The organism is Nocardioides sp. NPDC092400, assembly GCF_040684155.1.
Classification (GTDB): domain Bacteria; phylum Actinomycetota; class Actinomycetes; order Propionibacteriales; family Nocardioidaceae; genus Nocardioides.
Map to the genome: position 1 here is coordinate 112,207 of NZ_JBFBFJ010000006.1, position 57,671 is coordinate 169,877.

The 57,671-nt window shown below is 73.6% G+C and carries 49 protein-coding genes (2 of these 49 only partly in view); 24 read left to right on the forward strand and 25 right to left on the reverse strand.

Features of this window, described 5'->3' with window-relative positions:
• The 3 genes in view from AB0N29_RS17265 to AB0N29_RS17275 are tightly spaced (at most 43 nt apart) and all read right to left on the reverse strand, a layout consistent with a single transcriptional unit that may run on beyond the window.
• Positions 1-300, reverse strand: partial view of an S-methyl-5'-thioadenosine phosphorylase gene (locus AB0N29_RS17265; protein ID WP_302266919.1) — the 5' portion only. The gene continues 492 nt to the left of window position 1, outside the view; the window shows 300 of its 792 coding nt (coding positions 1-300); it begins with the start codon at positions 298-300; its stop codon lies beyond the left edge, outside the window.
• 43 nt (positions 301-343) lie between these two features.
• Positions 344-538: a DUF3046 domain-containing protein gene (locus AB0N29_RS17270; protein WP_302266921.1), complete on the reverse strand. Its 195-nt coding sequence runs from the start codon at positions 536-538 to the stop codon at positions 344-346.
• Positions 539-581: 43 nt separating this feature from the next.
• The gene (locus AB0N29_RS17275) at positions 582-1,136 is read right to left on the reverse strand and encodes a DinB family protein (RefSeq protein WP_302266923.1); all 555 of its coding nucleotides are present in this window, start codon (positions 1,134-1,136) and stop codon (positions 582-584) included.
• Positions 1,137-1,206: 70 nt separating this feature from the next.
• Between AB0N29_RS17275 and AB0N29_RS17280 the strand changes: the two genes are divergently transcribed.
• Positions 1,207-1,692: a GNAT family N-acetyltransferase gene (locus AB0N29_RS17280; protein ID WP_302266925.1), complete on the forward strand. Its 486-nt coding sequence runs from the start codon at positions 1,207-1,209 to the stop codon at positions 1,690-1,692.
• Between the two features lie 20 nt (positions 1,693-1,712).
• Here the strand turns inward: AB0N29_RS17280 and AB0N29_RS17285 are convergent, their stop codons facing one another.
• Together AB0N29_RS17285 and AB0N29_RS17290 are read right to left on the reverse strand one after the other, a co-directional pair.
• On the reverse strand, positions 1,713-2,756 hold the full coding sequence (locus AB0N29_RS17285; protein WP_302266927.1) for a zinc-dependent alcohol dehydrogenase family protein: 1,044 nt from the start codon (positions 2,754-2,756) through the stop codon (positions 1,713-1,715).
• A gap of 48 nt (positions 2,757-2,804) precedes the next feature.
• Positions 2,805-3,044, reverse strand: a complete 240-nt coding sequence (locus tag AB0N29_RS17290) for a hypothetical protein (protein ID WP_302266929.1) — start codon at positions 3,042-3,044, stop codon at positions 2,805-2,807.
• Positions 3,045-3,121: 77 nt separating this feature from the next.
• On the opposite strand from AB0N29_RS17290, the gene AB0N29_RS17295 reads away from it, so the two are divergent.
• Positions 3,122-7,750, forward strand: coding sequence for an ATP-dependent helicase (locus AB0N29_RS17295; RefSeq protein WP_364868588.1), 4,629 nt, complete (start codon positions 3,122-3,124; stop codon positions 7,748-7,750).
• A complete protein-coding gene (locus AB0N29_RS17300; protein WP_364868590.1) occupies positions 7,743-8,546 on the forward strand; it encodes a DNA-formamidopyrimidine glycosylase family protein in 804 nt (267 codons plus the stop codon). Before AB0N29_RS17295 ends, AB0N29_RS17300 begins: the two co-directional genes overlap by 8 nt.
• 22 nt (positions 8,547-8,568) lie before the next feature.
• Here AB0N29_RS17300 and AB0N29_RS17305 read toward each other — a convergent pair whose 3' ends face one another.
• Positions 8,569-8,886: a helix-turn-helix transcriptional regulator gene (locus tag AB0N29_RS17305; protein ID WP_302266932.1), complete on the reverse strand. Its 318-nt coding sequence runs from the start codon at positions 8,884-8,886 to the stop codon at positions 8,569-8,571.
• Between the two features lie 32 nt (positions 8,887-8,918).
• Positions 8,919-9,407, reverse strand: a complete 489-nt coding sequence (locus AB0N29_RS17310) for a CinA family protein (protein ID WP_302266933.1) — start codon at positions 9,405-9,407, stop codon at positions 8,919-8,921.
• A gap of 77 nt (positions 9,408-9,484) precedes the next feature.
• On the opposite strand from AB0N29_RS17310, the gene AB0N29_RS17315 reads away from it, so the two are divergent.
• Positions 9,485-11,278 (forward strand): glycoside hydrolase family 15 protein, encoded by a 1,794-nt coding sequence (locus AB0N29_RS17315; RefSeq protein ID WP_302266934.1) that lies wholly within the window; start codon positions 9,485-9,487, stop codon positions 11,276-11,278.
• Positions 11,279-11,477: 199 nt separating this feature from the next.
• Here AB0N29_RS17315 and AB0N29_RS17320 read toward each other — a convergent pair whose 3' ends face one another.
• The 8 genes from AB0N29_RS17320 to AB0N29_RS17355 form a co-directional block, all read right to left on the reverse strand.
• Positions 11,478-14,480, reverse strand: coding sequence for an ExeM/NucH family extracellular endonuclease (locus tag AB0N29_RS17320; RefSeq protein WP_364868594.1), 3,003 nt, complete (start codon positions 14,478-14,480; stop codon positions 11,478-11,480).
• Positions 14,481-14,566: 86 nt separating this feature from the next.
• A complete protein-coding gene (locus AB0N29_RS17325) occupies positions 14,567-16,777 on the reverse strand; it encodes a 5'-nucleotidase C-terminal domain-containing protein (protein ID WP_302266937.1) in 2,211 nt (736 codons plus the stop codon).
• 221 nt (positions 16,778-16,998) lie between these two features.
• The gene (gene pgsA / locus AB0N29_RS17330) at positions 16,999-17,616 is read right to left on the reverse strand and encodes a CDP-diacylglycerol--glycerol-3-phosphate 3-phosphatidyltransferase (protein ID WP_302266938.1); all 618 of its coding nucleotides are present in this window, start codon (positions 17,614-17,616) and stop codon (positions 16,999-17,001) included.
• Entirely contained in the window at positions 17,613-19,139 is a 1,527-nt protein-coding gene (gene rimO / locus AB0N29_RS17335; protein WP_364868597.1) for a 30S ribosomal protein S12 methylthiotransferase RimO, read from the reverse strand. Before rimO ends, pgsA begins: the two co-directional genes overlap by 4 nt.
• A gap of 64 nt (positions 19,140-19,203) precedes the next feature.
• Complete coding sequence (locus AB0N29_RS17340; protein ID WP_302266940.1) at positions 19,204-19,605, reverse strand: universal stress protein; 402 nt, start codon at positions 19,603-19,605, stop codon at positions 19,204-19,206.
• Positions 19,602-21,137, reverse strand: a complete 1,536-nt coding sequence (locus AB0N29_RS17345; protein WP_364868600.1) for a tripartite tricarboxylate transporter permease — start codon at positions 21,135-21,137, stop codon at positions 19,602-19,604. Before AB0N29_RS17345 ends, AB0N29_RS17340 begins: the two co-directional genes overlap by 4 nt.
• Entirely contained in the window at positions 21,137-21,670 is a 534-nt protein-coding gene (locus tag AB0N29_RS17350; protein WP_302266942.1) for a tripartite tricarboxylate transporter TctB family protein, read from the reverse strand. Before AB0N29_RS17350 ends, AB0N29_RS17345 begins: the two co-directional genes overlap by 1 nt.
• Entirely contained in the window at positions 21,667-22,653 is a 987-nt protein-coding gene (locus AB0N29_RS17355; RefSeq protein ID WP_302266943.1) for a tripartite tricarboxylate transporter substrate-binding protein, read from the reverse strand. The genes AB0N29_RS17350 and AB0N29_RS17355 overlap by 4 nt, the downstream gene beginning before the upstream one ends.
• Positions 22,654-22,755: 102 nt before the next feature.
• Here AB0N29_RS17355 and AB0N29_RS17360 point away from each other — a divergent pair, with 102 nt between their 5' ends.
• The 6 genes from AB0N29_RS17360 to AB0N29_RS17385 all read left to right on the forward strand — a co-directional run bounded on the left by AB0N29_RS17360 (position 22,756) and on the right by AB0N29_RS17385 (position 29,165).
• On the forward strand, positions 22,756-24,432 hold the full coding sequence (locus tag AB0N29_RS17360; RefSeq protein WP_364868604.1) for an ATP-binding protein: 1,677 nt from the start codon (positions 22,756-22,758) through the stop codon (positions 24,430-24,432).
• Entirely contained in the window at positions 24,425-25,117 is a 693-nt protein-coding gene (locus tag AB0N29_RS17365; protein ID WP_302266945.1) for a response regulator, read from the forward strand. Before AB0N29_RS17360 ends, AB0N29_RS17365 begins: the two co-directional genes overlap by 8 nt.
• Positions 25,118-25,209: 92 nt before the next feature.
• Positions 25,210-26,697 (forward strand): sensor histidine kinase, encoded by a 1,488-nt coding sequence (locus tag AB0N29_RS17370; RefSeq protein ID WP_302266946.1) that lies wholly within the window; start codon positions 25,210-25,212, stop codon positions 26,695-26,697.
• A gap of 157 nt (positions 26,698-26,854) precedes the next feature.
• Positions 26,855-27,550: a VC0807 family protein gene (locus AB0N29_RS17375; protein ID WP_302266947.1), complete on the forward strand. Its 696-nt coding sequence runs from the start codon at positions 26,855-26,857 to the stop codon at positions 27,548-27,550.
• A 126-nt stretch (positions 27,551-27,676) separates the two neighbouring features.
• Positions 27,677-28,825: a glycosyltransferase gene (locus AB0N29_RS17380; RefSeq protein WP_302266948.1), complete on the forward strand. Its 1,149-nt coding sequence runs from the start codon at positions 27,677-27,679 to the stop codon at positions 28,823-28,825.
• A gap of 1 nt (position 28,826) precedes the next feature.
• Positions 28,827-29,165: a hypothetical protein gene (locus tag AB0N29_RS17385; RefSeq protein ID WP_302266949.1), complete on the forward strand. Its 339-nt coding sequence runs from the start codon at positions 28,827-28,829 to the stop codon at positions 29,163-29,165.
• Positions 29,166-29,196: 31 nt separating this feature from the next.
• Here the strand turns inward: AB0N29_RS17385 and AB0N29_RS17390 are convergent, their stop codons facing one another.
• Positions 29,197-29,991 carry a siderophore-interacting protein gene (locus AB0N29_RS17390; protein WP_302266950.1) on the reverse strand — a complete coding sequence of 265 codons (795 nt, stop codon included), beginning with the start codon at positions 29,989-29,991 and terminating at the stop codon, positions 29,197-29,199.
• A gap of 122 nt (positions 29,992-30,113) precedes the next feature.
• Here AB0N29_RS17390 and AB0N29_RS17395 point away from each other — a divergent pair, with 122 nt between their 5' ends.
• The 5 genes from AB0N29_RS17395 (at position 30,114) to AB0N29_RS17415 (ending at position 34,750) form a co-directional block, all read left to right on the forward strand.
• Complete coding sequence (locus AB0N29_RS17395) at positions 30,114-31,148, forward strand: iron-siderophore ABC transporter substrate-binding protein (RefSeq protein WP_302266951.1); 1,035 nt, start codon at positions 30,114-30,116, stop codon at positions 31,146-31,148.
• Between the two features lie 21 nt (positions 31,149-31,169).
• Positions 31,170-32,222: an iron ABC transporter permease gene (locus AB0N29_RS17400; RefSeq protein WP_302266952.1), complete on the forward strand. Its 1,053-nt coding sequence runs from the start codon at positions 31,170-31,172 to the stop codon at positions 32,220-32,222.
• Positions 32,219-33,298 (forward strand): iron chelate uptake ABC transporter family permease subunit, encoded by a 1,080-nt coding sequence (locus AB0N29_RS17405; protein WP_364868610.1) that lies wholly within the window; start codon positions 32,219-32,221, stop codon positions 33,296-33,298. The genes AB0N29_RS17400 and AB0N29_RS17405 overlap by 4 nt, the downstream gene beginning before the upstream one ends.
• Positions 33,295-34,107 (forward strand): ABC transporter ATP-binding protein, encoded by an 813-nt coding sequence (locus AB0N29_RS17410; RefSeq protein ID WP_302266954.1) that lies wholly within the window; start codon positions 33,295-33,297, stop codon positions 34,105-34,107. Before AB0N29_RS17405 ends, AB0N29_RS17410 begins: the two co-directional genes overlap by 4 nt.
• 106 nt (positions 34,108-34,213) lie before the next feature.
• Positions 34,214-34,750: an AAA family ATPase gene (locus AB0N29_RS17415; RefSeq protein ID WP_364868613.1), complete on the forward strand. Its 537-nt coding sequence runs from the start codon at positions 34,214-34,216 to the stop codon at positions 34,748-34,750.
• 16 nt (positions 34,751-34,766) lie between these two features.
• Here the strand turns inward: AB0N29_RS17415 and AB0N29_RS17420 are convergent, their stop codons facing one another.
• The 5 genes from AB0N29_RS17420 to AB0N29_RS17440 all read right to left on the reverse strand — a co-directional run bounded on the left by AB0N29_RS17420 (position 34,767) and on the right by AB0N29_RS17440 (position 40,220).
• Entirely contained in the window at positions 34,767-36,110 is a 1,344-nt protein-coding gene (locus AB0N29_RS17420) for an NAD-dependent succinate-semialdehyde dehydrogenase (RefSeq protein WP_302266956.1), read from the reverse strand.
• Between the two features lie 29 nt (positions 36,111-36,139).
• Positions 36,140-36,940, reverse strand: coding sequence for an ABC transporter permease (locus tag AB0N29_RS17425; protein ID WP_302266957.1), 801 nt, complete (start codon positions 36,938-36,940; stop codon positions 36,140-36,142).
• Entirely contained in the window at positions 36,940-37,860 is a 921-nt protein-coding gene (locus AB0N29_RS17430) for an ABC transporter permease (RefSeq protein ID WP_364868616.1), read from the reverse strand. Before AB0N29_RS17430 ends, AB0N29_RS17425 begins: the two co-directional genes overlap by 1 nt.
• Before the next feature lie 2 nt (positions 37,861-37,862).
• On the reverse strand, positions 37,863-39,044 hold the full coding sequence (locus AB0N29_RS17435) for an extracellular solute-binding protein (protein ID WP_302266959.1): 1,182 nt from the start codon (positions 39,042-39,044) through the stop codon (positions 37,863-37,865).
• Positions 39,045-39,134: 90 nt separating this feature from the next.
• Positions 39,135-40,220, reverse strand: coding sequence for an ABC transporter ATP-binding protein (locus tag AB0N29_RS17440; protein WP_364868619.1), 1,086 nt, complete (start codon positions 40,218-40,220; stop codon positions 39,135-39,137).
• Between the two features lie 122 nt (positions 40,221-40,342).
• Between AB0N29_RS17440 and AB0N29_RS17445 the strand changes: the two genes are divergently transcribed.
• Positions 40,343-41,089: an FCD domain-containing protein gene (locus tag AB0N29_RS17445; protein ID WP_364868621.1), complete on the forward strand. Its 747-nt coding sequence runs from the start codon at positions 40,343-40,345 to the stop codon at positions 41,087-41,089.
• Positions 41,086-41,793 (forward strand): cache domain-containing protein, encoded by a 708-nt coding sequence (locus AB0N29_RS17450; protein ID WP_364868623.1) that lies wholly within the window; start codon positions 41,086-41,088, stop codon positions 41,791-41,793. The genes AB0N29_RS17445 and AB0N29_RS17450 overlap by 4 nt, the downstream gene beginning before the upstream one ends.
• 18 nt (positions 41,794-41,811) lie before the next feature.
• On the opposite strand, the gene AB0N29_RS17455 is transcribed toward AB0N29_RS17450, so the two are convergent.
• A complete protein-coding gene (locus AB0N29_RS17455; RefSeq protein WP_364868625.1) occupies positions 41,812-42,702 on the reverse strand; it encodes an Lrp/AsnC family transcriptional regulator in 891 nt (296 codons plus the stop codon).
• Positions 42,703-43,004: 302 nt separating this feature from the next.
• On the opposite strand from AB0N29_RS17455, the gene AB0N29_RS17460 reads away from it, so the two are divergent.
• The 7 genes from AB0N29_RS17460 (at position 43,005) to AB0N29_RS17490 (ending at position 53,826) form a co-directional block, all read left to right on the forward strand.
• Entirely contained in the window at positions 43,005-44,528 is a 1,524-nt protein-coding gene (locus AB0N29_RS17460; RefSeq protein ID WP_364868627.1) for an APC family permease, read from the forward strand.
• Positions 44,522-47,092 (forward strand): CehA/McbA family metallohydrolase, encoded by a 2,571-nt coding sequence (locus AB0N29_RS17465; RefSeq protein ID WP_364868629.1) that lies wholly within the window; start codon positions 44,522-44,524, stop codon positions 47,090-47,092. Before AB0N29_RS17460 ends, AB0N29_RS17465 begins: the two co-directional genes overlap by 7 nt.
• A 13-nt stretch (positions 47,093-47,105) precedes the next feature.
• Entirely contained in the window at positions 47,106-48,746 is a 1,641-nt protein-coding gene (locus AB0N29_RS17470) for a N,N-dimethylformamidase beta subunit family domain-containing protein (protein WP_364868631.1), read from the forward strand.
• Entirely contained in the window at positions 48,743-49,114 is a 372-nt protein-coding gene (locus tag AB0N29_RS17475; protein ID WP_364868633.1) for a cupin domain-containing protein, read from the forward strand. Before AB0N29_RS17470 ends, AB0N29_RS17475 begins: the two co-directional genes overlap by 4 nt.
• Positions 49,111-50,079, forward strand: coding sequence for an agmatinase (speB, locus tag AB0N29_RS17480; RefSeq protein ID WP_364868635.1), 969 nt, complete (start codon positions 49,111-49,113; stop codon positions 50,077-50,079). Before AB0N29_RS17475 ends, speB begins: the two co-directional genes overlap by 4 nt.
• A 74-nt stretch (positions 50,080-50,153) precedes the next feature.
• The gene (locus AB0N29_RS17485; protein ID WP_364868637.1) at positions 50,154-51,527 is read left to right on the forward strand and encodes an NAD-dependent succinate-semialdehyde dehydrogenase; all 1,374 of its coding nucleotides are present in this window, start codon (positions 50,154-50,156) and stop codon (positions 51,525-51,527) included.
• 151 nt (positions 51,528-51,678) lie between these two features.
• The gene (locus tag AB0N29_RS17490; protein WP_364868639.1) at positions 51,679-53,826 is read left to right on the forward strand and encodes an ATP-binding protein; all 2,148 of its coding nucleotides are present in this window, start codon (positions 51,679-51,681) and stop codon (positions 53,824-53,826) included.
• Between the two features lie 54 nt (positions 53,827-53,880).
• On the opposite strand, the gene AB0N29_RS17495 is transcribed toward AB0N29_RS17490, so the two are convergent.
• The 3 genes in view from AB0N29_RS17495 to gabT are tightly spaced (each overlapping or abutting the next) and all read right to left on the reverse strand, a layout consistent with a single transcriptional unit that may run on beyond the window.
• Entirely contained in the window at positions 53,881-55,293 is a 1,413-nt protein-coding gene (locus AB0N29_RS17495) for an NAD-dependent succinate-semialdehyde dehydrogenase (protein WP_364868641.1), read from the reverse strand.
• The gene (locus AB0N29_RS17500) at positions 55,290-56,573 is read right to left on the reverse strand and encodes a Glu/Leu/Phe/Val dehydrogenase (RefSeq protein ID WP_364868643.1); all 1,284 of its coding nucleotides are present in this window, start codon (positions 56,571-56,573) and stop codon (positions 55,290-55,292) included. Before AB0N29_RS17500 ends, AB0N29_RS17495 begins: the two co-directional genes overlap by 4 nt.
• Positions 56,570-57,671, reverse strand: the 3' portion of a protein-coding gene (gene gabT, locus AB0N29_RS17505; RefSeq protein ID WP_364868645.1) for a 4-aminobutyrate--2-oxoglutarate transaminase. Its footprint extends 248 nt past the window's final position; the window shows 1,102 of its 1,350 coding nt (coding positions 249-1,350); its start codon lies beyond the right edge, outside the window — the gene reads right to left on this strand; it ends in the stop codon at positions 56,570-56,572. The genes AB0N29_RS17500 and gabT overlap by 4 nt, the downstream gene beginning before the upstream one ends.

Here is a 57,671-nt window from a genome sequence, read left to right on the forward strand (position 1 = left end):
GACGTCACCGGGAGCGACGGTCTCCCGCAGGCCGCCGACCGCGCACGGCGCGAGCACCTGCCGGACGCCCAGCGAGCGCAGCGCCCAGGCGTTGGCGCGGTAGTTGATGCCGTGCGGCGGGTGCGCGTGGTCCCCGCCGTGGCGCGGCAGGAACGCCACCCGTCGGCCCGCGACGGTGCCCACCGCCAGCGGCGCGGAGGGCGCGCCGTACGGCGTGTCGACGGTGAGCTCCTCGGGGTCGTCGAGGAAGGAGTAGAAGCCGGTGCCGCCGATGACGGCCACCTCTGCGCGCGCGTTCATGGCGCCACTGTGCCCGGTCGGGCGCTGCTCGACGCGGGTGGCGTCACTTCTCGCTGGGCGGCAGGCCGAGCGCGGACCACACCGCGGCCCAGACCTGCTTGGGCGCCACGCCGGCGTCGAGCGCCTCGCGCGCGGTCCGGCCACCCAGCTCGGCCATCACGAACTGGTCGGCCCACACCTCGTAGTAGCCCGCACCCAGCGCGCGCTCCAGCCGCGCCCAGAACTCGGTGTGTCGCATGGGCCCATCATCGCCGCCGGGCCAACTCGGGCGACGCGCCGGGTCAGCCCGCCCGCACGTCCCAGAGGTGGTGGACCAGGTCGTGGAGGTGGTAGCGGCCGAACGTGTCGACGGTGAACTCGCTGCCGTTGTCGCGCAGGCCGCGCCGCTCCCAGGCACCGGCCGGCACCGCGTCGTATGCCGCGGCGACGGTCTCGGCGGCGGCCAGCAGCTCCTCGCGGACGACCGCGGGGTCCTGCAGGTCGTACCGCTCCTCGAGGGCGGTCGCGTCCTGGTCCCAGTTCGGGAAGGTCGGGTCGTCCTGGGTCAGCATCAGGTCCAGCCGCTCGGCGAAGAGCCGGTCGACGTCGCGCACGTGGCAGGCGTACTCGGCCGGCGACCAGGTGCCCGGGTCGGGCCGCTCGGTCGCCGCCGGGTCGGCCAGCACGACCGCCCACGCCGCGGCGTTGTCGCGCACCAGCGCGCCGAGCCGTCCGCGGTCCACCGACGCGGCGTCGTACCCGCACTCGGGGCAGGGACGGTCGAGCACCCAGGTCCAGTCCTTGGTGTCGGGCTCGAGGGGTGCGGCGGCGCCGGGCGCGGTCAGGGGCGTGTCCATGCGCGCCATCCTCGCGGGCCGGGGCCGGGGGCGCCGCCGACTTCCTGCCGATCTCCGCCAGGATGGCGCCATGCTGGTCCGTCCCGCCACCGCCGCCGACCTGCCCGCCGTCGCCGCGGTCTACGACCACCAGGTGGTGACCGGCGTGGCGACCTTCGACCTCGAGCCGCAGGGCACGGCGTACTGGGAGCACCGGCTGGCCGCCCTGGGGTCCGGCGACCACCTCCTGGTCGCCGAGGAGGACGGCGGGGTGCTCGGGTACGCCGCGTCCGCGCCGTACCGCCCGCGGCCGGCCTACGACCGCACCCGCGAGGTGTCGGTCCACCTCGCCGACGCGGCCAGGGGCCGGGGCGTCGGCAGCGCGCTGTACGACGACCTGCTCGGGCGGCTCCGCGCGGACGGCGTGCACACCGCCCTCGCCGTCATCGCCCTGCCCAACCCGGCCAGCGTCGCGCTGCACCGGCGCTGCGGCTTCACCTCCGCGGGCGTCCTGCGCGAGGTCGGCTTCAAGCACGACCGCTGGATCGACACCGAGTGGTGGCAGCTGCGGCTCTGACGCGGACCCGACGCCGCGGCTCAGCCGCCCGGGAGCACGACGGTGATGCCGGGCGTCGCGGCACCGGGGGTCCCCAGCGCGGCGAGGGCTGCGGGCGCCTCGTCGAGCGTGATCCTGCGGGTGACGAGGGCTGCGGGGTCCAGGGTGCCGGCGGTGACCAGGTCGAGCATGGCGGGGTACTCGCGTGCGGACATGCCGTGCGACCCGAGGACCGCCAGCTCCTGGGCGACGACGACATCCATGGGCAGGGCGGTGGCGGCCTCCGTCCCGAGCAGGAGCCCGACCTGGACGTGGCGCCCCCGTCGGCGCAGGGAGCGGACCGACGCCGTGGCGGTGACCGGCGACCCGACGGCGTCGAGCGAGACGTGCGCGCCGCCGTCGGTGAGGTCGCGGACCGCATCGGCGACCGACGCGACGGCTGCGGGGTCGACCACCTCGGCGCCCAGCCGGCGTGCGGCGTCGCGGGCGGCCGGGTCCAGGTCCGTGGCGACCACGTGGGCGCCGAGCGCGACGCCGATCACCACCGCCGAGAGTCCCACGCCGCCGCATCCGTGGACGGCCAGCTGCTGACCGGCGCGGAGCTCGCCGTGGGCGTGCAGGGCGCGGAACGACGTAGCGAACCGGCACCCCAGCGCCGCCGCCGCGTCGAGGCCGATCCCGTCGGGCACGCGCACGAGGTTGGTGTCCGCGGCCGGGACGGCGACCCGCTCGGCCCAGGACCCGGCGTAGGTGAAGCCCGGCTGCACCTGGTCGGGGCACACCTGGTGCTCCCCCGCCGCGCACCACGAGCACCGTCCGCACGCGACGACGAACGGCACGGTCACCCGGTCGCCAGCCGACCACCGGGTGGTGCCCGCGCCGACCTCCACGACGGTCCCGGCCAGCTCGTGGCCGGGGACCATGGGGAGCGGCACGGGGTCGTGGCCCTGCCAGGCGTGCCAGTCCGAGCGGCACACCCCCGTCGCCGCGACCTGGACGACCACGCCGTCGGCCGGGCAGGCCGGCTCGGCCACGTCCTCGACGGCCGGCGTCGCGGCGTGCTCGCGGTAGACCACGGCTCTCATGGCGCGGAGCCTAGTGAGGGAGCGACCGGCGGCCGCGCCGGGCGCGGGTCAGGCGCCGGTCGGGGTGTGGCTGGCCTGCTCGGAGGTGCGCGGCCCGGTCTGCTCGGACTCCTCCTGCGTGCCCTCGGGGTCCTGGGTCCGCTCGTCGGACTCCTCGAGGATCGCCTCGGCCTGCGCCTCCGGGTCGGCGCTGCCGGCGGCCTCCTCCTCGGGCAGGAGCTCGGCACGGCGGTCGATGCGCGCCTGGTCGGCGGCGTCGTGGTCGTGGTGGCTCTGCTGCTCGCTCATGCTCCCGAACGTACCCGGGCAACGGTCCCCGCAAGCGCCGCCGGACCACTGTCGGTGCCCTGAGCGAGGATGGACGCATGCCCGAGGCACCCGATCCGCTGGCACGGTTCAGCGACGCGACCCGCACCTGGTTCGGTGCGGCGTTCGCCGCGCCCACGCCGGCGCAGGCGGGGGCCTGGGAGGCGATCGGCGCGGGCCGCCACGCGCTGGTCGTGGCACCGACCGGGTCCGGCAAGACGCTCTCGGCGTTCCTCTGGTCGCTCGACCGGCTGCTCAGCGGGCCGCGCCCGGACGACAAGCAGAAGCGGTGCCGCGTCCTCTACGTCTCCCCGCTCAAGGCGCTCGCCGTCGACGTCGAGCGCAACCTGCGCACGCCGCTGATCGGCATCCGCCAGACCGCCGACCGGCTCGGGACGCAGGTCCCCGAGGTCACCGTGGGCGTCCGCTCGGGCGACACCCCGGCCGCCGACCGGCGCAAGCTGGTCACGAACCCGCCCGACATCATGATCACGACGCCGGAGTCGCTGTTCCTGATGCTCACCTCCCAGGCCCGGGAGTCGCTGCGCGGGGTGGAGACCGTCATCGTCGACGAGGTCCACGCGGTCGCGGGCACCAAGCGCGGCGCGCACCTCGCGCTCACCCTCGAGCGGCTCGACGCGCTCCTCGACCGGCCGGCGCAGCGCGTCGGGCTGTCCGCGACCGTCCGACCGCTCGAGGAGGTCGCCCGGTTCCTCGGCGGCTCCGCGCCCGTCGAGATCGTCTCGCCGCCGTCGGCCAAGGAGTGGGACCTCCGGGTCGTGGTCCCGGTCGAGGACATGACCGCTCCCGAGCAGTACGACGAGGACTCCGAGGACCCCGGCCGCGCGCAGTCGATCTGGCCGCACGTGGAGGAGCGGGTGGTCGACCTGATCGAGCAGCACCGCTCGACGATCGTCTTCGCCAACTCCCGCCGCCTCGCCGAGCGGTTGACCGCCCGGCTCAACGAGATCGCCACCGAGCGCGCCGCTCCGCCGCCGGAGGCGCTCGAGCGGCAGACCGGGGGCGGACCGACCGGCCCGCCCGCCCAGGTGATGGCCCAGTCCGGCTCCTCCCGGCCGGTCTCGGCCGACGACCCGTACGCCACGGTCGTGGCCAAGGCCCACCACGGCTCGGTCTCCAAGGACCAGCGGGCGCTGATCGAGGACGACCTCAAGCGCGGACGGATCCCCGCCGTGGTCGCGACGAGCAGCCTCGAGCTCGGCATCGACATGGGCGCGGTCGACCTCGTCGTGCAGATCGAGTCGCCGCCCAGCGTGGCCAGCGCCCTGCAGCGGGTCGGCCGCGCCGGGCACCAGGTCGGCGAGGTCTCCCGCGGCGTGCTGTTCCCCAAGCACCGGGGCGACCTGGCCCAGACCGCGGTGGCCGTCGAGCGGATGCGCACCGGCGCGATCGAGTCGCTGCGCGTGCCGGCGAACCCCCTCGACGTCCTGGCCCAGCAGGTCGTCGCGGCGACCGCGATGGAGCCGTGGCAGGTCGACGAGCTCTTCGAGCTGGTCCGGCGCACCGCCCCGTTCGCGCAGCTGCCGCGCTCGGCGTACGAGGCGGTGCTGGACCTGCTGTCGGGCCGCTACCCCTCCGACGAGTTCGCCGAGCTGCGCCCGCGCATCGTGTGGGACCGCGTCACCGGCACGCTCACCGGCCGTCCCGGCGCCCAGCGGCTGGCCGTGACCAGTGGCGGGACGATCCCGGACCGCGGTCTCTTCGGGGTCTTCCTCGTCGGCGGCGAGGGCCCCGGCAAGCGGGTCGGCGAGCTCGACGAGGAGATGGTCTACGAGTCGCGCGTCGGCGACATCTTCGCGCTCGGCGCGACGAGCTGGCGGATCGAGGACATCACCCACGACCGGGTGCTGGTGACCCCGGCGCCGGGCATCCCGGGGCGCCTGCCGTTCTGGAAGGGCGACGCCCCCGGCCGTCCCGCCGAGCTCGGCGCCGCGATCGGAGCCTTCACCCGCGAGCTCGGCTCGCTCCCGCCGGCGAAGGCGGAGCAGGTGGCCCGCGACCGCGGCCTCGACGAGTACGCCGCCGGCAACCTGGTGACCTACCTCCACGAGCAGCTCGAGGCGACCAACACGCTGCCGAGCGACCGGACCATGGTGGTCGAGCGCTTCCGCGACGAGCTCGGCGACTGGCGGCTGGTCCTGCACTCCCCCTTCGGCATCCCGGTGCACGCCCCGTGGGCGCTGGCGATCAACGCGCGGCTGCGCGAGCGGTACGGCGTGGACGGCCAGGCGGTCGCCTCCGACGACGGCATCGTCATCCGGATCCCCGACACCGACGCCGACCCTCCGGGTGGCGACGTCGTGGTCTTCGAGGCCGAGGAGACCGAGGACCTGGTCACCACGGAGGTGGGCGGCTCCGCGCTGTTCGCCTCGCGCTTCCGCGAGTGCGCCGCGCGGGCGCTGCTGCTCCCCCGCCGGGACCCGGGCCGCCGTTCCCCGCTGTGGCAGCAGCGGCAGCGGTCCGCCGCCCTGCTCGAGGTCGCCTCGAAGTACCCCTCCTTCCCGATCGTCCTCGAGGCCGTGCGCGAGTGCCTCCAGGACGTCTACGACCTGCCGTCCCTGGTGGCGCTCATGCGCAGCGTCGACCGGCGCGAGGTGCAGGTGGTCGACGTCTCGACGCACGCGCCGTCGCCGTTCGCGCGAAGCCTGCTCTTCGGGTACGTCGCGCAGTTCATGTACGAGGGCGACTCCCCGATCGCCGAGCGGCGGGCGGCCGCCCTCTCCCTGGACCAGGGGCTGCTCGCGGAGCTGCTCGGTCGCGCGGAGCTGCGCGAGCTGCTCGACCCCGACGTGCTGGCCGAGGTGGAGGCCGAGCTCCAGCGCGTCCACCCCGACCGCCGCGCCCGCGACGCCGAGGGGGTGGCCGACCTGCTGCGCGGGCTCGGCCCGCTCAGCACGGCCGAGGTCGCCGAGCGCTGCGTCGACGGCGCCGACGTCACCGCCTGGCTCGGTGCGCTCGCGGACTCCCGGCGGACCACCCAGGTGCGCATGGCCGGTGAGGAGCGCTGGTCCTCGATCGAGGACGTCGGTCGGCTGCGCGACGGCCTCGGCGTGGCGGTGCCGCCCGGGACCCCCTCGGCGTTCACCGAGCCGGTCGAGGACCCCCTCGCCGACCTCGTCTCCCGCTACGCCCGCACGCACGGCCCGTTCACGACCGAGCAGTGCGCCGACCGGCTCGGCCTCGGGCAGGCCGTCGTCCGGCACACCCTGCAGCGGCTGGCCGGCCAGGGCCGCGTCCTCGACGGTGAGTTCCGTCCCTCCGGGTCCGGGTCGGAGTGGTGCGACGCCGAGGTGCTGCGCCGGCTGCGCCGCCGCTCGCTCGCGCGGCTGCGCAAGGAGGTCGAGCCGGTCGAGCCGGCCGCCCTCGGCCGCTTCCTCACCGCGTGGCAGCACGTGGACACCGGGTCCGGCCGGGGCCCGCGCGGCGTCGACGGCGTCCTGACCGTCATCGAGCAGCTGGCCGGCTGCCCGGTGCCGGCCTCGGCGCTGGAGCCGCTGGTGCTCTCTGCCCGGGTCCGCGACTACGAGTCCTCCTACCTCGACGAGCTCACCGCGTCCGGGGAGGTGCTGTGGGCCGGCCACGGCGCACTCCCGGGCTCCGACGGATGGATCTCGCTGCACCTGGCCGACTCCGCCCACCTGACCCTGCCCGAGCACGAGCCGTTCGAGCACTCCGAGCTGCACCAGGCGCTCCTCGACGCGCTCGCCCCCGGCGGCGCGTACTTCTTCCGCCAGCTCGCCGACACCGTCACCGCGTCGGTCGGCAGCACCCCGGACCCGGCGGTGTCGGCGGCGCTGTGGGACCTGGTCTGGGCCGGCCGGATCAGCAACGACACGCTGACCCCGGTGCGCGCGCTGGTGCGCGGCGGGTCGGCCAGCCACCGGACCAAGCGCTCGGCGCCCCGCGTGCGGATGTCCCAGACCACCCGCGGCCGGATGCCGGCCCGGACCGGCCCCCCGGAGACCGCCGGTCGCTGGGCGGTCCTCCCCGAGATCGACGACGACCCCACCCGGCGTGCGCACGCCACCGCCGAGCGGCTCCTGGACCGGCACGGCGTGGTCATCCGCGGAGCGGTCGTGAGCGAGCGGATCCCGGGCGGCTTCGCGGCGGCGTACAAGGTGCTGTCGGTCTTCGAGGACTCCGGCCGCTGCCGGCGCGGCTACTTCGTCGACGGCCTGGGCGCCGCACAGTTCGGCACCTCGGGGGCGATCGACCGCCTCCGGACCTTCTCCGAGCTCCCGCCCGACGCCAAGCCGGTGGCGGTCGCACTGGCCGCGACGGACCCGGCGAACCCGTACGGCGCCGCGCTGCCCTGGCCCGAGCGCGTGGTCGACAGCGACGCCGCCGACGGGAGGACCGCCGCCGGCCACCGGCCGGGCCGCAAGGCCGGCGCGATGGTGGTGCTCGTCGACGGCGTGCTGACGATGTACGTCGAGCGGGGCGGCCGCACGCTGCTGACCTGGACCGACGAGGAGGACCGGCTCACGCCGGCCGCGCAGGCGCTCGCCGAGGCCGCGCGGCGGGGCTCGCTCGGCCGGCTGACCGTCGAGCGCGCCGACGGCGAGCAGCTGCTCGGCTCGGGCTCCACGCCGCTGCGCGAGGCGCTGACCGCGGCCGGGTTCGTCTCGACGCCCAAGGGGCTACGGCTACGGGGCGCCGGTGCCTGAGGGCGACACCGTCTACCGCGCCGCCCGGCTGCTGGACCGCAGCCTGTCGGGCCACCGGCTGCTCCGGACCGACTTCCGGGTGCCGCAGCACGCGACGGTCGACCTCGCCGGGTCGACGGTCGTGCGCACCGTCTCGCGGGGCAAGCACCTGCTCACCCGGATCGACGGCGACCAGGGCAGCTGGACGCTGCACACCCACCTGAAGATGGAGGGTGCCTGGCGGGTCCACAAGCCGGGCGAGGGGTGGAAGCGGCCGGCCCACCAGGCCCGCGTCGTGCTGACGACCGACGACCGGGTGGCGGTGGGCTTCTCGCTCGGCATCGTCGAGCTCGTGCCCACCGCCGAGGAGGACTCCGTGGTCGGGCACGTGGGGCCCGACCTGCTCGGCCCGGACTGGGACGAGGAGGAGGCGCTGCGGCGGCTGCGGGCCGAGCCGGAGCGCCCGCTCGGCGAGGCGCTGCTCGACCAGCGCAACCTGGCCGGCATCGGCAACATGTACATGGCCGAGCTGTGCTTCGTCTCGGGCGTGCACCCGCGTGACCCGGTCGGCTCGGTGGCCAACCTCCCGCGACTGGTGCGCCGCGGGAAGCAGATGCTCGAGCTCAACAAGGAGCGAGCGGTCCAGTCCACCACCGGCGACCTGCGCGAGCGGGAGCGGATGTGGGTCTACCGGCGCGACAGGTCACCGTGCCGGCGGTGCCGCACGCCCATCGCGGTGGCGATGACCGGGCCCGCCGGGCGCGAGCGCGCGGCGTACTGGTGCCCGAGCTGCCAGCCGGAGCGGTCGCAGGACTGAGCCGCGGTCGAGCCGGGGACCGTCAGGCGGCGGAGGCGACGACCTCGCCGGCGCTGCGGTGGGCGGCGACCTTGCTGGCGGTGATCGGGATGGGGGCCAGCGCGGCCTCCTCGACGGCGACCGCGTGCGAGACGTCGCGCAGGACGTCGCTCAGCGGCACGTCGAGCGCCCCGCAGAGCGAGGCGAGCAGCTCGGAGGAGGCTTCCTTCTGGCCGCGCTCGATCTCAGAGATGTACCCGAGGCTCACCCGGGCCTCGGCCGACACCTGCCGCAGGGTCATCCCGCGCTGCATCCTGTGCTCGCGGAGCACGTCGCCGAGCAGCCGACGAAACAGCACCATGCGGGTTCCCCTTCCTGGTCGGTTGGTCAACGCTACCCGATCGCGGTTTCTTCCGTGCCCAGCATGTCCTCGAGCGCCGACAGTGCCTGCTGCACCGTCAGGTCCTGGATCGTGACGCGGTCGCCGCCGAGCTCGAGCTCGACGGCCTCGAGCAGCCCGGGGCCGGAGAGGCCGACGAAGACGGTGCCCGCCGGCTTGCCCTCCTGCTCGCCCGGTCCGGCGACGCCGGTGGTCGACACGCCGTACGTCGCGCCGGTCAGCTTGCGGACGCCGACCGCCATCGCGCGGGCGCACTCGGCCGAGACGACGCCGTGCTCCTCGATGACCTCGTCGGACACCTCGAGCAGGCTGTGCTTGAGCTCGGTGGCGTAGGTGACCACGCCGCCGAGGAACGTCTCGGACGCGCCCGGCGTCTCGGTGAGCTTCACCGCCAGCCGGCCACCGGTCAGCGACTCGGCCGAGGAGATCGTGTGCCCACTGGCACGCAGCAGCAGGTGGACGCGGGCGGCGACGTCGATCACGCAGCGATCGTAGGCGGCCACCGGTGGTCCCGTGCGCCGGGGCCTCCCCGGTGGGTCGGCACCCGTAGCCTCGCCGCATGCCGCTGCCGATCGAGGACTACGCGCTCATCGGGGACCGCCGCACCGCCGCGCTCGTCGGCACCGACGGCTCCGTCGACTGGCTGTGCCTGCCCCGCTTCGACTCCCCCGCCTGTCTCGCGGCGCTCCTCGGCACCCACGAGCACGGCCACTGGCAGCTCGTCCCGGAGGGCGTCTACAGCACCGAGCGCCGCTACGTCGGTGCCTCGGCGGTGCTGGAGACGACGTTCACGACGGCCGACGGCGTGGTGAGGCTGACCGACCTGATGCCCCGCGGCGACGGCCAGGCCGACGTCGTACGACGCGTGACCGGCGTGCGCGGCACCGTCCGGATGCGTCACGAGTGGCGGATCCGGCTCGACTACGGCGCCGTCCACCCGTGGGTCCGCCGGCAGCACATCCACGGCACGGAGGCGATCGTGGCCATCGCAGGCCCCGACCAGCTCGTCCTGCGGGGTCCCCGTCTCCCCCGCGCCAGCGACCACAGCCACAACGACGCCTTCGACGTCTCGGCGGGCGAGGAGCTGACGTTCTCGATGACCTGGCTCCCCTCGCACGTCGACGTGGAGGAGCTCGAGGAGGTCGAGGACCGGGTCGCGCGCAGCATCGCGGAGGACGAGGAGTGGGCTCGCGCGTGCCGGTCCGACCTCCCGCACGCCGCCCTGGTGCAGCGCTCGCTGCTGACCCTGCGCCTGATGACCCACGAGGTCACCGGCGGCATCGTCGCCGCGCCCACGACCTCGCTGCCCGAGGAGATCGGCGGCGAGCGCAACTGGGACTACCGGTTCTGCTGGCTGCGCGACGCGGCCCTCACGATCACCTCCCTCATCGACGCCGGCTACACCGAGGAGGCGATGCTCTGGCGGGCGTGGCTGCTGCGCTCGGTCGCGGGCGACCCCGAGGACCTGCAGATCATGTACGCCGTCGACGGCGCCCGCCGGCTGACCGAGCACGAGCTGCCGCACCTGCCGGGGTACGCCGGCTCGCTGCCGGTGCGGATCGGCAACGGCGCCGCCGTCCAGCAGCAGCACGACGTGCTCGGCGAGGTGATGGACGCGCTGGAGCGGGTCCGGACCGCTCGCGGGAGGGCCGACGACGACGCCTGGGCGCTGCAGCGGGCGCTGGTCGACGACCTCGGCAAGCACTGGCGGGAGCCCGACCACGGCATCTGGGAGATCCGCGGCGAGCCGCGCCACTTCACCCACTCCCGGGCCATGGTGTGGGTCGCCTTCGACCGCGCCGTCAAGGCGGTCGAGCTCCACGGCCTCGACGGGCCGGTCGAGGAGTGGCGGCGCATCCGTGACGAGGTGCGCGAGGAGGTCCTGACCCGCGGGTGGAACGAGGCGAAGGGCACCTTCACCCAGCACTACGACACCGACGCGGTCGACGCCTCCCTCCTCGTCCTGCCGCTCGTCGGGTTCCTGCCCGGCGACGACCCCCGCATCCTCGGGACGATCGCGGCGGTCGAGCGGGAGCTGATGCGCGACGGGCTGCTGCTGCGCTACCGCACCGAGACCGGCGTCGACGGCCTCGCCGGGGACGAGCACCCCTTCCTCGCCTGCTCGTTCTGGCTGGTCTCGGCTCTCGCGCTGGCCGGTCGGACCGACGACGCCCGCGCCCTCTTCGACCGCCTCGCTGCGCTGGCCAACGACGTCGGCCTGCTCGCCGAGGAGTACGACCCCGTCGCCTGCCGGATGACGGGCAACTTCCCCCAGGCGTTCAGCCACCTGACCCTGGTGCAGGCCGCGCTCGTCCTCGCCGACGTCGCCGACGTCGCCGACGTCGCCGGCTGACCGGCCGCTGACCCGGGTTCGCTCCTGGACCACCGTGATCGTTCAATTGAACGATCACGGTGGCGTGGAAGCGCTTGCACGGCTGCTGCGGGCACCCGGATCGTTCAATTGAACGATCCGGGTGGCCGCAGCGCCCGCAGGACGCGCAGACGGGGGCCGGCCCGCGTGGGCCGACCCCCGTCGTGGTCGTGCTGGCGGGCTACTTCCCCGCGACCACGGTGATCGTGCGGGTGATCGTCCTGGCCGCCACGTCGCCGCGGCCGTTGTAGGTGATCGTCAGCGTCTTCTCACCGGCGCCGCCGAACGGCCACAGCCGGACGCTGGCCTTGCCGTTCTTGAGCCTGACGACCTTGGCCGGCTTGCCCGGGGTCTCGATGCGGACCCAGCCGTTCGCGTCCTCACCCTCGGCGGCCACGCGGACGGTGATCTTCGCCCGCGTCTTGCCGGCGACGATCCTGCCCGGGTTGACCGACGGCTTGATGCTCGGCGTCACCGGCTCCGGGGTCGGCTCGGGGTCGGTCGGGGTCGGGTCCGTCGGCGTCGGCTCGGGATCGGTCGGCCCGGGCGTCGGGTCCGTCGGGCCCGGGGTCGGCGGGTCGGTCGGCCCGGGAGTCACCGGGCCCGGGTCGACCGGGCCGGGGACGCTGTCTGCGACGAGGTCGAGCCGGACGATCTCCGGGTTGTGGTCGGACGCACCGAACGGGTCGGCGGAGTACAGGTCGACGACGTTGTTGTTGAACCGGCCGTACTGGTACCCGACCGACTCGTTGGAGTTGATCGTCCAGATGTCGACGCCGGTCACCAGCTCGCGAGCGGCCGCGTTCGCGAAGACGTGGTCGAGGGAGCCGTACAGCCCGGAGAACGAGTAGGACTCCTCGTCCGGGTCGTCGGTCGACTCGAGCGCCGTCCAGCCGTTCTCCTCGAGCAGCTGGACCGGGTCCTCCTCGCTGTAGGAGTTGAAGTCGCCGGTCAGGAACACCGCGTCGATCGACCGCTTCTCCGCGAAGTCGTCGGCGAAGGCGTCGAGCGCACGCGCCTGCCCGATGCGGTCCGGGTTCGCGTTGCCCTGGCCGGTGCCGTCGTCGGCGCCCGATCCCTTGGACTTGAAGTGGTTCACGATGACGCCGAACGCCTCGGCGTCGGGGGCACCCACGGCCTTGAACGCCTGGGCGAGCGGCTCGCGTGCGTTGTCGAAGTTCACCTCGTCGATCAGGACCGACGACGTCCCGACGGGCGCCACCTTGGCCGGCTGGTAGATGAAGGCCGTCCGGATGACGTCCTCCTGCGCCGGGGTCGGCAGCTCCGAGGCCGGCGGGGACGGCACGAACTCCCAGACCTCCGAGCCGGCCGCCTCGTTGAGGGCGTCGGTGAGGGTGCTGAGGGCGAAGTCGCGGTCCTTGCCGAACTGCACCGAGTTCTCGATCTCCTCGAGGGAGACGACGCTCGCGCCGAGCCGGTTGATCGCCGCGACGATCTTCGCCTCCTGCCGCTCGAAGTCCTCCGTCTCGGCTGCGCCCCGCGGACCGTTGTTCGTGCAGCTGTTGACCGTGACGGGGTTCTTCGCCCGGTCGACGTAGTAGGTGCAGGTGCCGAGCCCCTTGGACTCGAACTCCTTGCCCGTCGTCGGGAAGTAGTTGAGGACGTTGAACGTCGCGATCCGATTGTCGCCGCCGACGTCCGCCGGCGCCGCGTTCTCGGCGCGGAGGTCCTCGAACTCGGCGACGTCCGTGCCGAGCCCGGTGACCGGCTTCGTCGGCTGCAGCTTGTAGAGACCGTTGCGGTGGTCGACGACGAAGGCGCCCTTCAGCACCGCTTCGGCGCCGACCGTGACCGAGCGCTGCGCATCGAGCCAGGACAGCGGCTCACCGCTGGCGGCACCGCCGAAGTTCTGGGACTTGCCGTCGTCGAGCGTGACCAGGCGCCGCGCGTTGTCCTGCTCGACGGACCTCGGGTCACCGGTCTGGGCGTCCTCGACCTCCGTCGGCTGGATGAGCGGGCGGTCCCCGGTCGCCAGCCCGACCTCGCCGTACTGCCAGGTCGCGTAGCTGTTGGTGACGGTGAAGTCGTCCGTCGGGTCGATCAGCTCGCCCTCGTGCGCCTCGCGCTCCGCGTCGGTGGTGTACCAGGCGACGCTCCGCGGCTGCACCGGCGCAAGCGTCTGGGTGAGCGCGGTGTACGTCGCGCCGCCGATCTGCGTCAGGCTGGCACCGCTGCTGGTGTACTCGCCCGCCTGACCCGTCACCTCCACCGAGTCGCCGATCTGCGGGTACGTCGCGAATCCGGCCGTGCCGGCGTACACGAAGATGCCGTCGGACGCACCGGGGGTCGTGTCGACCGCCGTGCCTCCGGTGCCGGCGGTCTGCAGGTAGAACCCGTTGAGGCCGCCGCTCGGGTAGACCGCGGTGACGACGCCCCGGGTCACGACCTGCTGGCCCGCGAGCGACGTGGCCGTGCCGGTGCCCTGGATCTGCGCGATCGTGCGCGCGGTCGGGGTGGCCGGCGGGGTCGGCTCCTCAGGTTCGGCCGTGCCCCTCCCGGAGGCGGTGGGGCTCGGTGCAGCGACGACCAGGTCTACGGAGTTGTTGTCCGTGTCGGCCCCGGTGGCCGCTCGGTTGGCCGAGCTGGTGCCCGACAGCGCGGTTCCCTGGTTGGCCTCCTCGAACGTGTTGGCGGTGCCGTAGCCCACGGCGTCGACGACGGCCGACGACGCGCCGGTGATGTCACCGGTGGGAAGACCGGAGATCGTGCTGGCCTGGTTGCTCAGGACCACGAGGCCCGAGTTCGCGCCCAGGTTCACGCCGCCGCTGACGTCAGGCGTGGGCAGCGCGGCGCCGCTGTCGCCTCCCGCGGCGCCGACGAGGAAGTGCCCGCCGGCCGGGATGGTCCCGGAGAGGTCGATCTTGTTCTGCAGGTTGCCGCCGGCGCTCCGCGACGGGCTGCCGTAGAAGACGGCCCAGCCGTCCAGGCGCACGTCCGCGGTGGTCGGGTTGTACAGCTCGATGAAGTCGTTGGCGTAGGTCGACGCCGGCAGGGTGCCGCTGACGGCGAAGCCACCTCCGCCGTAGACCTCGCTGATGACGAGGCCGCTGCCGTCGGGAGCGGCGAAGGCGGGGAGCGGAGCGAAGGACAGCCCGGTCGCGGCGACGGCGAGACCGGAGAGCGAGGCGAGGAGCCTGCGCGGGGAACGCCCGGATGAGGGCATGACGGAACCTCCGAGAAGGGGGGGTGGGGGGAGACTGCAGGCGGAACGACCGCGGGGCCTGCCGATCGGCAGGCCCCGCGGGTGGATCACTTCTTGCTGACCCGGAACTTCACGACCTGGGTGTCGGACGTCGTGCTGTCGTTGCCGAGGTACTTGATGCGCACCTTCTTCTGGCCCGGCTTGCCGTAGCCCTTCAGCGTGAACGCGACCTTGCCGTTCTTGCCGAGCTTGATGGTCGTGGCCTTGCCGAAGCGGAAGACCTTGATCGACCCGGTGGCCGGTCGGCCGCCGGCGGTGACGGCGGCCTTGAGCTTCACGGCCCGGCCGACGACGGCCTTGCCCGGCTGGGTCGCCTTGAGCTCGGCGGCGTTCTTGCCGACCGTGGTGGTCAGCACGGCACCCTGCTCGCTGGTGAGCGTGATGACGTCACCGGCCTTGGCCGACGCGGGGACGACGAGCTCGACCTGGGCGGCCCGGTCGGTGACCGGGAAGGTGCCGATGGTCCTGCCGCCGAGGGTGGCGGTCAGCTGGGTGTCCGCCGGGACGCTGCGCGAGGTGAGACCGAGCTTCTCGACGCGGAACGAGACCGTCGTGCCGGGCTTCACGGTCGCGGGGATGGTCGAGAAGACCTGGCGCTGGGTGAAGTCGGGCTCGATCGGCGAGTTCGCGGCGAGGTAGCTGCGCCACAGCTCGGCGTCGAGGAGGCCGGTGTCGGTGTAGGTGCCCTCACCGAAGGCACGGAAGTTGTCACCACCGGTGGCGAGGAACGACAGGGTCGAGACCGTGTAGGTCTTCGCCGGGTCGAGCGGCTTGCCGTCGACGGTGACCGAGGTGATCCGCTGGCCGGCCGGCTTGGAGGGGTCGGCGACGACGCGGACGTTGTCCGACAGCCCCAGCTGCAGGTAAGGCCGCGAGGGCACGGTGCCGTCGGCGTTGGTCTGCCACTGCTGCTCGAGGACCTTGGTCAGCGAGGCGCCGGTCAGCTTGACCAGCGCGACGGTGTTGTTGAACGGCAGCACCGCGTTGGCCTCGGCGAACGTGACCACGCCGTCGGTGTTCGCGGGGTTCTTCGCGGCGTCGCCGGCGAACAGCAGGTCCGCGCGCAGGCCGCCGGGGTTGGTCAGGCCGAGGTCCGGCTCCGCGATGGAGGAGAGGCCGTCGCGCAGGGCGTTGGCGACCAGTCCACCGAGGGTGGACTCCGAGGCGCGGTCGTCGCGCTTGCCGTCGGCGAACGCGGTCGTGATGTCGCCGGTGATCTTCCCGACCGGCTGGTTGCCGATCGCGGCGGCCTCCGCGAGCGCGGCGTCGACGATCGTGGCGACCTCCGCGACCCGCGGGAGGGTGGTGTCCGCGGTGGCGACGCGCGCGACGTTCGTCGCGGTGTACGCCGAGACCTCACCGGTGGCGTCGTCGACGGTCAGGTCGACCCGACCGATGTTCTCGCCGTAGGAGCCGGTCTGCAGGACCGGCCGGGTCTTGCCCGCCACGCCGGGGACGGGGGCGTCCCAGGCGTACTGCTTGTGGGTGTGACCGGTGAAGATGACGTCGACCGTGGCCGAGGTCTTGGTGACGATGTCGGCGAAGACACCGCCGCCCGCGATCTCCTGCTCGAGGGTCGCCTTCTCCGGGGTGCCGGCGCCGGCGCCCTCGTGGTACTCCGCCACCAGGACGTCGGCCTCGCCGTTGTCGGCCTTGCCGTCGGAGAGCTGGGTGGCCACGCGGTTCACCGCGGCGACCGGGTCACCGAAGGTCAGCTGGGAGATCCCGGCCGGGCTCACCAGGGACGGGGTCTCCTCGGTGATCACGCCGATCACGCCGACGGTGACGCCGCCGACCTCGTAGGTGGCGTACTCGTCGAGCGCCGGGGTGGTCGTGCCCTTGGTGTAGACGTTCGCACCGAGGTAGTCGAAGTCGGCGGCGTCCTGCACGCGTCCCTCGAGGTCGGCGAAGCCGCGGTCGAACTCGTGGTTGCCCACGGCGGACCCGGCGAGGTCGAGGGCGTTCAGCACGTCGATCGTCGGCTGGTCCTGCTTGTTCGACGAGGCGAACAGCGAGGCGCCGATGTTGTCGCCGGCCGAGAGGAAGAGCGTGTTCGCGTCCCCCGCGTCGGTCCGGGCCTGCTCGATCGTGGTCGCGAACTTGGTGGTGTTCTCGTCGATGCGACCGTGGAAGTCGTTGATGTTGAGCAGGGTGATGTCGACGTCGGCGGCGTGGGCGGGGGCGGGGATGAGCACGAGGGTCGAGGCGGCGAGCCCGAGACCCAGGGGTGCGACCAGCCGCTTGCGGGATGCAGGCATGTAGCGGAACTCCTGGAAGGGGGAACGGGCCGAGGCCCGAGGACAGCCCCGGATGCGGGCGCCAGCACACGTCATCGCCGTCGACAGACGACGTCCCGAGACGAGCGCGAGCAAGCGGAAACCTTCCGGCACGAGGGGCGGGCGGCCGATGAGGCCGCCGTCACCCTAGTACGGCGCCGCAGGTCCTGGCGTCACCCGGAAGGTGACGATCAGGTGACGAATCAGCGCGCGGCGGTGCGGAGGGTGCGGCGCTGCTTCCAGACGTCGCGGAAGAACTCGTAGCCCGACCAGAGGGTCAGCACGACGGCGACGACCAGCAGGGCCTGGGCGAGGTAGAACACGACCTCGCCGGGGACCTCGAGCGCCTCGGGGAGGTCGGGGTCGCGCAGCGGCAGCACCAGCGCGCCGAGCGCGATGGCCTGCACGGTGGTCTTGAGCTTGCCGAGGTCGGCTGCGGCGATGACGACGCGCTTGGCGACGGAGAGGCGCAGGAGCGTCACGCTCCACTCCCGGGCGAGCACCACGATCGTGACCCACCACCAGATGTCACCGGTGATGGAGAGGCCGATGAACGCCATGCCGGTGATCGCCTTGTCGGCGATCGGGTCGGCGATCTTGCCGAAGTCGGTGACGAGGTTGCGGGCGCGGGCGATGTCACCGTCGATCTTGTCGGTGATCATCGCGACGACGAACAGCCCGTAGGCCACGCAGCGCCACAGGATCGAGTCGCCGCCGTCGACGAGCATGGCCCAGCCGAAGAACGGCACCATCACGATCCGCAGCGTGGTCAGCACGTTGGGCAGGTTCAGGTTCGACACCTGGGGCTGGGTCTCGGTCATGCGCGCGCCTCCTGCACGATCGGCTCGGCGTACAGGTCGGCGCCCTCGGCGTCGACGACCACCGCGGTCACGATCTCCCCGACCCGCGCCTCGCAGCCGACCAGGAAGGTCGAGCCGTCGACCTCCGGGCCCTGGTGCGCCGCGCGTCCCTCGACGGCGGTCCCGCCGTCCTCGTGGGTGACGGACTCGACGAGGACCTCGACGGTCTCGCCGAGCCGCTCCAGCGCCCGCTGGGCGGTGAGCTCCTCGACCAGCGCGGTCACGTGCTCGGCGCGGGCGCGGACCTCGTCCTCGTCCAGCTTGCCGTCGTACGTCGCCGCCTCGGTGCCGTCCTCGTCGGAGTAGCCGAACACGCCGGTGACGTCGAGGCGGGCCGCGACGAGGAAGTCGCACAGCGTCTGCAGGTCCTCCTCGGTCTCACCGGGGAAGCCGACGATCACGTTGCAGCGCACGCCCGCCTCCGGGGCGTGGCCGCGCACCTGCTCGAGCAGGCCGAGGAAGCTCTCCGGGTCGCCGAAGCGGCGCATCCGGCGCAGCACCGACGCGCTCGCGTGCTGGAAGCTGAGGTCGAAGTACGGCACGACGCCCGGCGTCGTCGCGATCGCCTCGACCAGCCCGGGGCGGGTCTCCGCCGGCTGCAGGTAGGAGACGCGCACCCGGTCGACGCCGTCGATCGCGGCCAGCTCGGGCAGCATCGTCTCGAGCAGGCGCAGGTCGCCGAGGTCCTTGCCGTACGACGTGGAGTTCTCGCTCACGAGGAACAGCTCGCGCACGCCCTGGGTGGCCAGCCACTGGGCCTCCTGCAGGACGTCGCTGGGCCGGCGGCTGACGAAGGAGCCGCGGAAGGCCGGGATCGCGCAGAACGAGCAGCGCCGGTCGCAGCCGGAGGCGAGCTTGAGCGGGGCGGTCGGGCCGCCGTCGAGCCGCCGCCGGACGGCCCGCGGGCCGGTGGCCGGTGCGCCGAGTCCGATCTCGGAGGTCCCGGCGGGCGCGACCACCCCGGCGGCACCGGAGACCGAGGCGTGGCCCGGGACGGCCAGGGTCGAGGAGGACCGCTCGGCCGGCGAGATCGGCAGCAGCCGGCGCCGGTCCTGCGGCGTGTGCGGGTGGTGGGTCTCCCCCGCCACGATCGAGCGCAGCCGCGCGGCGATGTCGGGGTAGTCGTCGAAGCCGAGGACCGCGTCGGCCTCGGAGAGGGACTCGGCGAGCTCCTTGCCGTACCGCTCGGCCATGCAGCCGACGGCCACGACGGCCTGGGCGCGGCCGCTGCCGCCGGCCGAGGGCTTCAGGTCCGCGGCCTCGAGCAGGGTGTCGACGGAGTCCTTCTTGGCGCTCTCGACGAAGCCGCAGGTGTTGACGACGACCGTGTCGGCGTCGGCGGGGTCCTCGACGAGGCGGAAGCCGTCGGCCTCGAGCCGGCCGGCCAGCTCCTCGGAGTCGACCTCGTTGCGCGCGCACCCGAGGGTCAGCAGCGCCACCGAGAGCGGGGTCGTCGGTCCGGGGCGGGTGTCAGCTGCAGTCATGGTCGTGCCCGAGTATGACCGCCCACCACCCGCCCCGACGAACCCGCGGGGCCGGCGGGGCCGCTCACTCGTGCGGCTTGACCGCCAGGACGGGGCAGCGTGCGTCGAGGATCACGCGCTGGGCGACGCTGCCCATGAGCAGCTTGCCCACCGGCGTGCGGCGCTTGAGGCCGAGCACGACGAGCGCCGCGCCCACCTCCTCGGCGACCCGCAGGATCTCGGCGGCCACGTCCGGGGCGACCGCCTGGCGCACCTCGTGCTCCAGGCCCGACGCCGACAGCTCGGCCTCGAGGCGGTCCAGCGCCTCCGGGTGTGCGTAGTGCTCGTCGACCAGGGCGTCGCCGCGGCTGACGTTGACCGTGACCACGCCCAGTCCGCGCAGCCGCGCCTCGGCGAGCGCGTGGACCAGGGCCACCGCTCCGAACTCGTCGGGCGTCCACCCGACCACGATCCGTCCTGCGCTCATCGGTTCACCAGCTCCTCGTCACGGCGGTCGGTCTCCTCGGGGTGGGTCGGTGCCGCCGGGCGGCGGCGCAGCACGCGGGCGAGCAGGGCGAGCGCGATGACGACGTACACGACGACCGCGAGCGGCTCGCTCACCAGCGCGCTGGCGTCGCCGTCGGAGATCGTGAGCGCCTCGCGCAGCTTGGTCTCCATCAGCGGGCCGAGGATGACGCCGAGGATCAGCGGCAGCACCGGCAGCCCGAAGCGTCGCATCGCCAGGCCCAGCAGGCCGAAGACCAGCAGCAGGCCGACGTCGAAGGGGTCCAGGTTGGTGGCGTAGGCACCCAGGCAGGCGAAGAACAGGATGCCGGCGTAGAGCTGGGGCCGCGGGATGCGCAGCAGCTTGGCCCACATCGGCGCCAGCGGCAGGTTGAGCACCAGCAGCAGGAAGTTGCCGATCAGCAGGCTGGCCAGCAGCGTCCAAACCAGGTCGGACTGCTCGGTCATCAGCTGCGGGCCGGGCGTGATGCCGTAGCCCTGCAGCGCCGCGAGCATCACCGAGGCGGTCGCGGTGACCGGGATGCCGAGCGCGAGCATCGGGACGAACATGCCGGCGGCCGAGGCGTTGTTGGCCGCCTCCGGACCGGCGACGCCCTCGATCGCGCCCTCGCCGAACTCCTCGCCGCCCTTGCCGCGGGCCAGCCGCTTCTCGGTCACGTAGGACAGGAAGGTCGGGATCTCGGCACCGCCGGCGGGGATGGCCCCGAAGGGGAAGCCGTACGCCGTGCCGCGCAGCCACGGCCCGACCGAGCGCCGGACGTCGGCGCGCCCCATCCAGGGCCGGCCGACCGGGACCACCTGGAGCGGCGTGCGCCGCAGGTGGGCGGCCACCCAGAGCGCCTCGCCCAGGGCGAAGATGCCGACGGCGACCACGACGATGTCGAGCCGGTCGTTGAGCTGGGCGACCCCGAAGGACAGCCGGGGCTGGCCGGTGTTGAGGTCGAGGCCGACCAGGCCGATGGTGAGGCCGACGAAGAGGGCGACCAGGCCGCGGATCACCGAGGCACCGATGACCGTGGCCGTCATGACCAGCGCGAGCACCATGATCGCGAAGTACGACGGGGCGCCGATGTCGACGGCGACCGAGGCCAGCGCCGGGGCGAAGAACGCGACCAGCAGCGTGCCGATGGTGCCGGCGATGAAGGACCCGATGGCCGCGGTGGCGAGGGCCTGGGCCGCCCGCCCCCGCTTGGCCATCTTGTTGCCCTCCAGCGCCGTCATCACCGAGGCCGACTCGCCGGGGGTGTTGAGCAGGATCGAGGTGGTCGAGCCGCCGTACATGCCGCCGTAGTAGATGCCGGCGAACATGATGAACGACGAGGTCGCCTCGAGGCCGTAGGTCACCGGGAGCAGCAGCGCGACGGCCATCGCCGGGCCGATGCCCGGGAGCACGCCGACGAAGGTGCCGAGGAGGACGCCGATCGCGGCGTACATGAGGTTCTCGGGGGTGACGGCCACGGACAGGCCGCCCCAGAGCAGGTCGAAGGAGTCCATCAGAGGATGCCGTCCAGGATGCCGGGGGCCAGCGGGATGCCGAGGCCGACGTAGAAGGCGTACCAGCTGGCGACCGCCAGCACCGCGCCCACGAGGACGTCGCGCAGCAGCGTGCGGCTGCCGAGCGACCAGGCGGAGCCGGCGAAGAGCACGGCCCCGGAGATCGCCCAGCCGAGCACGTCGACGGTGGCGATGGTGAAGAGCAGGACGGCCACGAGCTTGGCGACGGTGAGCCAGTCGGTGTCGCTGGTCAGGTCGACGTCCTCGCCGCCCTCGGCCTCCGGCACGTCGCCCCGGAGCGCAGCGACGGCCAGGAGCACCGCGAGCACGACCATGCCGGTGCCGATGACGTAGGGGAAGACGCGCGGGCCGACGGGGTCGGCGAAGCCGGTGCCGAGGGTGGTGGCGTCGTACACGGTCAGCGCGCCGACGACCGCCAGCACGGCGGCGAGGCCGAGCTGCGCCAGGTCGCGACGGGGCGCCGCGGGACCGCCCGGGGCGGTGTCGTGGGTGTCCGGGGCCAGGGTGCTCACAGCAGGCCCACCTCCTCCAGGGTCGATGCGACGCGCGCGTCCTGCTCGTCGATGAATGCGCCGAAGTCCTCGCCGGTGACGAAGCGGTCGATCCAGCCGTTCTTGTCCAGCTGCTCCTGCCACTCCGGGGTCTCCCGCATCCGGCCGAGCAGGTCGACCAGCTCGTCGCGCCGCTCGTCGGAGATGCCCGGCGGGGCGAAGACGCCGCGCCAGTTGGTGAAGACCAGGTCGATGCCGGACTCCTCCAGGGTCGGGACGTCCTTGACCGTCTCGCCCTCGAGCCGCTCGTCGCCGGAGACGGCCAGCACGCGCAGCTCGCCGCTGGCGATCTGGCCCTCGAACTCGCCCAGGCCGGAGAAGCCGACCTGGATCTTGTCGCCGAGGAGGGCGCTGGTCAGCGGCCCGCCGCCGTCGTAGGGCACGTAGGTGACCTCGCGCGGGTCGATGCCCACGGTCTCGGCCAGCTGCATGGGGAAGAGGTGGTCGGGGCCGCCCGGGCTCGACCCGCCGCCGACGACGACCGACCCGGGGTCGGCCTTCCAGGCGCGGACCATGTCGTCGATCGTCTTGAACGGGGAGTCGGCGGGCACGAGCACGCCCTCGTAGTCCTCGATCAGCTGGGCGACCGGGGTGGCGTCGCCGAGGCCGTGCTCGAGGCCGAAGGAGTACGCCGAGCCGACGACGCCGAGCCCGACGGTCATCAGCAGGTGCTCGTTGCCCTCCTCCCCCATCAGCCGGGTCAGCGCGACCGACCCGCCGGCGCCGAGGATGTTGGTGACCTCGAAGGAGCCCCCCGTGATGTCCTCGGACTCCAGCACGCCGACCGCGGCGCGGCCGGTCTGGTCGTAGCCGCCGCCGGGGCTGTTCGGGATCCACATCGCCAGGTCCCGGTCGTCGTCGCCGCGGGTCACCCCGCAGGCCGTCGTCGAGACCACCAGCGCCAGCCCGGCGGCCACCGCCGCGAGTGCTCGTGCTGCTCCCACCATGTCGCTCCTGTCCGGTTCTGCTGCGAGGCTCTGCGGAGACGAGCATCCCGCCCGCTGTGGCGGCCGTCACCCTTGGGAAAGCAACGGAGGTTGTGGAACTTGTGGTCACCGCGCTGGCGCCCGCCCCGGACGCGCCACCTGAGCCTCGCCGGGCAGTTCCTCGCGCTGCAGCTGCTCGTGCTGCTCGTCGTGGTGCTGGTGACCGGGGTCGTCTCGGTGCGGCAGGCCGACGTGACCTTCCGCGACGACCGCGGGGCGCGGCTACGGTCGGCGGCCGAGGGCCTCGCGAGCACCGACGCGGTGCAGGACGCCCTGGCCACCGGGACCGGGCGGGACTCCCTGGCCTTCTACGCCCAGCAGCGGGCCGGTGACGTCGGCGCGACCGCCGTGCACCTGGCCGACCCCCGGGGCCGGGTCCTGGTCGGCACCGACCCCACCCGCGAGGGCGAGCTGCTGGACCTGGGCCCCGGCGACGTGCTGGAGCGCCGGAGCTGGACCGGCGACATCGAGGACGCCGGTCACCGGGCGATCGCGGCCGAGGTCCCGGTGCTCAGCCCGGGGGGCGACGGCGCACCGCGCGCCGGGGAGCTGGTCGGCGTGGTCGTGGTCGCCGAGCGGTACCCGCCCTGGCCCGAGCGGCTGCGCGGCACGCTCGACGACCTCGTGACCTTCCTGGCCCTGGGACTCGCGCTCGGCGTCGCCGGGTCGTTCCTCCTCTCCCGGCTCATCAAGCGGCGCACGCGGGGCCTGGAACCGGGAGAGATCGCCGCGCTCGCCGACCAGCGCGAGGCGCTGCTGACCTCGCTGCGCGAGGGGGTCGTCGCGGTGAGCGAGTCCGGCGTCCTGACGGTGGTCAGCGACAGCGCCCGGGACCTGCTGGGCCTCCCCGACGACCCCACCGGGCGGCGCGTGGCCGAGCTCGAGCTCGAGCCGGCGGTGCGCGACCTGCTCACCGGCCACGGCGTGGTCCGCGACGGCGTGCTCGTCGTCGCCGGCCGCGTCCTGGTGACCAACCGCAACCCGGTCCAGCACGACGGCCGGCCCACCGGCACGGTGACCACGGTGCGCGACCGCACCGAGCTGCTCGCGCTGCAGAGCGAGTTGAGCGCGCGGCAGAGCGTCACCGAGACGCTGCGCGCCCAGACCCACGAGTTCAGCAACCAGCTGCACACGATCTCCGGGCTCCTCCAGCTCGGCGAGCACGAGGAGGCGGGTCGGGTGATCAGCACCCTCACGCGTCGCCGGGCCGCCATCAGCGACGCGGTCACCTCCCGGGTCGAGGACCCGGCGGTCGCGGCCCTGCTGATCGCGAAGACCAGCTCGGCGGCCGAGCGGCAGACCTGGCTCGGGCTCACCGACGACACCCGGCTGCCGCGGCTGGACCACGAGCTCTCCGCCGACCTCGGCACGGTGCTGGGCAACCTGGTGGACAACGCCGTCGAGGCGGTGGCGACGACCGGCCGGACCGGACGACGCGCGCGTGTCGACGTACGGCTGGTGCAGGAGGAGGACGGGACGGCGGTGGTGCAGGTGGCCGACACGGGACCGGGAGTACCGTCCGACCAGGTCGACGCCGTCTTCCGGCGCGGCTTCACCACCAAGCCGAGCGACGCCAGCGGGCGCGGGCTGGGCCTGGCCCTGGTCCAGGTCGTCTGCGAGCGCCGGGGCGGCTCGGTGTCGGTGCACGACCGGGAGGACGGACCGGGCGCGGTCTTCACCGCCCGGTTGCCCGGGCACCGGCCCGGACGCCTCGAAGGAGGGAACGAGGATGCCTGACCCGACCGCCACGTCGCCGGGGGTCCTGCAGGTCCTCGTCGTGGACGACGACTTCATGGTGGCCTCGATCCACGCCCGCTTCGTCGAGCGCGCCCCTGGCTTCGCGGTGGCCGGCCGGGCGGCGACCGGTGCCGAGGCTCTCGAGGCGGTCGAGCGGCTGCGGCCCGACCTGGTGCTGCTCGACGTCCACCTGCCCGACCTCAGCGGGATCGAGGTGCTGCGCCGGCTGCGCGGCCGCGGCGACGACGTGGGGGTCATCGTCGTGACCGCGGCGCGCGAGGTCGACACCGTCCGCGCGGCGGCCGCCGCCGGCGCCGCGCACTACCTGGTCAAGCCGTTCGAGCACGAGGACCTGCTGGCCCGGCTGGAGGCCTTCCGCGCGGCGCACGAGGCACTGCAGGGGGTCGACGCGCCCGACCAGCAGCACATCGACGCCGTCTTCGCCCCGCTCGGGCGGGCCCGCGCGGTGCTGCCGAAGGGGCTGAGCCCCGAGACCGCCGAGGCGGTCCTCGCCGCCCTGGGCGAGGCGGGCGAGCTGTCGGCGAGCGAGGCCGCGGAGGTCGTCGGCATCTCCCGGGTGAGCTGTCGGCGCTACCTCGAGCACTTCGTCGAGGAGGGCAGGGCCACCGTGCGCCTGCGGTACGGCGGCACCGGCCGCCCCGAGCGGCGGTACCGCACCACCTGAGCCGACCGGCGGGGTCCGCGGATCCGGCACCGCCGAGGGCGTCCGTCGCCTACCGTGAGCCAGCACATCTGACACCGGACTCGGGAGGGCCAGTGCAGTGGACGCCTGAGCAGGGCCCGGGCTCCGGCGCAGCCGCCCTGTGGCGCCTGACGCTGGAGCACTCCCCCGTCGGCCTCGCGGTGGTCGACCTCGAGGGCAGGATCCTCCTCGCCAACCGCGCGTTCGCCGAGATGCTGGGCCGGGAGCCCGAGGCGCTCGAGCACGCGTCGTTCGCCGACCTCACCCACCCCGACGACCTCGCAGCCGACGTCGAGCAGTTCGAGCGGTGCGTGGCCGGGGAGCTGGACACCTACCGGCTGGGCAAGCGCTACCTGCACGCCGACGGCGGCCACGTGTGGACCGAGCTCTCCGTGGGCCTGGTCCGCGACGCCGAGGGCCGCCCGGCGCACCTGGTGTCCCAGGTCGTCGACGTCACCGAGCGGCACGAGTACGAGCAGCGGCTCCGGGCGGCGATCGCCGAGGTCGAGCACGAGCGGCAGACCATCGAGACGGTCTTCGAGACGGTCGGGGTCGGGCTGCTGCTCATCGACGCCGAGGGTCGGTACCAGCGGATGAACCGCCGGCACCGCGAGACGATGAACCTGCCCTTCCCCGGCGGGCACGCCGGCCGGGCCGGGCAGCTCGGCCACGTCTACCACCTCGACGGCCGCACCCCGCTGACGCGCGAGGAGATGCCGTCGTACCGCGCGACCCAGGGCGAGGAGTTCACCGACTACCGGTACTGGGTGGGCGACGACCCGCTGACCCGGGCGGCGTTCACGACCTCCGCGCGGCAGGTGCGCGCGCCGTCCGGGGAGCGCCTGGGAGCGGCCCTCGCCTACCAGGAGATCACCGACCTGCTGCGGGCCCTGCAGGTCAAGGACCAGTTCGTCTCCTCGGCCTCCCACGAGCTGCGCACCCCGCTGACCGCGATGCTGGGCCACCTGGAGATGCTCGCCGAGGAGGACCTGCCGCCCGACGTCCTGGACCGTCTGCGGGTGGTGCAGCGCAACGCCGAGCGCCTGCGCACGCTCGTGGCCGACCTGCTGCTCGTCGCCCAGGCCGGGGAGGTCGGGCTGGTGATGCAGCGCTCGGAGCTCGACCTCGTCCCGCTGGTCCGCGACGCGGTCGAGACCGCCCGGCCGTCGGCCGAGCGCGCCGGCATCGACCTCCGGCTCGAGACACCCGACCGGCTCGTCGTCCGCGCCGACGGGCCGCGCCTGCGCCAGGTCGTCGACAACCTCGTGTCTAACGGCGTGAAGTACACCGAGCCGGGCGGGTCGGTCACCGTCACGGCGCGGCTGTCCGCCGGAGCGGTCGAGCTCGTGGTGGCCGACACCGGGCTCGGCATCGCGGCGGCCGAGGTGCCCCAGGTCTTCACCCGCTTCTTCCGCGGCGGCGAGGCCCTGCGCAAGCACATCCCCGGCACCGGCCTGGGCCTGGAGGTGGTCAGCTCGATCGTCACCGCCCACGGCGGCACGATCGACGTCGACAGCGAGCCCGGCCGCGGCACGACGTTCACCGTCACGCTGCCCTGCTGAGTCCCCGGTTCGGCGGGTGCGGCGGCGGCCGCCGATGCGGCCGGCGACCGCGGCCCACGTAGGCTCGGAGCACCGAGGAGACCCGCGACGACGACCCGGCGTCGTCCCCCACGGTGACGAACCCCCACACGGACCGCGAGGTCCGGAAGGGCCCGCCATGCCGCTCCTCGACGCGACCGTCCCGCCTGGCCCCACGGCCCCCGCCACCGCGGCGACCTGCCGCCCGCGCCTGGGCGCGGTGATCCGGCGGGTCTCGGTGAGCCTGCTCGTCGCCTGCGTCGTGCCCGCAGTGCTCTTCTACGCCTGCTTCCGGCTGGCCGACGTGTGGGTCGCCATGGCCGTCGCGCTCGGCTGGTCCTACGGCGCCATCGCCTGGCGCGCGTGCACCCGACGTCGTCCCTCGGGCCTGCTCTACCTGACCGCGGCGGTGATGACCGTGCGCACGCTGGTGGCGGTCCTCCTCGACAGCACCTACCTCTACTTCCTGCAGCCCATCGTCACCGACGGGGTGATCGCGGCCCTGTTCCTGCTCTCGCTCGCGACGGCCCGCCCGGTCGTCGCGCGCCTGGCGGGCGACTTCTACCCCCTGGACGACGAGCTGTCCGTCCGGCCCGGGATCCGGCGGCTGTTCTGGCGGCTCACGCTGCTGTGGGGTGCGCTCGGCGCGGCGAAGGCGGCCGGCACCCTTTGGCTGCTGGAGTCCCAGCCGCTCGACACGTTCGTGCTGGTCAAGACGGTCACGGCTCCCTCGCTCAACGGCCTCGCCGTGGCCGCCACCATCGCGGCGGCGGTCGTCGTCGCCCGCCGCGAGGGGCTCCTCGGCCCCGCCGCGCACCCCGTCCTCGTGTCCTGAGCGCCGAGACGGTCGCCGCCGGCGTGTAACACCCGGGCGTCCCCGCGACAGGTCAGGTCGGGACGGCACGACCTGCGCCGCCCGGCACCGCCCCCGGTGCGCCACGACGACAGTTCAGGAGCCGCCGTGACGACCTCCGTCCGCCCCGACGTGGGGAGCGCCCCCGACCTCGACCTGCACGGGCCGTCGGGCCCGGAGCGGCGGGACCGGCCCGAGCAGCGGCCGGGCCGGCACCGTCGCGACCGGGTCCCGGCCGACGACCTCACCGTCGTCATCCCGGCGTACAACGAGGCCGCGTCGGTGGCCGACACAGTCCGCAGCGTGCTGGGGCAGACCACCCCGCCGGCGCGTGTGATCGTCATCGACGACTGCTCCGACGACGGCACCGGCGACCTGGCCCGGGCGGCGGGCGCCGAGGTGATCCGGCCCGAGGACAACACCGGGTCCAAGGCCGGCGCGCAGAACCTCGCGCTGGAGCTGGTGACGACGGCGTACACGATGGCGATCGACGCCGACACCACCTTGGCCCCCGACGCGCTCGAGCTGCTCCTGGCACCCCTGGAGGAGGACGAGGCGACGGTCGCGGCCTGCGGGTTCGTCGTGCCGCGGCACGTCCGGTCGACCTGGGAGCGGGGCCGGTACGTCGAGTACCTGCTGTCGTTCACCTTCTACAAGCCCACCCAGGACTACTACGGCAAGCCGCTGATCTCCTCGGGCTGCTTCTCGGCGTACCGCACCGAGGTGCTCCGCGACGCGGGCGGCTGGTCGGAGCGCACCCGCGCCGAGGACATGGACCTGACCTGGACCTTCTACCAGCGCGGTCACCGCGTCCGGTTCGTCCCGGAGGCCGTCTGCTACCCGATCGAGCCGCACGACCTGGACTTCATGAGCAAGCAGCTCAAGCGCTGGTCGCACGGCTTCGTGCAGAACGTCGCGCTGCACTGGCGCGGCATCCTGCCGATCCCGTTCCTCAGCACGGTCGTGGGCGTCGCGATGGTCGACGCCCTGGTCGCCTCGCTGGTCTACCTGTTCCTGCTGCCGGTGCTGGCCGTCGTCCTGAGCCCGTGGGTGCTGCTCGCCTACGTCGTCGACGTGCCGGCGATCCTGGTGCCGGTGCTCGTCGCGGCGCGCCGGCGCGGCGAGGTGGGCAAGGCGCTCGCGTCGATACCCGCGTTCCTGGTGCTGCGCACCGTCAACGGCTTCTTCATGCTCGAGGCGCTGTGGACCGAGGTCGTCCTGCGCAAGCCCCTGCTGGTCTACGAGAAGGGACACTGAGATGACCGCGGGACTCCCCGGCACCGGTCTCGGCGGCCTGCTCTACGTCGTGCTCGCGCTGCTCATGCCGCTGCGCGAGCTCTACCTCACCGCCCGTGGCCGCAGCAGCCGCGAGCGCTGGGCGGTCGTCGGCCGCCAGGCGCTGATGGCGCTCGTGATCGTCGCGGTGCTCGCGGGCACCGCCGTCGCCACGAGCCGGCTGCTGCGCACGGGCGGCCAGGCCGCGCCGGACGCGGCGCCGCTGCTGGCCTCCGTCGCGATCGGGGCGACCGTGCTCGCGGTCCTCGCCGCGGCGCTGCGGGTCTGGGCCCTGCTGGACCGGCGGCCGACGACCACCTAGCCGTCGACCACCCGGCCGTCGGCGGCCGGCCTCAGGCGACGTCGGCCTCCATGGCGGCGACGAAGTCGCCCTTCACCGCGCGCCACGCCTCGTCGGTCATCGTCCGGCGCCAGTACGGCGAGCAGGACATGTCGCCCCGGGCCAGCCCCCGCTCCGCGAGCAGGTGGCGCCGGATGCCGCGGATCTCCTCGGCCTCGCCGTGGACGAAGGCGTGCACCCGGCCCGCCGGCGCCTGCAGCTGCTCGACCGAGCGCAGCAGGAGGGTCGCCGGGTCCCCGTCGCCGGCCCGGTGCAGCCAGCGCAGGTCCAGCGCGCCCGGCGTGGTGAGCGGCAGCTCGTGCTCGGCGTCGTCGCACACCAGCCGGACGACGACCGGCACGCCGGCGGGCACGGCCTCGAGCGACGCCGCGATGGCCGGGAGCGCGGACTCGTCGCCCACCATCAGGTGCCAGTCCGCGTCCGGGTCGGGGCGGTAGCCGCTGCCCGGGCCCTCGAGCACGAGCACGTCCCCCGGCGCGGCGCTCGAGGCCCAGCGGCCCGCGGCCCCGGTGTCGCCGTGGACGACGAAGTCGATGGTCAGCCGCTGGCCGTCCCAGGCCCGGACGGTGTAGCGCCGGCGCGCCGGCCACCACTGCGCGTCGTACGACGCCCGCACCTCGGCCGGCTCGAAGACCGCGTCGTACGGCGCGCCTTCCGGTGCGATCGCGAGGTTCACGTAGGCGTCGGTCGAGTCCGCCGTCGCGAACCCGGCCAGTCCCTCGCCGCCGAGCACGACCCGCACCATCGCGGGCGTCACCCACGTCACCGTCTCCACCCGTCCGTGCACGGGACCCTCCTCCACCTCGTCGTCGTAGTTAGGTTAGCCTCACCTGCAGTCAGCCGGCCGGGCACCCCGTCCAGCGACCTGTGCGGGCGCCGCCGGCGCCCCTCGTGCCGAAAGGACCACCCGTGCGTTCCCTGCGCCTCCTGGCCGCCTCCCTCGGAGCAGCCGCCCTCGTCCTCAGCGGCTGCGGCTCGTCCGACGACGAGTCCACCGCCTCCGACTCCCCGTCCAGCGACGGCTCGTCGACGCAGTTCCCGATCACGATCGAGCACGCGCTCGGCACCACCACGATCGAGGAGAAGCCCGAGCGCGTCGCGACCGTCAACTGGGCCAACCACGAGGTGCCGCTGGCCCTCGGCGTCGTCCCGGTCGGCATGGCCGCCGCCAACTTCGGCGACGACGACGGCGACGGCCTGCTCCCCTGGGTCAGCGACGAGCTCGAGGAGCTCGACGCCGAGACCCCGGTCCTCTTCGACGAGACCGACGGCATCGACTTCGAGGCCGTCGCGGACACCGAGCCGGACCTGATCCTGGCGTCGTACTCCGGCCTCACCCAGGAGGACTACGACACCCTCAGCGAGATCGCGCCGGTCGTCGCGTACCCCGAGGCCGCCTGGTCGACGGAGTGGCGCGACATGATCCTGCAGAGCAGCGAGGCCATGGGCATGGCCACCGAGGGCGAGGAGCTGGTCGCCGAGCTCGAGTCGGAGATCACCGACACCGTCGCCGAGCACCCCGGTCTCGAGGGCACCTCGGCGATGTTCCTGACCCACGTGGACACCACGGACCTCAGCGAGGTCAGCTACTACACGACCCACGACACCCGGGCGAAGTTCTTCGAGGACCTCGGTCTCTCCACCCCGGCGAGCATCGCGGACGCCTCGTCCGAGACCGACCAGTTCTCCGGCACGCTGAGCGCCGAGCAGGTCGACAAGCTCGACGACGTCGAGGTGATCGTGACCTACGGCGACGAGGAGCTGGTCAAGGCGCTCAAGGGCGACCCGCTGCTGTCCAAGATGCCGGCCGTCGCGAACGACGCGATCGTGCTGCTGCCGAACAACCCCCTCGGCACCGCCGCCAACCCGACGCCGCTGTCGATCTCCTACGTCCTCGAGGACTACGTCGCCATGCTGGCCGAGGCCGCCGGCGCCGAGTCCTAGGACCGACGGCATCATCCTCCGGTGACCACCACCCAGGCCGGCCCGACCTCGGGCACCCCCTCGGGCGCCGCCACGCGGCGCCCGAGGCGGCTGCGCGCTGCCTGGCTGCTCGCGAGCCTGCTGCTGCTGGTCGCCCTGGCGGCCCTCTCGGTCGCGGTCGGCTCCCGCGACGTCGGCCTCGACGACATCGTCGCGGCGCTCGGGGGCTCCAGCGAGACGCTCGACGAGGCCGCGGTCACCAAGCGGATCCCGCGCACCCTGCTCGCCGTCCTCGTGGGTGCCGCCCTCGGCCTCGCCGGCGCGGTGATGCAGGGCGTGACCCGCAACCCGTTGGCCGATCCCGGGATCCTCGGGGTCAACATGGGCGCCTCGCTGGCGGTCGTGACCGGCATCGCCTGGTTCGGGCTCACCGCGCCGTCGTCGTACATCTGGGTCGCCATCGGCGGCGCCGCCGTCGCGGCCGTCTTCGTGTACGCCGTGGGCTCCCTCGGGCGGGGCGGCGCGACGCCGCTCAAGCTCGCCCTGGCCGGCACGGCCACGTCCGCCGCGCTGGTCTCGTTCATCACCGCGGTGGTGCTGCCCCGCAACGACATCTCCGAGGGCGCGCTGTCCTGGCAGATCGGTGGCGTCGGCGGGGCGTCGTTCGACGCCATCACGCTCGTGCTGCCGTTCCTCGCCGTCGGGCTGCTGGTCTGCCTCGCCTCGGCCCGCGGGCTCGACTCCCTGGCCCTCGGCGACGACGTGGCCGCCGGCCTCGGCGAGCGGGTGGCCCTCACCCGCGGTGCGGCGGCGGCCGGCGCGGTGCTGCTCTGCGGGGCGGCGACGGCGGTCGCCGGCCCGATCGGGTTCGTCGGCCTCGTCGTCCCGCACCTGTGCCGGATGCTCATCGGCGTGGACCACCGCTGGCTGCTGCCGTTCACCGCGGTCGGTGGCGCCGCCCTGCTCACCACCGCCGACGTGCTCGGGCGGATCGTCGCGCGCCCGAGCGAGGTCGACGTCGGCATCATCACCGCCCTCGTCGGCGCACCGTTCTTCATCCACGTCGTCCGCCGCCACAAGGTGCGTGAGCTGTGACCGCCCCGACCGCCCCGGCCGCCGCGGACCTCACCGCGGACCCGGCCCCCTCCACCGTCGAGCGCGTCGCCCGGGGCCGGGCGCGCCGTGCGGCCAGGCGCCGCAGCGTCGTGGTCGTGCTTACGGTCCTGGTGCTCGCGACCTTCGCCGCCAGCCTGATGGTGGGCCGCACCTTCTACCCGCCGGGCGACGTCCTCTCCGTCATCGCCGGGCAGGACGTCCCGGGCGCCTCGTTCACCGTCGGTCGGCTGCGGCTCCCGCGGGCGGTCCTCGCCCTGGTGGTCGGGCTCTGCTTCGGCATCGCCGGCGTCACCTTCCAGACCATGCTGCGCAACCCGCTGGCCAGCCCCGACATCATCGGCATCAGCACCGGGTCGAGCGCGGCCGCGGCGGTCGGGATCGTCACCTTCGGGCTCTCGGGGGCGGCGGTGTCGCTGCTCGCGATCAGCGTCGGCCTCGGCGTCGCGCTGCTCATCTACGTGCTCTCCTTCCGCGACGGCGTCGCGGGGACCCGCCTGATCCTCATCGGCATCGGCATCGCCGCCATGCTCGAGAGCGTCATCGCCTACGTGCTGAGCCGCGCGGCGGCCTGGGACTTCCAGGAGGCGGCGCGCTGGCTGACCGGCAGCCTCAACAACGCCGGTTGGGACGACGTCGTCCCGACCGTCCTCGCGCTCCTGGTCCTGGGACCGCTGCTGGTGGTGAAGTCGGGCGACCTCGACATGCTCCAGCTCGGCGACGACGCCGCGTCCGCCCTCGGCGTCCGGGTCGAGCGGACCCGGATCGTCGTCATCGTCGCCGCCGTCGGCCTGATCGCCTTCGCCACCGCCGCCACCGGCCCGATCGCCTTCGTCGCGTTCCTCGCCGGCCCGATCGCGGCGCGGATCGTCGGGCCGGGCGCCTCGCTGCTCGTGCCCTCCGCGCTGGTCGGCGCGCTTCTGGTGCTCGTGGCCGACCTGTGCGGCCAGTTCGCCTTCGACCACCGCTACCCCGTAGGCGTCGTGACCGGCGTGCTCGGCGCGCCGTACCTCGTCTACCTCATCGTCCGCACCAACCGCGCCGGAGGCTCGTTGTGACCGCCGACCACACGCTCACCGTCCACGACCTCGAGCTGGGGTACGGCGAGCGCACCGTCATCGACTCCCTCGACCTGGTGCTGCCGCCGGGCCGGGTCACCGCGATCGTCGGGGCGAACGCCTGCGGGAAGTCGACGCTCCTGCGGTCGATGTCGCGCCTGCTGCGCCCGCGGGCCGGCCGGGTGCTGCTCGACGGCGAGCAGGTGCACAAGCTGCCCGCGAAGGAGCTGGCCCGCACGCTGGGTCTGCTCCCCCAGGCGCCGACCGCCCCCGAGGGCATCACCGTCAGCGACCTCGTCGGCCGGGGTCGCAACCCGCACCAGGGGCTGCTGTCCCGGTGGAGCAGCGAGGACGACGCCGCCGTCGCGGCCGCGCTCGAGGCGACCGACACCGTCGCCCTCGCCGACCGGCCGGTCGACGAGCTCTCCGGCGGCCAGCGACAGCGGGTCTGGATCGCCATGGCGCTGGCCCAGCAGACCGACGTGCTCCTGCTCGACGAGCCCACGACGTACCTCGACGTCAGCCACCAGGTCGAGGTCCTCGACCTGCTCACCGACCTCAACCGCAGCCGCGGCACCACCATCGTGATGGTGCTGCACGACCTCAACCTCGCCGCGCGGTACGCCGACCACCTCGTCGCCCTCGCCGACGGCCGGCTCCACGCCGCCGGCGACCCCGCGGACGTGCTCACCGAGGAGACGGTGCGCGCCGTCTTCGGCCTGGACTGCTCGGTCATCACCGACCCCGTCTCCGGGCGACCGCTCATGCTCCCGATCGGTCGGCACCACGTGGCGGCGCCGGCGTCCTGACGCCGGCCGCGCTCGTCCGCCGCCGCCGTGCGCCGCCCGGCGCGGGTGGCGCGGGTGGCCGGGTGGCCGGGTGGCTCGGAGCGGGCCGGCACGGCACGATGACGCCATGCGACGGTGCCGTCTCCACGTGGTGGGAGCCAGCGGCTCGGGGACCACGACGTTGGCGCGTTCGCTGGCCGACCACTGGGCCGTGCCGCACGCGGACGCCGACGACTACTTCTGGCTCCCCAGCGACCCGCCGTACGTGCGCAAGCGCCCGGAGGCGGATCGCACCGCGCTGATGCGGTCGATGTTCGTCCCCCGCGACGCGTGGGTGCTGTCGGGCTCGCTGGTCGGCTGGGGCGACGACGTCGTCAGCCAGTGCGACGCGGTGGTCTTCTTGACCCTCGACCCCGAGGAGCGGCTGCGGCGCCTCGAGGCCCGCGAGGTGCGGCGCCGCGCCGGACGGGACTTCGACACAGCGGCCTGGGCGGAGTTCACCGAGTGGGCCCGGGGCTACGACCGCCCCGGCTTCGAGGGGCGCAGCCGCGCCGCGCACGAGGACTGGCTGGCCGGGCTCGGCCAGCCGGTGCTGCGCCTGGACAGCGCCGCCTCCCCGGACGATCTGCGGGACGCGGTGCTGTCGTGGGCACCGCGTCCCTGAGCTGCCCGGTGCGGAGTCAGCCGGCGGTGCGGATGAGCTTCTTGTTGACGAACTCCTCCATGCCGTACCGGCCGAGCTCGCGGCCGAAACCCGAGCGCTTCACGCCGCCGAACGGCAGCTCCGCGGCGTCGAGGCCGACGCCGTTGACGAACACCATGCCGGCGTCGATCTGGTCCGCGACGCGACGCGCCTGCTCCGGGTCGTCGGTGAAGACGTAGGACCCGAGGCCGTAGGGGGTGTCGTTGGCCAGCCGGACCGCGTCGTCCTCGTCGGCGGCCCGGAACGCCATCGCGACCGGCCCGAACAGCTCCTGGCGGTACGCCGGGTTGCCCGGCTCGACGCCCGTGAGCACGCCGCTGGGGTGGAAGGCCCCGGTCCGGTCCCCGGCGCTGCTGAGCGCCGCGCCCCCGCCCACGGCGGACGCGACCTGGTCGGCGAGGTTGGTCGCGGCCGCCTCGGAGACCAGCGGCGAGCCCGGGGAGGCGGCGAGGAGCGCCTCGGTGAACCGCGCGACGAACTCCTCGTAGAGCTCGTCGACGACGATGAACCGCTTGCCGGCGTTGCACGCCTGGCCGGTGTTCTCCAGGCGGGCGGCCACCGCGGCCTCGACCGTCGCCGCCATGTCGGAGGTGCCGAGCACGACGAACGGGTCCGACCCGCCCAGCTCGAGCACGACCTTCTTCAGGTGCCGCCCCGCGATCGCGGCGACGGCGGAGCCGGCCCGCTCCGAGCCGGTCAGCGAGACGCCCTGGACCCGCGGGTCGGCGATGATCCGCTCGACCTGCTCGTGGGTGGCGTACACGTTGACGTAGGCGCCCTCGGGCAGGCCGGCGTCGAGGAAGAGCCGGTGCAGCAGCGCCGCCGAGCGCGGGCACTGCGGCGCGTGCTTGAGCACGATGGTGTTGCCGGTGGCCAGGTTGGGCGCGGCGAACCGGGCGACCTGGTAGGCGGGGAAGTTCCACGGCATGATCCCGAGCAGCACCCCGACGGGCGCCCGCCGGATCAGCGCGGAGCCCTCCCCCTCGGCCAGGTCGATCGGCTCGTCGGCCAGGAATCGGGCGGCGTTGTCGGCGTAGTAGTCGTAGATGTCGGCGGAGAAGTCGACCTCGCCCTCGGCGTCGGCGAGGGGCTTGCCCATCTCCTCCACCATCGTGGTCGACAGCTCCTCGCGGCGCTCGCGGTGCAGCTCGGCGACGCGGTGGAGCAGGGCGGCGCGGTCCTCGACGGTCGAGGTCCGCCGCCAGCCGGCGTACGCCGCGGCGGCGGCGTCGACGGCGGCGTCGACCTCGGCGTCCGTGGCGGTCGGGAAGGTCTCGACCAGGTCGCCGGTGGCGGGGTTCAGCACGGCGTACTCGGGCATGGGGGGCTCCTTGGGGTGGCGGGCGGGCGTCAGCGGACGGCTTCGACGTCGGACGAGAGCCGTTGCGCGAGCCAGACGGGGACGATGGAGAAGACGATGAGCACGACCGCCACGACGTTGACCACGGGTGCCTGGTTCGGCCGGAACATGTTGTTGAGGATCCAGATCGGCAGGGTGTTGGCGCCGCTGCCGGCGGTGAACGTGGTCACGATGATCTCGTCGAAGCTGAGGGCGAACGCGAGCATCCCGCCCGCCATCAGGGCCGAGCGCAGCTGCGGCAGCGTCACGAGCCGGAAGGTGGTCAGGACGCCGGCGCCGAGGTCCGCGGAGGCCTCCTCGAGGCTGGTGCCCATCCGGCGCAGGCGGGCCTGGACGTTGTTGAAGACGGTCACGATGCAGAACGTCGCATGCGCCACCACGATCGTCCAGAGGCTGAGGTCGACCCCCAGGATGGTGCGGAACCCGTTGTTCAGCGCGATGCCCGTGACGACGCCGGGCAGGGCGATCGGCAGGATCACCAGCAGGTTGACCGAGTGCTTGCCGAAGAAGGAGTAGCGCTGCAGCGCGAGGGCCAGGAGCGTCCCGAGCACCAGCGCGATGGCCGTGGCGAGCACCGCGACCTGCAGGCTGGTCACCAGGGCGTCGCGGGCGCCCTCGCTCCCGGCGGCCCGCCTCCACCACTCGAAGGTCACGCCGTCGAGCGGCCAGGTCATCGACTGGCTGGGGTTCACCGAGTTCACCACGACCACCAGCAGCGGCAGGTAGACCAGCGCCAGCACGAGGAAGGTGAGCGCGGCGAGCGTCCGGCGCGCGGTCCGGCTGAGGTTCATCAGAGGTTCTCCAGGGCGCCGGTACGACGGATCGCGGTGAGCAGCACGAGCATGACCACGATGGGGATCATGGCGATGGCGGCGGCGAGCGGCAGGTTGTTGGCGGCGCCGGCGTTGACGAAGACCAGGTTGCCGAGCATCTGGCTCGCACCGCCCACGATGTTGACGGTGATGTAGTCACCCATGGTCAGCGAGAAGCTGAAGATCGCGCCGGCGATGATGCCGGGCACGAGCAGCGGCATGACGATCGAGCGCAGCACCATGCCCCCGGACGCGCCGAGGTCGCCCGCGGCCTCCAGGAGGGAGTCGGGGACCCGCTCGAGCGCCGCGAAGATCGGCAGGATGACGTAGGGCAGCCAGATGTAGGACTGGGCGATCACCACGGCGGTCAGGCCGTAGCCCGGCGAGCCGATGCCCGACCACTCGGCGAGGCCGCCCTCCGAGAGCACCACCCGCCAGGCGAACACCTTCACCAGGTAGCTGGCCCACAGCGGGGTGAGCACGGCGACGACGAGCATCCGCCGCGCCCGCGGCGAGGCGACCTTGGCCATGTAGAACGCGATCGGCAGCGCGATCAGCACGTCGATCACCGTCACCGCCAGCGCCACGCCCACGGTGCGGGCCGCGACGGTGCGGTACACCTCGTTCTCGAGCAGGGTGCGGAAGTTGTCCAGCGTCCAGGAGCGGTCGATCTCGCTGCTGAGGCTGTCGACGGACCACAGCGAGGTGATCAGGAGCGCGGCGAGCGCCACGACGTAGACGAGCAGCATCCACACGAGCGGCGCCGAGAGCAGCAGGCTCAGCCGCAGCCACACCCTGCGGTGCAGCAGCCGGGAGCCCGGCCGGGCCACCGGCGCCCGCAGTGCGGGGTCGGTGGTCCGGCCGGTCCGGCCGTCGGTGACGGGGGTGGAGGTGGCCATGGTCAGCCCTTGATCTCCGTCCAGGCCTGGGTCCACTGCGAGTAGTCGGTGCACTCGACGTCGGTGCGGCCGTCCAGGCACTCCTTGATCGGCGTGCGCCAGAACCACAGCTGGTCGGCGTACTCCTCGTCACCGGCGTGGAAGGTCTCGCAGTGCTTCGGGTCGGTGGTCTCCTCGCACGCGGCGGGGCTGTTGGGCGCCTCGCCGAAGTACTCGGTCGCCTGGGCGTTGGCCTCCGGGCTCAGGATGTAGTCCATCCAGGCGTAGGCGCAGTTGGGGTTCTTGGCCTGCGAGGAGAGCATCCACGTGTCGTTCCACGCGGTCGCGCCCTCCTCGGGCAGGACGACGTCGACGTCCTTGTTCTTGATGTTGTTCTTGATGACCTGCCAGGTGGTGCCGACCACCGAGTCGCCGGTCTCGAAGGCCTGGACCTCCTTGAGGTAGTCGGCCCAGTACTCCCCGACGTGCTGGCGCTGCTGCTTGAGCAGCTCCACCGCGGCGTCGAGCTGCTCCTGGTCGAGCGCGTAGGGGTTCTCGATGCCGAGGTCGGGCTGGGTCTTCATCAGGTACAGCGCGGCGTCGGCGATGTAGATCGGCGAGTCGTACGCCGTCACCTTGCCGGTGTTCGCCTCGAGCTGGTCGGGCTCGAAGACCGCTCCCCACGACGTCGGCGGGGTGTCGAAATTCTTCTTGTTGAACATCAGCAGGTTCGCGCCGTACCCGTGCGGCACGCCGTAGTTGACGTCGTCGACGGTGTTCCACTCGGTGTTCTTGAGGAAGTCGTAGACATTCTCGTAGTTCGGGATCAGGTCGGTGTTGACCTCCTGCGCCTCGTCGGAGGCGATGAGGCGCAGCGAGAGGTCACCGGAGGCGGCGATCACGTCGTACTCACCGGACTTGGCGAGGTTGAGGGCCTCGTCGGAGGTGCCGTAGACCTTGCTGGTCACCTCGCAGCCGGTGTCCTTCTCGAACGCGCTGACCCAGTCGACCTTCGGGTCGTTCGTGCCGTCCTCGACGTAGCCGGGCCAGGCGAGGATGGAGACCTGGCCCTCCATCTTGCCGACCTCCTCGACGGCGGCGGTCTCCTTGTCGTCCTCTCCCCCGCCGCACGCGGTCAGGACGGAGACCGAGAGGAGGGTCAGGCAGGCCAGGGTGGCGCGGCCACGCCGGAGTGTGGGGTTCATGCAGATCTCCGCTTTCTCTGGGGATGGTGTGGTGGTCGTGCGGTGGGGCTCGGGGTGGGGCTCGGGTGGAGCTCGGTGGGCGCTCGGCGCTCAGGAGGTGGCGGGGCTCAGCGCGACCACGTCGGCCCGGGCGAAGCGGACCGTCACGGAGTCGCCGCGGTGCTCGGGATCGGTGAGCCGGCCGTCGCTCGGCTCGAGCGCGACCAGGTCGACCCCGTCGTGGGTGCGCAGGTGCACCCGGTTGGCGCTGCCGAGGTAGATCGTCTCGACCACGACCGCGCCGAGGGCGACCTCGCCGGAGGCCGGCGGCTCCGACCCGGCCGGCGTGAGCCGCAGCCGCTCCGGCCGGATCGCGTGCTCGCCGTCCACGCCCAGCAGCTGCCTCGACACCTCCGCGGTGAGCAGGTTGGTGGTGCCGACGAACCCGGCGACGTACGCCGAGGTCGGGTGCTCGTAGATGTCGCGGGGCGTCCCGAGCTGCTGGATGCGACCCGCGTCGAAGACGGCGATCCGGTCGCTGAGGGTGAGCGCCTCCTCCTGGTCGTGGGTGACGAAGACGAACGTGATGCCCAGGTCGCGCTGGAGCTGCTTGAGCTCGACCTGCATCTGCTCGCGGAGCTTGAGGTCGAGCGCGCCGAGCGGCTCGTCGAGGAGCAGCACACGGGGCTCGAGGACGATCGCCCGCGCGAGGGCGACCCGCTGGCGCTGGCCGCCGGAGAGCTGGGTGGGACGTCGCCCGCCGAGGTGGCCCAGCCGCACGGTGTCGAGCGCCTGCTGGGCCCGCTGCCGGCGGTCCTTCTTGCCCAGGCCCCGCACGCGGAGCCCGTAGGCGACGTTGTCGAGGACGCTCATGTGCGGGAAGAGCGCGTAGTCCTGGAAGACGGTGTGCACGTCGCGCTCGAACGGCGCGGCCCGGGTGACGTCGACACCGCCGAGCAGCACGGTGCCCTCCGAGGCCTGCTCGAACCCGGCGACCAGGCGCAGCACCGTGGTCTTGCCCGACCCCGACGGACCGAGCATGGAGAAGAACTCGCCGTCGGCGATGTCGAGGTCCACGCCGTCGACCGCGGCGACGTCGCCGAAGTGCTTGCGCAGTCCGCGCAGGGAGATCGCAGGGACCTGCGGGGCGGCGCCCGGCGCGGGGGCCGGCGCGGTCGCGCTGGTCGGGTGTGGCATCAGTCGTGGCCTTTCGTCAGGTCCGGTTGGCGCGTTAACCTATGACTTCAGAGTTCACAGTGCAATAGGTTCCGGCAGGATGGTCGGAAACGTCATCGAGCGGTAACAAGCGAGGAGGTCCCGTGGCGGTGCAGTTCTACGGCCGGGCGTCGGCAGCGGTGTTCTCGCCACTGGAGTCCAAGAGCCGGTCCGAGCTGGTGAGCCGCCGCCTGACCGACGCGATCGCGCTCGGCCTCCTCCCCGACGCCGAGCAGCTGCCCGGCGAGACCGACCTCGCCGGGATCTTCGGCGTCTCGACCGTCACCGTCCGCGAGGCCCTGTCCGTCCTGCGGGCCGAGGGGCTGATCGAGACCCGGCGGGGTCGCGGGGGCGGCAGCTTCGTGCGCACGCCGGAGGGTGGCGTCGTGGAGCTGGCCCGGCGCCGGCTCGACGGCTTCAGCCTCAGCGAGCTGCGCGACCTCGGTGACGTCTACGCCGCCATCAGCGGCGCCAGCGCCGCCCTGGCCGCGCGCCGCTCCAGCGCCGAGGACCTCGACCGGCTGCGGCGGGTGGCCGACACGCTCGCCACCGCCACCGCGCCCGACGCACGCCGGCGCGCCGACGCCCACTTCCACGTCGAGGTGGCCGCGGCGGCCCAGTCGCCGCAGCTCTACCACGAGGAGGTCCGGCTCCAGGCGGAGTTCGGCACCCTCCTGTGGATCGCCTTCGGGGACGACTCCAGCCACGAGCAGATGGTGCGCAGCTGCCGTGCCGTGGTGGACTCCATCGCGAACCGAGACCCCCAGGCCGCCCGCGAGGCCGCAGAGCAGCGGGTCGCGGACTCCACCGCCCGCCTGATCGACTACCGACTCAACCGGGACCGCCGATGACCCTGCACGACTCCCCCGACGTCGACCGGGTGACCCTGGCGGTCCTCGAGGTCGTCGGCCACGCCCTCGAGCTCGCCGACCGGATCGCGGCCGCGGTCCAGCCCGCGCTCGAGGCGCGACCCGCACCACGTCGCTCGGACCTCACCGGGGTCGAGGCGCTCGTCGGCCCGGTGCTCGCCGACCTGGACCAGCCGGAGCAGGGGGCGGGGTTCGTGGCGGCCGTCGGGCTGCTCGAGGACGCGCCCTGGTGGCTGGAGTGGTTCGCGCGCGACCCCGACGGACGGGTGCAGCGGCTGGTCACCCACTCCGACCCCGACGGCATCGGCTTCTACGACTACGAGTCGCTCCCCTGGTACGTCGTGCCCCGCGACTCCGGCCACCGGCACGTGACCGGTCCCTACGTCGACTACCTGTGCACCGAGGAGTACACCCTCACCTTCAGCACCCCCGTCCACGCCGGCGGCCGCTTCGTGGGCGTGGCCGGCGCCGACATCGCCGTCAAGCACGTCGAGGAGCACCTGCTGCCGGCGCTCTGCGCGGCCGGCACCCGGCTCGCGGTGGTCAACGGCGACGGCCGGATCCTGTCGAGCAACAGCGGGCGCCACGTCTGCGGCGACCTGCTGGAGACCGACCCCGGCTCCCCCGTGCGCGCGACCCGCGCGATCGACGGCCTGCCGCTGTCGGTCGTCGACCTCGGCGACTGACGGCGGCCCCGGGGCCGCTCAGGGCTGCAGCGCCGGCGCGGCGTAGGTCTCCTTCACGAACCGCAGGTGGCTCCAGCTCTCCACGTCGGCGACGCCGTCCAACGACCGCACGGCGTCCAGGGCCTCGAGCAACGCCCCGGGGGTGAACGTCCGCAGCGTCGCGACCGCGTCGAACCTCCCCCACGTGCGCGCCAGGAAGCTCACCGCCGGCAGCCCGAGGAGCGCGGCGACCACCTCCTCGTGCCCCCCGCCCAGCCGGATGCCGATCCCGAGCGCGACCTGCGGGTCGTCCCCCGACTGCCGCACCAGCGCACCGACCCGGACGACCTGGGCCTCCAGCAACCGCACCACACGCCGCCGCACACCCGCCGGGGAGAGCCCCACCACCGCCGCGAGCTCGACGTACGACGCGCGCCCGTCGTCCTGCAGGGCCCGTAGCAGGGCCACGTCCGTCGCGTCGACCGTGGTGGCCACCGCACCGGTCGGTCCCACCACGTCCCGGATGACCTCGGCGTAGGGAAGGGTGTCGAGCGCCCGCACGCCGGGGAGGAGCCGGATCGCCGCGAGCGCCTCATCGATGTCCCGTGGCGACCCGGTCCGCAGCTCGGCGACGACGGCGTACGGGCCGGCCGTCAGCGACACGAAGGGCACGTCGGACCGCTCCGCGACCCGCTCGGCGACGACGTCGGCGCGGCCCGAGACGGCCACCCCGACGTGGGCGAGGGAGCTGCGGCCCAGGACGGCCGGGTGCACGACGCCGCGGACGACGACCTCGCCGGAGGTCAGCAGCCGGTGCATGCGCGCGGCGACCACGGATCGGGAGATCCCCGAGAGCCGGGCGATCTCCCGGTGCGGGAGCCGGCCGTCGGACTTCAGCAGCCCGACGATGACCTGGTCGACCGCGTCCATGGGTGCGCCTCCGAAATTGTGTCCGCAACTTTGACCACGACGGCCGCGCCGAACGTACCCCACCAGTGCCCCGGGCCGCCCGAACTGACCCTTTGCACCGCGTTCGACGTGCCGATCGTGATTCGTTACGCGCTGGTTACGCACGAACGGCTTGCCAGGGAACGGGGGCCTACCTAGGGTCGTCGCCTGCCGGGTGAGATCGCCATCACGGCAGCACAGGACACGGCTCCTGATCGGGCACGGCCAGCCGTCGCCCACGTGTGCCACCCGTCCGGGGCTTGACATCGATGAGGGAGCCGAACGTGTCCGACATCTTGCAGAGCGGGTCTGAAGGATCCGACACCGCCACGACCGGCCTGGCGCGGAACGCGCTCAACCTGCCGGAGCTGGTCTTCACCGCGATGGCGGCGCTCGCACCGCTGACCCTCGTGGTCGCCGTGATGCCGCTGCACTTCTTCGTCGGCGGTCCGGCCGTGCCCGGGGGCTACCTCGTCGCCGCCGCCGTCATGGGCCTGTTCGCCGTCGGGCTGACGACGATCATGCGCTACATCCGCAACACCGGCGCGTTCTACGCGATCATCGTCCGCGGGCTCGGCAAGGTCCCCGGCTCCGCCTCGGCGCTGCTGGCGATCGTGGCCTACAACGCGCTGCAGGTCTCGACGTACGGCGCCCTGGGCCTCTACGCCGCCGACGTCGTCGAGCAGGTCTTCGGGATCGACGCACCCTGGTGGCTCTACGGTGCGGTCGCGCTCGTCCTCGTCGCGCTCCTCGGCTACCGCGGCATCACCGCCAGCGCGAAGGTCCTCACCGTCGTGCTGACGCTGGAGATGGTCGCGCTCGCCGCGCTGGCCGTCGCGATCCTCGCCGACGGCGGCACCGGTCCGCTCTCCCTGACGCCGTTCTCCCCGAGCACCGTCCTGGACCCCTCCAACGGCCCGATGTACGGGCTGATCTTCGGCGCCTTCATGGGCTTCGAGTCCACGGTCATCTACTCCGAGGAGACCGCGGGAGGCGCGCGGACCATGCGCCGCGCCACCTACGCCGTCGTCGCCGTCATCGGCGTGTTCTACGCCGCCATCGCCTACGTCATCGTGTCGGCGTACGGCGTCGGCGACATCGCCACCGCGGCCAGCGAGGACCCCGCCGGCCTGGTCGTCGTGCTCTTCGACCGCTACACCTCCGCATGGGTCGGCGAGCTGGTCTCCGTCCTGCTGCTCCTCAGCGCCTTCGCAGCGCTGCTCGCCCTGCACAACGCGAGCAACCGCTACGCGTTCGCCCTGGGCCGGGAGCGCCTGATCCCCAGCGCCTTCGCCCGCACGCACCCCACCACCCGGTCCCCGTGGGTCGCCGGCCTGACGCAGAGCGCCGTCGCGGCCGTCGTGCTGGTCGCCTGCGTCGCCCTCGACGTCGACCCCTACCTCGGCCTGCTGCTCTGGGGCAGCGCCCTGGGCTTCCTCGGGATCATCGCGCTGTGGGCGCTGTGCGCCCTCGCCGCCGTCGTCTACATGCGCCGCCACCACCCGGAGGTCGGCCTCTGGCGCTCGGCCGTCGCGCCCCTCCTCGCCGCCGTCGCCCTCGCCGTCGTCTTCGTCCTGGTCATCGCCAACTTCGACCTCTTCTCCGGCGGCACACCGGCGGTCAACGCCACGCTCTTCACCATCGCCGCCCTCGCCGTCGTCGGTGGCGTCGGCCGGGCGCTGTACCTGCGGGCCCGCGTCCCGGAGGTCTACGCCCGGCTCGGGACGACCGACGCCGGCGCCGACCCCGCCGACGAGCCGGCCGACGAGCCGGTCGCCGAGCCCACCGACGAGCCGAGGACGTGGTGATCCCCGTGCTGCCCTCCCCCGCCTCCCACGGCCCCGCCTCCCCCGAGCCCGAGTACCGCCCGGTCGACCTGGACGCCGTCGCCGACGCGAGCGTCGACGTCTTCGAGGACCCCGCCGACGTCGAGCTGGGCGAGCGGCGGCTCCACGGGCTGCCCTTCCGGTTCGGCACGCCGGAGCGCGCGGTCGTCCGCGTCGACCCGCGCACGACGACCCGCGTCCCGGCCACCGGGCCGGCCACCTGGCTGGTCTTCGCCCACGCCGTCCTGGAGGCCGACCTCTACCGCGGTGGCCGCGTCGGCGACCGGGTCGGCTCCTACACCCTCGAGTACGCCGACGGGACGACCCACACCCACCCGCTGCGCCAGCGCTTCGAGATCGGCCCGACGCCCCGCCGCTGGGACGACCGGCCGCTGCCGCTCGACTGGGGCCAGACACCTCTGCTGGCCCGCAACGACGCCGAGCACGTGCTCATGGACCGCAGCTGCGGCCGGTACGACCAGGCCGGTGCACGCCTGGTCGGCATCGACGACCCCCAGTCCCAGGTTCCCTACGTGCTGCCCTACCGCTTCTACCTGTGGGCCCTGGAGAACCCCCGCCCCGACGCCGACCTGACGGCCGTCTCGGTCACGGCCGACGAGGCGACGCTCCTGCTCGGCGCGCTCACGCTCAGCCGCCTCGACGAGGAGCCCTTCACCACCACGGTGGCGCGGGAGGTGCTGCTCGACATCCGGGACGGCGACGTGGACGAGACCGTGGAGGTCGACGTCGACCGCGGCTCGGCGACCTACGTCTACCGGACCACGCCCGACGTCCAGGACGCCGCCGGGCTCCCCGCCGGGTGGGGCGCCCCGCGGCCGTCGGCCTGGCCCACCGGGTACACCAAGATCTCCGCCTCCCCCTCCGCGACCGTCACCGTGCGCCGAGGGGGCCACCCGGTCGGCGAGTTCCGCTGGGCCGACCTCGTGGCCCACGACGTGCTCTCCTTCGACTGGGGCACCGTCCGCCTCCCCCGGCCCGACCAGAACTGGGTCCGCACGCGGGTCCGCGACGCGGCCGGCCGGCCGGTGCCGTGCCGCATCCGCTTCCAGACCCTCGAGGGCATCCCGATCGCGCCGTACGGCCACCACGCCCACATCAACTCCGACGGCGGCACGTGGAACCTCGACATCGGCGGCGACGTACGACTCGGCAGCCACACCTACGCCGCGATCGACGGCGACTGCGAGGGCTGGCTGCCCGCCGGCGAGGTCCAGGTCGAGGTGGTCCGCGGCTTCGAGCACGAGCCCGTCCGCCGGACCGTGACGATCGCGCCCGACCAGGGCCACCTCGACCTCGTCCTCGAGCGCCGCTTCGACGCCCGCGAGCGCGGCTACCTCAGCGGCGACACCCACGTGCACTTCATGTCCACGCACGGCGCCGAGCTCGAGGCGCGGGCCGAGGACCTGCACATCGCCAACCTCCTGCTGGCCCAGTGGGGCGAGCACTTCACGGGCACCGAGGAGTTCACCGGGCACGCGCACGTCTCCCACGACCACCACACGGTCGTGTACGCAGGGCAGGAGAACCGCACCAACATGCTCGGCCACATCAACCTGCTGGGCCTGAAGAAGCCGATCATGCCGTGGTCGACGGGCGGGTCGGAGGAGGACGAGCTCGGCGGCGGCCTGGCCACCACGCTCTCGCACTGGGCCGACGAGTGCCACGCCCAGGGCGGCACCGTCGTCCTCGCCCACTTCCCCGTGCCCTACGGCGAGACGGCGGCGCTCCTGGCCACCGGACGCCTCGACGCCGTCGAGACCATCGCCTACGACGGCTACAACGTGACGGAGTACTACCGGTACCTCAACGCCGGGTTCCGGGTCCCGCTGGTCGGCGGCACCGACAAGATGACCAGCGAGGTCCCCGTCGGGCTGGTCCGCACCTACGCCTCGACCAGGACCCCCGGCGCCACCACCGGCCCGGCCGCCGAGGTGGGCCACGACGCGTGGTGCGCCGGCATCCGCCGCGGCGACACCATGGTGTCCAGCGGCCCGCTGCTATGGCTCACCGTCGACGACGAGCCGCCGGGCTCGGTGATCACGGGCCGGTCGACCGTGCACCTGCGCGTCGAGCTCGAGACCATCTTCCCGGTCGACCGCATCGAGGTCGTCCGCAACGGCGAGGTGCTGCACACCGAGCACGTCGAGGCCGGCACCAGCACCCACCTGCTGGACGTGCCCGTCGACGTCGACGGGTCCGACTGGCTCCTCGCCCGGTGCTTCGGGTCCGGCGACGCCGGCGCCCGGCACACCGACACCTGGGCGCGCCCGGTCGTCGCCCACACCTCGCCGGTGTACGTCAGCTCCGCACCCACCTGGGAGCGCGTCGACCGCGAGGTCATCGACACGATGCTCGCGATGGTCGAGGGAGCACGGCGCCACGTCACCGAGGAGGCACGCACCCGCTGGCACGGCGCGGTGCGCCACCGCCACGGCGAGCCCGACCACCTCGCCCACCTGACCCGCCCCTTCGACGAGGCGACCGCCGCGCTGCACGCGCGGCTCGGCGCTTCCGGCACGTCCTAGAAAGCAGGCCCCCATGACGATGAACCCCGACACGCTCAGCGCGCTCACCAACACCCCCGCCCCGGCCTTCGCCTGGTCGCCGAAGGGCTGGCCCTCGGAACGGCCCTCGAGCGACCCCGCTGACCCCGAGACCTGGATCTACACCGACCGGTACTCCTACAGCCCGGGCGAGACGGTCACCTTCCACATCTCCTCCTCCGCGGAGGAGTTCGAGCTGGAGATCGTCCGCGACGGCAGCCGGCCCACCACGGTCCACCACGCGCACCACCTCACCGCGCCGCACCAGGAGACCCCCGAGGACGCCTACGCCGCCGGGTGCGGGTGGACGCCCACCCACAGCTGGCAGGTCCCCGAGGACTGCCGGTCCGGCTTCTTCCTCGTCACCGTCCGCAACACGACTCCCCACGGCACCTGGGAGCGCGAGCACTTCTTCGTCGTGCGCGCCGCCGCCGACCGGCGCAGCGACATCGCCCTCGTCCTCACCACCGGCACCCTGAGCGCGTACAACGACTGGGGCGGCGCCAACCACTACCGCGGCATCGGCGACGACCCCCGCAACGACTCCGGCTCCCCGCTCTCCAGCACCCAGCGCCCGATCGGCCGGGGCATGCTCCGCAAGCCCGTCGACGCCCCCCGCGAGTACCACCCCTACACGCCGAGCATCGGCTGGGTCCCGCGGTACGACTCCTACGAGTGGGCCAGGTTCAACGGCTACAGCCGTCACCACGCCGACGCCTTCTGGGCCACCTACGAGCGCAGCTTCGTGGTGTGGGCGGAGGAGGCCGGCTACGAGCTGGACTACCTCACCCAGGTCGACCTGCACCAGGACCCGACCGCCCTCGACGGCTACTCCTGCGCCGTCGTCGTGGGCCACGACGAGTACTGGACCTGGGAGCAGCGCGACGTCGTCGACGCCTTCGTCGAGCGCGGCGGCGGCTTCGCCCGCTTCGCGGGCAACTTCCAGTGGCAGGTCCGGCTGAGCGAGGACGGCACGACCCAGTACTGCTACCGCCTGCCCTCGCTCGACCCGGAGGCCGCCACGACGCCGCGGCGCGCCACCACCAACTGGGAGGCCAAGAGCGTCGGCCGCCCCGGAGCCACGACCATCGGGCTCAACGGGCTGGGCGGCATCTACAACCGGTACGGCGCCGCGGTCCCGCGCTCCTCCGGCGGCTTCACGGTCTACCGGCCCGAGCACTGGTCGTTCGAGGGGACCGACCTCTACTACGGCGACCTCCTCGGCGGGGCGCCGGCGTTCCTGGCCGCCTTCGAGGTCGACTCGGTCGAGTACACCTTCCGGCGCGGTCTGCCGTACCCGACCTACGAGGACGGCGCCCCCGAGACCCTCGAGATCCTCGCGATGTGCCCGGCCGCCAAGGGCGAGGAGGACCGCTTCGGCGGCCAGCACCCCATCGGCGGCCCGGAGGCGGAGGTGTACGCCTACAACGCCGAGCTCGGCGACGACCTCCCCTACTACGTGCACGAGAACCAGATGCGCGGCGCCGGCATGATCGCCGCCTTCACCCGCGGGGACGGCGAGGTCTTCAACGGCGGCTCGACCGAGTGGTCCAACGCCCTGCGCGTCGGCGACCCCTTCGTCGACCGCATCGTCCGCAACGTCCTGGACCGCTTCACGAAGGGTGAGACCCGATGACGCCCCCCGCGACCCCCCTGACCATCGACGCCGTCCGCGCGGTCGACCGCACCGCCCCCAGGGTGGTGCCGGACCCCGCCGGCTACGACCGCGTCACCGGCGAGTGGGCCGAGGCGGAGTACCGCGCCGTCGAGATCGCCGACGACTCCCTGGGCGGGCTCTGGGAGGGCGAGCCCGGGGAGGTCTTCTTCGAGTCCTGGCCCTACACCGAGTTCTGCGTGGTGATCAGCGGCCGGGTCGCGGTCCGGGACGACGCCGGGGCCCGCCGCGAGTTCGGGCCCGGGGAGGCGTTCGTCGTCCCGCGCGGCTTCCGCGGCACGTGGGAGACCCTCGAGCCGTCGGTCAAGTACTTCGTGGCCATGCGATGACCGCCTACCCGAGCCCCGGCCCACGGACCGTGGGGCCTACCGACAGCTCCCTGGTGCCGCGGTACGCCGGGCCGGCGACGTTCGCCCGCCTGCCGCGGATCGACCAGGTGGATCACGCGGACGTGGTCGTCGCCGGCGTCCCCTTCGACACCGGGGTCTCCTACCGGCCCGGAGCCCGCTTCGGGCCCGGCCACGTGCGGGAGTCCTCCCGGCTGCTGCGCCCCTACCACCCGGCGCTGGACGCCTCGCCGTTCGAGCTCGCCCAGGTCGTCGACGGCGGCGACATCATCGCCAACCCCTTCGACATCCCGGCCGCCATCGACGCCATCCAGGCGGGGGCGTCCGGCCTGACCAGCAGCGGCGCGGGCCTGCTCACGATCGGCGGGGACCACACCATCGCGCTCCCCCTCCTCCGCGACGTGGCCGAGCGCCACGGCCCGGTCGCGCTGCTCCACTTCGACGCGCACCTGGACACCTGGGACACCTACTTCGGCGCCCGCTACACGCACGGGACGCCGTTCCGTCGCGCCGTCGAAGAGGGCCTGGTCGACACCGAGGCGCTGTGCCACGTCGGCACCCGCGGCCCGCTGTACGGCAAGAAGGACCTCGAGGACGACCGACGGTTCGGGTTCGGGATCCTGACCGCCAGCGACGTCTACCACCAGGGCGTCCTGGAGATCGTCGACCGGCTCCGCTCGCGGGTCGGCGACCGACCGCTGTACGTCTCGGTCGACATCGACGTGCTCGACCCCGCGCACGCACCGGGGACCGGCACGCCCGAGGCCGGCGGCCTCACCAGCCGCGAGCTCCTCGAGATCCTCCGGGGCCTGCGCGGGCTCCACCTCGTCGGCGCCGACGTCGTCGAGGTCTCCCCCGCCTACGACCACGCCGAGCTCACCGGGGTCGCCGCGTCGCACGTCGCCTACGACCTCCTCACCCTGATGACCCTGCAGCGGCGGGCGTGACCACCACCCACCGCCCGCCGGCACCGCCCGCCGACACCGCCCGAACTCCCGACCCACCGCCCGAGGACCCCTTCGTGAACTCCGACGCCGCCGCTACCGGCGCTGCGCTGTACGCCGTCACCGACCCCGCCACCGGGGAGCTCGTCCGCACCTTCCCCACCGCCACCGACCTCGAGGTCGAGTCGGCCCTCGCCCGGGCCGCCGCCGCGGGGAGGGCGTGGGGACGGGAGACCTCCGTCGACCAGCGGGCGGCGCTCCTGCACCGCGTCGCCGACCTGCACGAGGAGCGTGCCGACGGCCTCGCCCGGATCATCACGCGGGAGATGGGGAAGCCGCACGACGAGGCGGTCGGCGAGGTGCAGTTCAGCGCCGCGATCTACCGCTACTACGCCGACAACGCCGCGGACTTCCTCGCCGACGAGCCGATCCCCGTGCTCGAGGGCGAGGGAACGGCGCTGGTGCGGCGCGCGCCGTACGGCGTCCTGCTGGGCATCATGCCGTGGAACTACCCCGCCTACCAGGTCGCCCGCTTCGCCGCCCCGAACCTCGCCGCCGGCAACACGATCCTGCTCAAGCACGCGCCGCAGTGCCCCGGGTCCGCGGCGGCGCTCGAGGACGTCTTCGCCGACGCGGGCCTGCCCCGCGGTGCCTACACGAACCTCAACGCCACCAACGACCAGGTCACCGCCATCATCGAGGACCCGCGCCTGGCCGGTGTCTCGCTCACCGGCTCCGAGCGCGCGGGCGCCGCCGTCGCCGCGACGGCGGGCAGGAACCTGAAGAAGGTCGTGCTGGAGCTCGGCGGCTCGGACGCGTTCCTCCTGCTCTCGACCGACGACCTCGACCCGGTCGTGGACCAGGCCGTCGCCGCCCGGCTCGAGAACACCGGCCAGGCCTGCAACGCGGCCAAGCGGTTCATCGTGGCGGGCGACCTCTACGAGCCGTTCGTGCAGCGCTTCACCGCCGCCCTCCTCGCCGCCGCCGACGGCATCGCGCCGCTCTCCTCCGAGGCGGCGGCCGAGCGCCTCGACGCCCAGGTCCGGGCCGCGGTCGACCAGGGCGCACGACTGGTCACCGGTGGCGAGCGGCGCGGGGCGCACTTCCCGCCGGCGGTCCTCACCGGGGTCACCCCGGACAACGACGCCTACCACCAGGAGCTCTTCGGCCCGGTGGCCACTGTCTTCCGCGTCGACTCCGAGGACGAGGCGGTCGCCCTCGCCAACGACACCCCCTACGGCCTCGGCTCGTACGTCTTCACCACCTCCGCCAAGCAGGCCGAGCGGGTCGCGGACCGCCTCGACGTCGGCATGGTGTTCGTCAACGGCGTGCTGGTCGAGGGCGTCGAGCTGCCCTTCGGTGGCGTCAAGAGGTCGGGCTTCGGCCGCGAGCTCGGACGCCACGGCATGGACGAGTTCGTCAACAAGAAGCTCATCCGGACCGTGCGCTGACCCCGGCGGGAGCGGTCGTCGTGGCCAGCCGCTCCCGCGGCGTGCTCGCCCGGCCGCGCTCGGGGTGGCTCAGGGCCGCGTCCACGCTGCCGATGAACCGGGTACTGCTTCGCAGCCGGCGCGACCTCGCGCCGCACCACGGGAAGGCCACGTGATCCCGCACCCCCGACCTGCGTCCCTGCTCCCGCCGACCCTCCTGGCGCTGCTGCTCGCGTGCAGCGCCCTGCCCAGCCTCGAGACGGTGGAGCGGTGGGAGGTGACGTCGTACGCCGGGTGGCCCGGCGTCGGCCTCGCCGCTCTCCTGTTCCTCACCGTCGGTGGCTCCGGCCGGCGCACGACGCTCGCCTGGCTCACAGCCCAGACGGTCGGGCTCGGCCTGGTCCTGGGCGTCGTCTACGACGTCGGGCCGCTCCTCGGCCTGGTGGGGAGCCTCGCGGTGACGGTTCCCGCGCTGGTGACGGCCAGGTGGGTGCGGCCGGGCACGGCCGCCTACCGACGGTTCAACGAGGGCGAGGTCGACGCGTACCACGGCGTCACGGCCCTCTCCGGCCTGCTGTGCGCCGCCCTGACGGCGGCGGCCGCGGTCGCCGCCGACCGCGGCGACCCGGCGCAGGTCCTGCTGACGGCCGGCATCGCCTTCTTCGCCGCATGCACCGCGCAGCTGGTCACGATCCCCTTCTGGCTGCGGTCCGCCGGCGGTTGGCGACTGGCGCACAGCGTGGAGCTGTGGGCCCAGCGGTCGATGCTCCTCGTCTTCCTCGCCGGCATCTTCGCCTTCCCGAGCACGCCTCCGGTGGGCTTCCTGGTGTTCCCGATCCTGGGCTGGGCGGCGATCCGTGCCCGTGCCCCCGAGACCCACCTCCAGGTCGCGCTCGCCTCCGGCGCCGCCTTCCTCTCGACCCTGGCCGGGCGTGGCCCGTTCGCCCTGGGCAGCGCGAGCGATCCGAGCCCGTTCACGCCCCTGCTCGTCTACATGTTCATCGCCTCGATCTGCTACCTGCTGATCCCCCTCGCGCTGACCGTCGAGAGGCTGGTGACGGTGACCAGGCAGGCCACGCGGGCGGCCACCACCGTGACGCGGATGCTCGACTCCGCCACCGGCACGGTGTTCATCGCCACCGACCCGTCCGGGACGATCACGCACTACAGTCCCGGCGCCCAGCAGGCGCTCGGCTTCGCGCCGGACGCCGTCCTCGGCCGCCACTCCTCGACCCTGCACTCCCCGGCCGAGGTGGCCCGCCATGCGGAGGCCCTCGGCGAGGACGCCGGCCCGTCGGGCACCGAGACCCACGCCGAGACCTACCTGCGCGCCGTGACCGCGCAGATCACCAGTGGCAGGCGGTCGGACTGGCTGTTCCTGCACCGCGACGGCGGCGACCGGGCCATCTCCCTCACCATCAGCGCGATGAGCGACAGCGGCCGGCTCGTCGGCTACATCGCCAGCGGCGAGGACTCCACGGACCGGATCACGACCCAGCGGGCCCTCGAGCAGGCGCTCGAGCGCGAGAGGGCCTCGGTGGAGGCCCTCCGCGCCGCCGACAAGGTCAAGCAGGACCTCGTCTCCACCGTCAGCCACGAGCTGCGGACGCCGATCACCAACGTGGCCGGGTACGTCGAGCTGCTGCTCGACGGGGAGCTCGGGGACATGCCGGTCCACCAGGTCCGGGCGGTGGAACGGATCCAGCGCAACAGCCACCGGCTGCGCCACCTCGTCGACGACCTCCTCACCCTGTCGCGTGCCGAGGCGGCCACCGAGCCGGTCGCCACCGAGGTGGTCGACCTCAACGACGTCGCCACCGCCGCCCACGACCACCTGCGCAGCCAGGTCGGCGAGCGCGCGCTCGAGGTGCGGCTCGGCACGCCACGGACCCCGGTGCCGGTGCGCGGCAACCGGGAGATGCTCGAGCGCGTCGTCGTGAACCTGCTGGGCAACGCCGTCAAGTTCACGCCGGACGGAGGATCCGTCGACCTGAGGGTCGAGCTCGACCCGCCGCCGGCGGCGGCCGAGGACGGCGACGGGACGGCCTCGCCCGCCGGCGGCCGGGCCTCCGCACCGCACGCGGCCCGGATCGTGGTGCTCGACACCGGCCTCGGGATCCCGGCCGCCGACCACCAGGCCGTGTTCGAGCGGTTCTACCGGTCGTCGGCCGCCGACGAGCACGCGATCCAGGGGACCGGCCTGGGGTTGAGCATCGTCAGGGCCATCGTCGAGCAGCACCACGGCACCGTCGTGCTCGACTCCCGGCCGGGAGTCGGCACCTCCGTCACCGTCCGGCTGCCGCTCGCCGGGGCCGGGTGACCGCTCCCCCGGGCCTCGGCCCGGTGGGGCGGGCACCCGGTCCGCGTCGGTCGGTCAGGGCCAGTCGACGGAGAGGTACTGCGTCTCCTGGAACTCCCGGAGGCCGTCCCGCGCGCCCTCGCGGCCCAGACCGCTCTGCTTGAAGCCGCCGAACGGTGCCGCCGGGTCGGAGACCAGGCCTCGGTTGACGCCGACCATGCCGGCCTCGACCTGCTCGCCCAGGCGCATGGCGCGCCCGAGGTCGCCCGCGTAGACGTAGGCGGCGAGGCCGTACTCGGTGTCGTTGACCAGGTCGACCATGTCCGCCTCCTCCGACCAGGTGGTGATCGGCAGCACCGGCCCGAAGATCTCCTCGCGCATGATGGCCGCCCCGGCCGGCACGTCGGCGAGGACCGTGGGCGCGACGAAGTGACCCGGCGCCTCGGGCAGTACGCCCCGGCCGGCCACGCGCGCACCCTCGGCCACGGCGTCCGCGACCGCGCGCTCCACCCGCTCGACGGCCGCACGGCTGATGAGCGGACCGATCGCGCACCCGTCGGCCGCGGGCCCCGTCGTCAGCTTCTCGACCTCGGCCACGATGCGCGCGGTGAAGTCGAACGCGACGTCGCTGTGGACGTAGAACCGGTTGGCGGCGGTGCAGGCCTGACCGCCGTTGCGGAACTTGGCGACCATGGCGCCGGCCACGGCGGCGTCGAGGTCGGCGTCCTCGGTGACGATGAACGGGGCGTTGCCGCCGAGCTCCATCGAGGCGTTGACGACGCGGTCGGCGGCCTGCCGCAGCAGCAGCCGGCCGACGGCCGTGGAGCCGGTGAAGGAGATCTTGCGGACGCGCTCGTCGGCCAGCCAGGCACCGACCACCCCGGCCGCGTCGGTGGTGGGCACCACGTTGACCACGCCGTCGGGCACACCTGCCTCGGTGAGCAGGCGGGCCACCGCGAGCGCCGTCAGCGGGGTCTCCGCGGCCGGCTTGAGCACGACCGTGCAGCCGGCCGCGAGGGCGGGCGCCAGCTTGCGGGTGGCCATCGCGGCCGGGAAGTTCCACGGCGTCACCAGGGCCGCGACGCCGACGGGGACGTGCCGGACGACCGTGCGCGTGCCTCCGGCCGGCGACTCGCCGTAGTCACCGCCCGGGCGGACGGCCTCCTCGGCGAACCAGCGGAAGAACTCGGCGGCGTAGGTGACCTCGCCGGCGGCGTCGACGAGCGACTTGCCGTTCTCCGCCGCGATCAGCCCGGCCAGCCGGTCGCGGTCCCGCAGCATCAGCTCGTGCGCGCGGCGCAGCACCTCCGACCGGACGCGGGGGGCGAGCCCCGCCCAGGGTCGAAGCGCCGCGGCCGCCCGGTCGACCGCGGAGCGGGCGTCGGCCAGGTCGTGGTCGCGGACGTGGTCGACGACCTCGAGGGTCGCCGGGTCCTCGACGGCGAACGTGCCGGCCAGGGCGGGCGCGGTGGTGGGGGTGGTGGTCACGGGTAGAGCCCTCTCTGACGGTGAGCCTCGGCGACGCGTCGTACGGCGAGGCAGGTGGCGGCGGTGCGGAGCGAGCAGTCGTGCTGCCGGGAGGCGGCCAGGACGTCCTGCCAGGCGCCGGCCATGCGGTCGGCCAGGCGTGCCTCGACCTCCGCCTCGCTCCACCAGTAGGCCTGGTTGGCCTGGACCCACTCGAAGTACGACACGACCACGCCGCCGGCGTTGGCGAGGATGTCCGGGACGACCAGGACGCCCCGCTCCTCCAGCAGCCGGTCGGCCTCGGTGGTGGTCGGGCCGTTGGCGCCCTCGACCACCACACGCGCCCGGACGGCGGCGGCGTTCCCGCGGTGGATCACGCCCTCGACGGCGGCAGGCACGAGCAGGTCGACGTCGAGCGCGAGCAGCACGTCGTTCTCGACCGGCTCGGCGCCGGACCAACCGGTCACCGAGCCGGTGCGGTCCACGTGGTCCTCCAGCGCGGGCAGGTCGAGCCCGTCGCCGCACCACACCGCGCCGTACTGGTCGCTGACGGCGGTGACCCGGACGCCCGCCTCGTCGAGGAAGCGGGCGGTGCCGCGGCCGACCTTCCCGAACCCCTGCACCGCCGCGGTGGCGGACGCCGGGTCGATCGCGAGGTGGCGCAGCGCGGCGAGCGCGGTGTAGACGACACCCCGGGAGGTGGCGCTGGCCCGGCCCAGGGATCCGCCGAGGCTGATCGGCTTGCCGGTGACGACGCCGAGCACCGTGTGGCCGCTGGCGACCGAGTAGGTGTCCATCATCCAGGCCATCGTCTGCTCGTCGGTGCCGATGTCGGGAGCGGGGATGTCCCGGGTGGGACCGATCATCGGCATGATCTCGGAGGTGTAGCGGCGGGTGACGCGCTCGAGCTCGGCGGTGGAGTACTGCCGCGGGTCGATCACGACCCCTCCCTTGGCGCCGCCGTAGGGCACGTCGAGCAGCGCGCACTTCCAGGTCATCCACATCGCGAGGGCGCGGACCTCGTCGAGGTCGACGTCCGGGCTGTAGCGCAGGCCGCCCTTCGCGGGACCGCGGGACAGGTTGTGCTGCACCCGGTGCCCGGTGAGGACCTCCGTCGTGCCGTCGTCGCGGCGCAGGGGGATGCTGACCGTCACCTCGCGCCGGGGCGCGGCCAGCACCGCCGTCTCCGCGGCGTCGTAGCCGAGGATCGCGGCCGCCTCGGCCAGCTGGGCCCGGGCCTCGCCGAGCGGGCCGGCGACGCTCGTGCGCGTCGGCTCCGCGACGGCCGACCCCGTGCTCACCGCGTGCCCGCCAGGAGGTCGGCGAGGACGTCGAGCGCCTCGTGGAGCAGGTCGTCGCCGATCGCGAGCGGCGGCAGGAACCGCAGCACGTTGCCGTACGTGCCGCAGGTCAGCACGATGACGCCGGCGCGGTGTGCGGCGGCGGCGAGCTCGCGGGTCAGCACCGGGTCCGGCGTCGTGGTGCCGGGCTCGACGAGCTCGACGGCGATCATCGCCCCGCGTCCGCGGACGTCGCCGATGCGGGCGTCGTCGGCCTGCAGGCGGTGCAGCCGGTCCTTCATCAGCCGCTCGACCTCCCGCGCGCGGCCCACGAGGTCCTCGGCCTCGATCGTCTCGATCGCGGCCAGGGCGGCGGCGCAGGCGAGCGGGTTGCCGCCGTAGGTGCCGCCGAGCCCACCGGCGTGGACCGCGTCCATCAGCTCGGCCCGTCCGGTGACGGCCGAGAGCGGGAGGCCGCCGGCGATGCCCTTGGCGGTGACGATGAGGTCGGGCACGACGCCCTCGTGGTCGCAGGCGAACAGGTCGCCGGTGCGGGCGAACCCGGTCTGCACCTCGTCCGCGACGAGCACGACGTCGTTGGCCCGGCACCATGCCGCCAGCGCCGGCAGGAACCCGGTTGCCGGCTCGATGAAGCCGCCCTCACCCTGGATCGGCTCGATCACCACGGCGGCGAGGTTCTCCGCGCCGACCTGCTTCTCCACCACGTCCAGCGCGCGGGCGGCGGCGGCCTGGCCGTCGACCTCCTTGCCGTCGCGGAAGGGGTAGGACAGCGGAGCGCGGTAGACCTCGGGCGCGAACGGTCCGAACCCGTGCTTGTACGGCATGTTCTTCGCCGTCATCGCCATCGTGAGGTTGGTGCGACCGTGGTAGGCGTGGTCGAAGACCACGACCGCGTCCTTGCCGGTGGCCACCCGGGCGATCTTGACGGCGTTCTCGACCGCCTCGGCGCCGGAGTTGAACAGCGCGGTCCGCTTGGCGTGGTCGCCGGGGGTGAGCCGGTTGAGGGCCTCCGCGACGGCGACGTACCCGTCGTACGGCGTGACCATGAAACAGGTGTGCGTGAACGCCGCGACCTGCTGCTGCACCGCCTCGACCACC

What these genes read in the sequence shown, in the direction of transcription:
- AB0N29_RS17270 (WP_302266921.1), bottom strand. Translation starts at nt 538, where the DNA reads ATGCGACACACCGAGTTCTGGGCGCGGCTGGAGCGCGCGCTGGGTGCG.
- AB0N29_RS17275 (WP_302266923.1), bottom strand. Translation starts at nt 1,136, where the DNA reads ATGGACACGCCCCTGACCGCGCCCGGCGCCGCCGCACCCCTCGAGCCC.
- AB0N29_RS17280 (WP_302266925.1), top strand. Translation starts at nt 1,207, where the DNA reads ATGCTGGTCCGTCCCGCCACCGCCGCCGACCTGCCCGCCGTCGCCGCG.
- AB0N29_RS17285 (WP_302266927.1), bottom strand. Translation starts at nt 2,756, where the DNA reads ATGAGAGCCGTGGTCTACCGCGAGCACGCCGCGACGCCGGCCGTCGAG.
- AB0N29_RS17290 (WP_302266929.1), bottom strand. Translation starts at nt 3,044, where the DNA reads ATGAGCGAGCAGCAGAGCCACCACGACCACGACGCCGCCGACCAGGCG.
- AB0N29_RS17295 (WP_364868588.1), top strand. Translation starts at nt 3,122, where the DNA reads ATGCCCGAGGCACCCGATCCGCTGGCACGGTTCAGCGACGCGACCCGC.
- AB0N29_RS17305 (WP_302266932.1), bottom strand. Translation starts at nt 8,886, where the DNA reads ATGGTGCTGTTTCGTCGGCTGCTCGGCGACGTGCTCCGCGAGCACAGG.
- AB0N29_RS17315 (WP_302266934.1), top strand. Translation starts at nt 9,485, where the DNA reads ATGCCGCTGCCGATCGAGGACTACGCGCTCATCGGGGACCGCCGCACC.
- AB0N29_RS17320 (WP_364868594.1), bottom strand. Translation starts at nt 14,480, where the DNA reads ATGCCCTCATCCGGGCGTTCCCCGCGCAGGCTCCTCGCCTCGCTCTCC.
- AB0N29_RS17325 (WP_302266937.1), bottom strand. Translation starts at nt 16,777, where the DNA reads ATGCCTGCATCCCGCAAGCGGCTGGTCGCACCCCTGGGTCTCGGGCTC.
- pgsA (WP_302266938.1), bottom strand. Translation starts at nt 17,616, where the DNA reads ATGACCGAGACCCAGCCCCAGGTGTCGAACCTGAACCTGCCCAACGTG.
- rimO (WP_364868597.1), bottom strand. Translation starts at nt 19,139, where the DNA reads ATGACTGCAGCTGACACCCGCCCCGGACCGACGACCCCGCTCTCGGTG.
- AB0N29_RS17340 (WP_302266940.1), bottom strand. Translation starts at nt 19,605, where the DNA reads ATGAGCGCAGGACGGATCGTGGTCGGGTGGACGCCCGACGAGTTCGGA.
- AB0N29_RS17345 (WP_364868600.1), bottom strand. Translation starts at nt 21,137, where the DNA reads ATGGACTCCTTCGACCTGCTCTGGGGCGGCCTGTCCGTGGCCGTCACC.
- AB0N29_RS17365 (WP_302266945.1), top strand. Translation starts at nt 24,425, where the DNA reads ATGCCTGACCCGACCGCCACGTCGCCGGGGGTCCTGCAGGTCCTCGTC.
- AB0N29_RS17375 (WP_302266947.1), top strand. Translation starts at nt 26,855, where the DNA reads ATGCCGCTCCTCGACGCGACCGTCCCGCCTGGCCCCACGGCCCCCGCC.
- AB0N29_RS17385 (WP_302266949.1), top strand. Translation starts at nt 28,827, where the DNA reads ATGACCGCGGGACTCCCCGGCACCGGTCTCGGCGGCCTGCTCTACGTC.
- AB0N29_RS17415 (WP_364868613.1), top strand. Translation starts at nt 34,214, where the DNA reads ATGCGACGGTGCCGTCTCCACGTGGTGGGAGCCAGCGGCTCGGGGACC.
- AB0N29_RS17420 (WP_302266956.1), bottom strand. Translation starts at nt 36,110, where the DNA reads ATGCCCGAGTACGCCGTGCTGAACCCCGCCACCGGCGACCTGGTCGAG.
- AB0N29_RS17425 (WP_302266957.1), bottom strand. Translation starts at nt 36,940, where the DNA reads ATGAACCTCAGCCGGACCGCGCGCCGGACGCTCGCCGCGCTCACCTTC.
- AB0N29_RS17430 (WP_364868616.1), bottom strand. Translation starts at nt 37,860, where the DNA reads ATGGCCACCTCCACCCCCGTCACCGACGGCCGGACCGGCCGGACCACC.
- AB0N29_RS17435 (WP_302266959.1), bottom strand. Translation starts at nt 39,044, where the DNA reads ATGAACCCCACACTCCGGCGTGGCCGCGCCACCCTGGCCTGCCTGACC.
- AB0N29_RS17440 (WP_364868619.1), bottom strand. Translation starts at nt 40,220, where the DNA reads ATGCCACACCCGACCAGCGCGACCGCGCCGGCCCCCGCGCCGGGCGCC.
- AB0N29_RS17450 (WP_364868623.1), top strand. Translation starts at nt 41,086, where the DNA reads ATGACCCTGCACGACTCCCCCGACGTCGACCGGGTGACCCTGGCGGTC.
- AB0N29_RS17455 (WP_364868625.1), bottom strand. Translation starts at nt 42,702, where the DNA reads ATGGACGCGGTCGACCAGGTCATCGTCGGGCTGCTGAAGTCCGACGGC.
- AB0N29_RS17470 (WP_364868631.1), top strand. Translation starts at nt 47,106, where the DNA reads ATGACGATGAACCCCGACACGCTCAGCGCGCTCACCAACACCCCCGCC.
- AB0N29_RS17475 (WP_364868633.1), top strand. Translation starts at nt 48,743, where the DNA reads ATGACGCCCCCCGCGACCCCCCTGACCATCGACGCCGTCCGCGCGGTC.
- speB (WP_364868635.1), top strand. Translation starts at nt 49,111, where the DNA reads ATGACCGCCTACCCGAGCCCCGGCCCACGGACCGTGGGGCCTACCGAC.